This is a genomic window from Streptomyces sp. NPDC001858 (assembly GCF_053594615.1).
This window is the reverse complement of record NZ_JBSFEV010000016.1, coordinates 114518-172188: the sequence shown is the minus strand read 5'-3', so window position 1 is coordinate 172188 and position 57671 is coordinate 114518. Positions and strand designations below refer to the sequence as shown.

Here is a 57671-nt window from a genome sequence, read left to right as displayed (position 1 = left end):
TTGGCGGCGACCACCGGATGCGGGGGAGACAGCGGTACCTCGGCGGACGGGACGGTGACGATCCGTTATGCGTGGTGGGGTTCCGAGGACCGCGCGGAGCGCATCAACAAGACCATCGCGCTCTTCGAGAAGAAGTACCCGAAGATCAAGGTGAAAACGGACTTTCAGCCCTACCTCGACTTCTGGAAGAAGTTCAACACCCAGGCTTCCGGCGGCAATCCGCCGGATGTGTTCCAGAATGCCATTGGATTCCTGCGGAAATACGACGCGAAGAACGTGCTGCTGGATCTCAGCGAGCAGGTCAAGGCGGGCAACCTCTCCACGGAGGGCTTCCGGGCCGGCCTCGAGAAGTTCGGTGAGGTGGACGGCAAACTCCTCGGAGTCCCGGTCGGTTCCAACTCGCTGGCACTGGTGATCGACAAGCCCGTCTACACCAAGGCGGGCGTCAAGCCGGAGCAGGGCTGGACCTGGGACGACTTCCACACGGCGATGGCCAAGATCCGCGACAAGACCGGGCGGGCCGGCGACAGCGGCATGTACGGCGTCATGTACCTCTACGACCTCTACCTGCGCCAGAACGGCAAGGCGTTCTTCAAGGACGACGCACTCGGCTTCACCGAGGCCGATCTGACGGACTGGTGGACGAAGGCCAAGCAGGGCGTCCAGGACGGCATCTACGCCGACGCCAAGAAGGTCGCCCAGGTCAAGCCCAAGTCGGCCGTCTCCGCGGAACTCGCCGCCAGCGAGTTCACCTGGGACAACTTCACCGTCCGTTACACCTCCGAAGGCAAGAGCGAGTACGGACTCGCTCCCATCCCGACCACGGACGGCAAGAAGACCGGCCAGTACCTGGGCTCGCTGATGCTCAGCGCCTCCAAGCGGACGAAGCACCCCAAGGAGGTCGCCCAGTTCATCGACTTCATGGTGCACGAGCCCGAGGTCGCCAAGATCATGGGCTATGACCGCGGGGTGCCCTCGACACAGGCCCAGTTCGACGCGTTCCAGCCGACCGACGAGGTCAACAAGGCGATCGCCGCGTACGAGGAGTCCCTCGTCGCCTCGGGCGTCCTGGAGCCCATCACCCCGCATCCGAACGGTGCGGACATCTGCGAGTCGGCCTTCCTGCGCATCGGCGAGGAGCTCGCCCTGGGCACGCGCTCGGTGGACGAGGCCGTCAAGCAGTTCTTCACCGAGTCGAAGACGGCTCTCGCCGGCTGATGGGAACCGCCGTGACACACGCCCCTGCGATGGAGGGCCTCGCCAAGGACTCCGAGCCGCGGCACGGTCCGGTGAACTCCCCGCGCCCCGCCGAACTGAAGCGGCGGGGCCGTCGGGAGAACCTGGCCGGCTATCTCTTCATGTCTCCCTGGATCGCCGGTTTCCTGCTGCTCACAGCGGGCCCGATGATCGCCTCGCTCTACTTCGCGTTCACCGACTACAACCTGTTCGACGCGCCCAGGTGGATCGGTCTCGACAACTTCTCCGAGATGTTCAACGATCCGCGCTGGCGTCACTCCGTGCAGGTGACGATGTGGTATGTCGTCGTCGGGACGCCACTCAAGCTGCTCGCCGCCCTCGGCGTGGCACTGCTGCTGGCCCAGAAGCGGCGCGGGCAGGCCTTCTACCGGGCCGCCTTCTACGCGCCGTCGCTGATCGGGGCGAGCGTCTCGGTCGCCATCGTCTGGAAGGCGATCTTCTCGGACGACGCGATCGTCGACCGGACGCAGAAGCTCTTCGGGATCGACGTCGGCGGCTGGACCGGCGACCCGGAGATGATCATCTACAGCCTGGTGGCGCTCACCGTCTGGCAGTTCGGCGCCCCCATGGTCATCTTCCTGGCCGGCCTCAAGCAGGTCCCGCGGGAGCTGTACGAGGCGGCCGAGGTCGACGGGGCCGGCAAGCTGCGGCGGTTCTGGAACATCACGCTCCCGATGATTTCCCCCGTCCTGTTCTTCAACGTCCTGCTGGAGACGATCCACTCCTTCCAGATCTTCAGTTCGGCGTACATCGTCGGCGGCGGCGCCGGCGGCAACGCCTGCGGGCCCGCGGACGGCTCGATGGTCTACACCTGCTACCTCTATGTCCAGGGCTTCGAGAACAGCCGGATGGGTCTGGCGTCCGCCATGGCCTGGATGCTGCTCATCGCGGTCGCCCTGGTGACGGCGGTGCTGTTCTGGTCCCAGAAGCGCTGGGTGCACTACGAGGAGGGCGCCTGATGAGCGCACAGGCCACCGAGGTCGCCCCGGCCCCGACCCCGCCCATGAAGTCCGCGAAATCCACGAAGGGCGGCGCGTTCCGGCGCCGGCTGCCCGGATCGCTCGCCTGGCACCTCGGCTCCCTCGCGATCCTCGCCGTGATCCTCTATCCGGTGGTCTGGGTCATCGGCGGCTCCTTCAAGAAGAGCGAGGACATCGTCGGCAGCCTGGATCTCTTCCCGGGCTCGCCGATCACGTCGAACTACACCCGGCTGTCCGAGGGCATCGCGGACATCTCGATCTCCACGTTCTTCCTCAACTCGCTCACGCTCGCGGTCGGTTCCGTGATCGGGATCGTGCTCTCCTGCTCGCTGACGGCGTACGCCTTCGCGCGGATCAGGTTCGCGGGCCGCAATCTGCTCTTCACGCTGATGATCGGCACGCTCCTGCTGCCGTACCACGTGCTGCTGATCCCGCAGTACGTGCTGTTCCGCAACATGGGCATGATCAATTCGTACACCCCGCTGCTGCTCGGGAAGTACCTGGCCACGGAGGCGTTCTTCGTCTTCCTGATGATGCAGTTCATGCGCAACCTGCCCAAGGAGCTCGACGAGGCGGCCCGGCTCGACGGCTGCGGGCATCTGCGCATCTACTGGTCGATCGTCCTCCCCCTGTGTCGTCCGGCCCTGATCACCAGCGCGATCTTCACCTTCATCAACTCCTGGAACGACTTCATGGGCCCGTTGATCTACCTCAACGAACCCGACAAGTACACGGTCTCGCTCGGTCTGAAGATGTTCGTGGACCAGGAGGGCGTGGCCGACTACGGCGGCATGATCGCCATGTCGCTGGTGGCGCTCCTGCCGGTGCTGGCCTTCTTCCTCGCCTTCCAGCGCTATCTGATCGACGGCATGGCGACGTCCGGACTGAAGGGCTGACCGGCATGGCCGAGGCGCGTGCGAAGGCCCGCACCCCGCGCAGGGAGTCCGTCGTCGCCGAGCGGTTCGGCGTCTTCGCCGAGTGTCTGCTCACCGGCGTGTGGATCGCCGTGGCCTCGCTCGGGGTGGTCACCTACCCGGCCGCCTTCGCGGCGGGGGCGCGCCATCTGCGTCGGCACACCGCCCACCAGGGCGGCGGCTGGCGGGAGTTCGTCCGCGACTTCCGGACGGCACTGCGCGGCGGCTGGCTCGCCGGGCTCGCCGGATGGCTGGCGGCGGCCGCGGTCTGGGTCGACGTCCAGGCCGTGCGGGCCGGGCTTCCCGGCGGGCCGTTGGTCGGCGCGGTCGGCGTGTTCGCGCTGATCGGGCTCGGTGTCGCCGGACTGCGGGCGGCGGCCGTATGGACGCCGGACGCCACCTGGCGGGACCTGTTCCAGCAGGCCGGCCGCCGGACGGTGCTCGACCCGGCCGGCTCCTTCCTCGTCGTCGGCGGACTGGCCGTGGTGGCCCTGTCCGCCTGGTTCGTCGCACCGCTGGCGGTCCCCGTCCTGGGGGCCGTCGTGGCCGCGGCCGTGGCCGTGGAGCAGCGGTACCGCGACCGCTGACCGGAACCCCTCAGGGTCGGCGTCCGATCCGGGCGCCGCGCCTCGCTCTGTCATGCCCCTGACCATCCCCGACCGCCGCTGACCGTCCCCGACCACCGCTGACCACCCCTGATCGCCCCTGCTCATCGTGCTCATCGTGTTCATCCCTGCTCTGCATCCCGCACGGAACGGAAAGGAAGGCCGCATCCCATGTCTCCCATCCCCCGCAGGTCCCTCCTCAAGGCGGCGGCCGTCGCCGGCGCCGCCGCACAGTTCAGCTGGGCGCTGGGGGCCCAGGACGCCGAGGCCGCGCCCGCAGCCGCCGCGGCCGACGCCGATCCGGTGACCCTGGACTGGCTGGAGGACGGCGGCCTCGGCGCCGCCCCCGGCTCCACGCTCGGCGTGCCCTGGCCCATGGGCGCGTACCAGGAGGACCAGACCTTCGCGCTGACGGACGCCGCCGGCAAGGACGTCCCCGTACAGTCCTGGCCGCTCGCCTACTGGCCGGACGGCTCCCTCAAGTGGACCGCGCACGCGGTGAGTTCGGGCACCGGCAAGCTCACCCTCGCCGCCGGCGCCCCGGCCGCCCCCGCCCAGAAGGTCACCGTCGACAAGCGCGGCGGCACCATCGACGTGTCGACCGGCGTCATCACCGCGAAGATCGGCAAGTCGGGCACGACCCTCATCAAGTCCGTCACCCGCGGCGCCACCGAGATCGCCAAGAACGGGCGGCTCGTGCTGATCCGCCAGCCCGAGATCGAGGACGAGGACCAGGGCACCGTCAAGACCGAGCGCTTCGAGGGCTCCATCGACGGCGTCACCGTCGAGCAGTCGGGCCCGGTCCGCGCGGTCGTCCGCATCGACGGCAAGCACCGCAAGGGCGGCCGCAGTTGGCTCCCCTTCTCCATCCGCCTCTACTTCTACGCGGGCGCCGACTCCTTCCGCATGGTGCACACCGTCACCTTCGACGGGAAGCAGGAGCCCGGCAAGGCGAGCGGCGACTTCATCCGCGGAATCGGCGTTCGCTTCACCGTCCCGATGCGCGACGCGTCCTACGACCGTCACATCCGCATCGGCGGCGAGGGCACCGGACTGCTGCGCGAGGCCGTCAAGGGCATCACCGGCCTGCGCCGCGACCCGGGCGCCGCCGTACAGGCCGCGCAGTACGCGGGCCAGAAGCTCCCCGACCCCGCCACCTGGGACCAGCGGGTCACCACCCGCCTTCAGTACATCCCCGAGTGGGGCGACTACACCCTCTCCCAGCTGTCGGCGGACGGCTTCACCCTGCGCAAGCGCACCAAGAAGGGCCACGGCTGGGTCGGCGCCGGCGGCGGCAGGCGGGCCTCCGGCTTCGGCTACGTCGGCGGGGCGAGCGGCGGATTCTCCTTCGGCCTCAGGGACTTCTGGGAGAAGCACCCCGCGCAGCTCGACATCCGGGACGCGCACACCGACGCCGCCGAGGTCACCCTGTGGCTCTGGTCGCCCGAGGCGCAGCCCATGGACCTGCGCTTCTACCACGACGGCATGGGCCAGGACACCTTCCCCGAGCAGATCGAAGGCCTCAACATCACCTACGAGGACTACGAGCCCGGCTTCGGCACCCCCTACGGGATCGCCCGTACCTCCGAGCTGCTGTTCTGGGCCAACGGGTCGACGCCCGCACCCGAGAAGCTCGCCGAACAGGTCGAGGCCGTCCGGGTGCTGCCGCAGCTCGCCGCCCCGCCGAAGCAGCTCATCAAGGCGAAGGTCTTCGGACCGGGCCTCTACTCCGAGCCGGACCGCTCGACCCCCGCCAAGGCGAAGATCGAGGACCACCTCGACTTCCTCTTCACCTACTACAAGGACCAGGTGGAGCAGCGCCGCTGGTACGGCTTCTGGGACTACGGCGACATCATGCACACCTACGACGCCGTCCGCCGCCAGTGGCGGTACGACATCGGCGGCTACGCCTGGGACAACTCCGAGCTGTCCCCGGACCTCTGGCTCTGGTTCGCCTACCTGCGCTCCGGCCGCGCCGACATCTTCCGCTTCGCCGAGGCGATGACCCGGCACACCGGCGAGGTCGACGTCTACCACATCGGCCAGTGGGCGGGCCTGGGCACCCGGCACGGCGTCCAGCACTACGCGGACAGCGCCAAGCAGCAGCGCATCGCCAACACCACCTACCGCCGCTACTACTACTTCCTCACGGCGGACGAACGCGTCGGCGACCTCATGCACGCCAACGTCGACTCCGACGAGACGTTCCTCGCCCTGGACCCGCTGCGCAAGGTCCGCACCGAGCCCTACACGCCCGACCGGCACGCCCTGTCGATCGGCTTCGGCACCGACTGGAGCGGCCTGGTGTCGGCCTGGCTGACCGAGTGGGAGCGCAAGGGCCCCAAGTGGGAGAAGGCCAAGGCGCGCGTCCTGTCCACCATGGAGACCATCGCCGCCCAGCCCAACGGCTTCGTGCAGGGCAGCGGGCTGTACGACCTCGACACCGGCAGGTTCGCCATCGCCCCGGCGCCCGTCGTCGGCGTCTCCCACCTCTCCGCCGTGTTCGGCCTCAACGAACTGTGCGCCGAGCTCATCCACCTGGTCGACATGCCGAAGTTCAACCAGGCCTACTTCGACTACTGCCGCTACTTCAACGCCACCAAGGCCGAACAGGCGGCGCGCTACGGCTCCAACTTTGGCTCCCTGCTGCTCTTCCAGGGCCACTCGCGCCTCGACGCCTACGCCGCCGTCCAGACCGGCGACGAGGTGCTCGCCAAGCGGGCGTGGACGAAGTTCTACAGCTCCGACGGCTACATGGAGTCCTCGCCGTGGAAGACGGAGCGGGTGAGCGGCCCCACCGCCCTGGTCGCGGGCAGCGACGCCACCTGGGTGTCCACCAACGACACCGCGCTCTACGGCCTCGCCGCCATCGAGAACCTGGCCCTCCTGGGGGACAAGATGCCGTAGCCGAGGGTTAGCCCAGCTTCCCCAGGGCCTCCCGTACCCGCCGGAGATCGCGCAGCCGCTGCTCGTACGTCGCACCGAGTGCGAGCAGCAGCAGTCCGGCGAGGGCGGGAGGCACCCAGCGGGGGAGCGCGTCGGTCACCTGGACCAGATACGGGGCGAGTTCGTGCAGCGTGACCAGGGCGAGCACCGAGCCGCCCAGCACGAGCGGCGCCTGCAGCCGGTGCCGGGCGCCGAGAAGGGTGAGCAGCAGCGCGCCCGCCCCCAGCAGCAGGGGGCGCGTCCACTCGACGTCCCCCCAGGCCGCGGCGAGGCTCGGCAGCAGCGTGACGGTGAGGCCGGGACCGTACGCCGTCCAGGAGGAGGCCGCCGGGTCGCGACGCCGGCGCAGGGCCCCGACGAGCAGCGCCGGAACCGTGACCGGCAGGGTGTACGCCTCCGGGAGCCCCACCCGCCAGGCCGCCAGGCGCACCCACGCGGCCAGCACGAAGAGCGCGACGGCCGCGTAACCGACCGAGCGGCGGTCCGGGCGTACGGCGGTGCCTGCCGCGATCACCGCGCACAGGGACAACACCACGGCGAGCAGGGGCAGATCGAGGACCGCGAGGGCGATGGCGACGAGACCGGCGAAGGCTCCGGCCGCCTCCACCGCCACCGTCGTCGAGGGGTCGCCGATCCGGGCCGCGGCCAGGGCCGCGACCGCGGGGACCACCAGCACCAGCAGGGCGATGTGCTCCGGCCGCCAGCCGGCGGAGACGCCCACGGCGCAGGCCAGCGCCGTGGCATAGCCGAGGGAGGCGGCCGCGGACAGCGGCGCCAGACGTCCGCGCAGGGCGGCCGCCGCGAAGGCCGCGGTGAGCGACGCGAGCACGATGAGCGTCGTCGGCTCCGTGGCCAGGGCCAGGAAGGCGAGGCCGACGGAAGTGACCAGGGCCAGCCCGGTGGCCGTCCGGGCCGTCGGCACCAGAAGTGCCAGGATCAGGAGTCCCTGCATCGACAGGCCGACCGCATACGGGAGTTGCAGCGCCGACGGAGTGACCAGCACCGCCGCCCACAGCAACGCCGGCGCGGCGGTCACGGCCTGCGGGCGCCACTCCTCGCTGCGGACCGCCGTCGCCAGGACCACGGAGACCGCGGCGAGGGTCAGCGGCACGGTGACGGCGTGCGGCGGCCAGAAGGCGTCGAACGTCACCGCGACCCGGGCGTCCGCCGGGGTCCCGGACCAGAGGTAGCCGAGCCGCGCCACCGGGCCCAGCAGCGTGACGCCGACGGCCGGTACCGCGCACAGCACCGCGCCCGCCTGGACGACGGCGGAGGCCCAGGCGATCCCGCGGCGCACCGCTTCCGCGCCCCGCACCACGGCCAACAGCGCGATCCCGCAGGCCAGATACGCCGGTACCGTCCAGTCGCCGGGCAGTGACACCCGCAGGACGCCGCCCAGGCCGGCGACCACGCACAGGGCCCCGGCCGCCGCCGTGCCCGTCGCGAGGTCGGCCCGAGGGGCGAACCGGGACACGCCCAGGGCGATCGCCGCCGCCAGGCAGAGCAGCGCCGCGGCCCGGGCGGCGGCGCCCGCACCGGCCGCGTCCACCGAGAGCAGACCGGCGACCAGGACGCCCCAGCCGCCCGCGCCGAACGCGCCCGCCACGGCGACCAGCCGCAGCGGCCGTTCGGAGACGCGCAGCGCCACGACCGCGTCCGCCGCGGCCGTCAGCAGCACCGCGGCGGTGACCGTGTGCGCACCGCCGTCGGCCGCGATCGCCCAGAGCGGCAACACGAGTTGAGCGACCGTCAGGGCGGCGGGGCGGGGGAGCCGCACCGCGGTCGAGCCCGGCAGCGCGGCGAGCGCCGTGCCGTACGCCGCCCACAGCGCCGCCAGCACGGTCGAGGCGGCCGCCGCGTACGTCGTGCCGTCCGCCGCCGTGAACGCGACCTCGCGCAACGCGTAGGCGTCCAGCAGCGTCAGCGCGAGGCCGAGGCCCGCGACCGACTCGGCGGTCGAACGCAGCCCCCGCCGCAGCAGCGCCACGGGCGCGCCGAGCACCGCCAGCGTGACCGCCCCCAGCACCAGGGACCGGCCGGCGATGCCCAGGTGACCCCAGCTGACCAGGGTGAACACCATCGCCGCGATGGTCAGCAGGACGGCGCCGAGCAGCAGGAGCGCGTTCTGCACGCCCGGCGCGGTGGCCTCGGGGCGGACGGACGCTCCCGCGGACGTCGGCCGGCTCGGCCGCTCGGGCGCGGTCGGCCGTGCCGCCTGCTGGAGCGTGGCGACCAGCCAGGAGCGGCGGGCCAGCAACTGGGCCCGACGGGCGTCCAGTTGTCCCAGCTCGGTGTCGAGGAGCCGCAGCTCCTCGGCCGGGGGCGGAAAATGCGTCATGCCCCGGAGTGTGGTCCGCGTCACGTGCACCGGCATGAGCGCACGTACTCAGGACGTACTCAAATGCCGTCGCCGGATGCCGTCGGCCGGACCCGCGCGCGGGCACACTCTGCCCATGGACTGGACCCGTTACCGTTTCCGCAGCCTGTGGGCCCTGCCCGCGCCGCCCGCCCGCGTCTACGACGTGCTGGAGCGGGCCGAGGACTACCCGCGCTGGTGGCGCCAGGTCCGCGAGGTGAACCGCCTCGACGACACGACCGGCGTCATCCGCGTCCGCTCCCTCCTCCCGTACGACCTGACCTTCACCGCCCGGGCCGTGCGGCGCGATGCCGTGGCCGGGGTGCTGGAGATCGAGATGACGGGCGACCTCGACGGCTGGGCACGCTGGACGATCACCGCCGACGGCCCCGGCGCCCTCGCGCGCTACGACCAGTTCGTCCAGGTGAACAAGCCGCTGCTGCGGCGGCTCGCCGTGCCCGGGCGGCCGGTGTTCCGGCTGAACCACCGGCTGATGATGCGGGCCGGACGGCGCGGCCTGGCGGCGCACCTGCAAGCGGTTTGAAGGAAGCGCGCGGGGACCTGTATTGTTCAGTGCGTTCCCGGGCGATTAGCTCAGTGGGAGAGCGCTTCGTTCACACCGAAGAGGTCACTGGTTCGAACCCAGTATCGCCCACCGGGAAAAGGCCGGTCCGCCACACGCGGACCGGCCTTCTTCATGCCGCCCCGCCCTTGAGCCGCCGCCCCGCCGTCACGCCGCAGCCGGCAGCTCCGGACGCAGCGGCCACGACGTGTCCACCGTCTCCGGAGTGCCGCTGCGCGCGAACCACGCCTGGAGCCCCCGCGCCTGAGCCGCGTGCCAGGCGGTCTGCAGGGCGTGCAGATCGGCGGGCGACAGCCGTTCCAGCCGGGCCGCGAACCGCCGGCCCAGCGCCCGGACGACCTCCAGCGCGGCCAGTGCGTCCGCCGCCGCGTCGTGCGCGTCGGCGAGCGTCACCTCGTAGTGCGCGCACAGGTCGGTGAGCGTGCGCCGGCCCTTGCGGTAGCGGTCCAGGTGCTTGTCCAGGACCCGGGGGTCCAGCACCCGCAGCGGCGTCGCGTCCACCCAGTTGCCGAGTGACGAGGCGCGGTGCCTGCGCAGCTCACGGTCGAGCAGCGTCAGGTCGAACGGCGCGTTCATCACCACCAACGGGCGTCCCGCGGCCGCCTGTTCGGCGAGCAGCTCGGCTATCTCGAGCATCACGGGCGACGGCCAGCGGCCGTTGCGCTGCAGATGCTCGTCCGTCAGTCCGTGCACTTCCGTCGCCCCGGCGGGCACCGGCACGCCCGGGTTCACCAGCCAGCGGCTCACCCGCGGCCGTACACCCGGCGCGTCCTGGACGACGAGAGCGGCCGACACGATGCGGTCGGTCTCCACGTCGACGCCCGTCGTCTCCGTGTCGAAAGCGGCCAGAGGGCCCTCGTACCAGTACGTCATACCTACACAACCCCTCGTTCACCCACGGCAGCTGACGCACCGTCTTCTGCCTGTTTGGTGATACCCGGGCTGTTTGCGCCGTACGCCGGAAGGACACAACACGAGTACGGGTCTTTGCAGTTCAGCGGCCCGTCACGGGTATCGGCATTGCGTGGAAGGCTGTTGGTCATGGCGATAGCGCAGCCCGAGCGGGGCGGGCTGCTGCCCGAACGCGAGGGCATTCACCGCGGGACGCTCGCCACCACCGCCTGCATGGAGACACTGCAGGTGGGCTATCTGCACGCCGTCGCGGCGGCGGCCGGCTGCTCGTTGTCGCAGCCCTTCCCGGACAACGGCATCGACTGGCACGTCAGCCACGGCTCGCCCGGCCACACGGTCGACGACGAGGTCACCATCAAGGTGCAGCTCAAGGCCACCTACCAGGTACGGCCCAACCCGCCGGGCCGCTTCTTCTCCTTCACGCTCGACAACGACCACCTGCGCAAGCTCGCCCGCACCCCGGTGTCGGTGCACAAGATCCTCGTCGTGATGGTCGTGCCCAGAGCGCAGGACGACTGGCTGCGCGCCGGCCACGACCGCCTCGACCTGCGGCACTGCTGCTACTGGGTCAATCTCGCCGGCCACCCGATCACCGGCCGGACCCGGACCACCGTGCGGATACCGACCACACGCATCTTCGACGACCGGGCGCTGTGCGAGATCATGACGCGGGCCGGGACGGGAGGCAGACCATGACCCACCGCCCCCTCGACGAGCCACTGCGGGCCGTACGGCCCCACCCCGTGGCCCACTGGAACCAGGACCCCGACCCCGGCGACGTCGACCCGGCCGTACTCGGCGCCCTGCTGCGCCGGCACGGCTGGCAGCGGCGCGGCGGCGCCGCCGGCCGCTACGGCCGCTGGACCCCGCCCGGACCGGGCGGCGGCGGAATCAGCCTGCTCGTGCCGGAGAGCCGCGCCTTCCCCGACAGCGACGACCTCGTCGGCGAGGCGCTCCTGGCACTCGCCCGCAGCGGCACCCCCTCCGCGCGCGAGGTGCTCGTCGGGCTCGCCGTGCCGAGCGACGAGATCCGCTGGTGGCGGGACGCGCCGACCGGGCCCGCCGGGGTCGCCTCCTGGGCCGTCGAGGAACAGCTGCGCGGCGCCGCCCGGCAGCTGCTGCTCGCCGGCGCGCTCGCCACCCGCGCGCGGGCCGGCTACTACGGCGCCCGGCACCGGCGCGCTGCCCTGGCGACGCTGGAGAGCGTCCTCGTCGGCTCCGCGGTCGGTGGGCGCCGGCTGACGGCCTTCGCGCCCGTCGCCGTCGCCCGGCCCCTCGCCGTACGCCTGCACCAGGCCCTGTACGCCGTCCGCGAGGCGATCGACTACCAGCGGGCCACCGGCGGCATGGACGCCTTCGACGGGGCCGTGGAGGCCGGCGCCAGCCGTGAGCTCACCGAGGCGCTGATCACGCTGGTACGGGGCGCCGAGGGGGCCCGGATCGCTGTCGAGTGGTCGCCCGCCGCCGGGGTCCCCGAGGACTGCGCCTCGGGCGGCGAACCGGTCGAGTTCTCGCCCGGCGACCTGCCCGTGCTGCGCGCGGCCGGCGCCCGCTACCTTCGCGAGGAACCCTCCGTGCCCGTGCGGGTCACCGGCACGGTCGTCCGGATGCGCAGGTCGGGGCCGCGCGGCGAGGGCAGCGTCCGGCTGCGGGTGCTGGCCGGTGCGGAGATCCCGCACGTCCGGCTCACCCTCGACGAGGAGGACTACCGCATCGCCGGACAGGCCCACCTGGTCGGGCTGCCGGTGCGGGTGCAGGGCCGGCTGGAGAGCAGGGGCGGGTTCCGCAGGCTCAGCGGCGCCTGCGGGGTGGTCCCCGTGCAGGTCGACGACGCCGAGCGGGACCGGCTGCTGAAGTCGCTCCAGGAGAACCTCGACTTCTTCGAGGAGGCCTGCGGCGGGGAGGACCGCGAGGAATGATTTCGCGGTAGGCGGGTGCGGGTCGGTACGATCGCCTCTTGCGCGCGCTCCCGGTATGGCGCCGCACCCACCCTGCAGTCAGGAGAGACCGGTGTCAGACGTCCGTGTGATCATCCAACGCGATTCCGAGCGGGAAGAGCGCACGGTGACGACGGGCACCACGGCCGCCGACCTCTTCGCCGGCGAGCGCTCGATCATCGCCGCGCGGGTGGCCGGCGGGCTCCGGGACCTGTCGTACGTGCTCTCCGACGGCGAAGAGGTCGAGGGCGTCGAGATCTCCTCCGTGGACGGCCTGAACATCCTGCGCCACTCCACCGCGCATGTGATGGCCCAGGCCGTGCAGGAGCTCTTCCCCGAGGCCAAGCTGGGCATCGGCCCGCCGGTCAAGGACGGCTTCTACTACGACTTCGACGTCGAGAAGCCGTTCACGCCCGAGGACCTCAAGGCCGTCGAGAAGAAGATGCAGGAGATCCAGAAGCGCGGGCAGAGGTTCGCCCGCCGCGTGGTCACCGACGAGGCCGCCCGCGAGGAGCTCGCCGACGAGCCCTACAAGCTGGAGCTGATCGGCCTCAAGGGCGCCGCCTCCAGCGACGACGGCGCGGACGTCGAGGTCGGCTCCGGCGAGCTGACGATCTACGACAACCTGGACGCCCGCACCGGCGACCTGTGCTGGAAGGACCTCTGCCGCGGTCCCCACCTGCCCACCACCCGCAACATCCCGGCGTTCAAGCTGATGCGCAACGCCGCCGCGTACTGGCGCGGCAGCGAGAAGAACCCCATGCTCCAGCGCATCTACGGCACCGCCTGGCCCTCCAAGGAGGAGCTGAAGGCCCACCTCGACTTCCTCGCCGAGGCCGAGAAGCGCGACCACCGCAAGCTCGGCTCCGAGCTGGACCTGTTCTCGATCCCCGAGCAGATCGGCTCCGGCCTCGCCGTCTTCCACCCCAAGGGCGGCATCATCCGCCGGGTCATGGAGGACTACTCGCGCCGCCGGCACGAGGAGGAGGGCTACGAGTTCGTCTACACCCCGCACGCGACGAAGGGGAAGCTCTTCGAGACGTCCGGGCACCTGGACTGGTACGCCGACGGCATGTACCCGCCCATGCAGCTCGACGAGGGCGTGGACTACTACCTCAAGCCCATGAACTGCCCGATGCACAACCTGATCTTCGACGCGCGCGGCCGCTCGTACCGTGAACTGCCGCTGCGCCTCTTCGAGTTCGGGACCGTGTACCGCTACGAGAAGTCGGGCGTCGTGCACGGCCTCACGCGCGCGCGTGGCTTCACCCAGGACGACGCGCACATCTACTGCACCCGTGAGCAGATGTCGGAGGAGCTCGACAAGACGCTCACCTTCGTCCTCGGCCTGCTGCGCGACTACGGCCTGAACGACTTCTACCTGGAGCTCTCCACCAAGGACCCGGAGAAGTTCGTCGGCTCCGACGAGGTCTGGGAGGAGGCGACCGAGACGCTGCGCGAGGTCGCCGAGAAGCAGGGCCTCCCGCTCGTGCCCGACCCGGGCGGCGCCGCCTTCTACGGCCCCAAGATCTCCGTCCAGACCAAGGACGCCATCGGCCGCACCTGGCAGATGTCGACCATCCAGCTCGACTTCAACCTGCCGGAGCGCTTCGACCTGGAGTACACCGGCCCCGACGGTGCGAAGCAGCGTCCGGTGATGATCCACCGTGCCCTCTTCGGCTCCATCGAGCGGTTCTTCGCGGTGCTCCTGGAGCACTACGCGGGCGCGTTCCCGGCGTGGCTGGCCCCGGTCCAGGCGATCGGCATCCCGATCGGCGACGGGCACGTGGAGTACCTGGAGAAGTTCGCCGCGGCGGCCAAGAAGCAGGGGCTGCGGGTGGACGTGGACTCCTCCTCCGACCGCATGCAGAAGAAGATCCGCAACGCCCAGAAGCAGAAGGTGCCCTTCATGGTCATCGCGGGCGACGAGGACATGGCGAACGGCTCGGTGTCCTTCCGCTACCGCGACGGCTCGCAGGAGAACGGCATCCCGTTCGACGAGGCCATCGCCAAGATCGCGAAGGTCGTCGAGGAGCGGACGCAGATCTGATCCGGTCGTGCGGCGGGCCCCCGGGGAGATCACTTCTCCGGGGGCCCGCCGCCGTCCGGGGAGTCCTCCTTCAGGGAGAACACCTGGATCAGCCAGGAGGAGAACGACCCCGTCACCGCGCCGAGCAGGGCGAGCCCGCACGCCATGAGCCCGACCGCGATGGTCCGGCCCCCGGAGGTGACCGGGACGACATCGCCGTAGCCGACGGTCGTCAGCGTCTCGCACGCCCACCACAGGGCGTCCCCGAAGGAGTGCATGGTGGTGCCCGGCGCTCCGCGTTCCCGGTCGTAGACGGCGAGGGCGCACGCGAAACCGAGCAGCAGCGTCGTCAGGCCCGCGTAGGTGATCACGCGCGCGTGCAGCGACAGCCGCGGCTGCCCGCGCCGATGCTGCACGGCCTCGTACACCTTGACGATCCGCAGCGGGCGCAGCAGGGGCAGCACCACGACCACGGTGTCCAGCTTGTGCCTGCGCACGAAGCCCAGCCGCAGTCCGCTGAGCCGCCAGCGCACCCCGTAGTCGATCGCGAACAGCGCCCAGGTCGCGGCCAGTACCGCGGCGCACAGGTCCCGCCAGCCGCCGGGCAGACCCTGGGCGAGGACCAGGACGGCGTACATGGCGAGAAACACCACGGAGGCGAACGCGAGCGGGAGCTCGGTGCGCTGCTCCCAGCGGGCCTGACGGCTGACTTCGTCCATCGGCACAGCTTGACCCGCGAAGACTTTCCTCCAACCCCGCCGACACGCCGCGAACGGGCGAAGCAATATGCTGCCTTGCATGACGAGTGAGCCGGAGCAGCAGATCGGAGTGGGTACGCAGGACGCGTTCCAGCGCCTGTGGACGCCCCACCGGATGGCGTACATCCAGGGCGAGAACAAGCCGACCGGCCCGGGGGCCGACGACGGTTGCCCGTTCTGTTCGATTCCGGCGAAATCCGACGAGGACGGTCTGATCGTCCGCCGTGGCGAGCACGTGTACGCGGTGCTGAACCTGTACCCGTACAACGGCGGCCACCTGATGACCGTCCCCTACCGGCATGTGGCCGACTACACCGACCTGACCGTGCCGGAGACCGCCGAGCTCGCCGAGCTGACCAAGCAGGCGATGACGGCCCTGCGCACCGCGTCCGGCGCCCACGGCTTCAACATCGGCATGAACCAGGGCACGGTCGCGGGCGCCGGCATCGCCGCCCACCTCCACCAGCACATCGTCCCCCGCTGGGGCGGCGACACGAACTTCATGCCGGTGGTCGGCCACACGCGCGTACTCCCCCAGCTCCTGGCAGACACCAGAAAAATGCTCTCCGAGGCCTGGCCGACACCAACCAGCCCGTCCGGCGTTTGAGGACGAGGCCGCAGGCCGAAGGGGGGTCTGGGGGCACAGCCCTCAGGGCCGGTACCCAGACCACCCGCACGACATAGCCGCCCAACCGCCGGAGGCCTACGCGTCGTAGGTGTCCGCCTTCCGAGGCGCCACATCCTGCACCGCCCCGCTCAGCACCGACGAGCGCGAGCTGAACTTCTCGATGTTCACGTCGTGCTCCTTGAGCACCTTGAGCGCGGCCGTGTGCACGACGCGCAGCACCGGCGTGGCCGCCCGCAGCGCGTCGTCCGCCATGAAGCGGTGGCGCCAGGGCTGGTCGGCCCAGGCGTGCCGCAGACCGAACGGCTCGGGCAGGCCGATCGAGCCGCCTAGCCACTTCAGCAGCGGCGGGTACCAGCTGATCGTGGCGCGCGCGGCCAGCCGGACCACCTCGTCGGCGGTGACCAGCGGCAGCTTGATCGTGCGCGTCTCCCAGAACCGGACGCTCTTGGCGACGGTCTTGGTGGGGGCCTCGGACTTGGTGGTGAACAGGCCGTTCACCGGGCCCAGGGCGTGTCCGGTGACCTCGATGCGCAGCGTCTCGTGCAGCACCGTCACGGTGATCAGCATGGTGATGATCAACTGGCCGTCCCAGAGCGGCCACTGGACGCCCAGGTAGTGCCGGTCGCCGCCGCCGAACTGCTGGTTGTTGCAGATGTCCTCTATGGCCCTCGGCTTGACCTGGTAGGCCTCGACGTCGGTGCCCTCCGGCCGGGAGACCGCCTTGGCGTTCTCGCCGACCGGGGTGACGATCCAGTGCCGGACCGTGGGCGGCGGGAAGCCGCCGGTCTTCAGGCTCTGCCGGTTCAGCACGGTGAGCTGCTCGTGGATGGCCCGTACGACGGTCCAGCTGCGGAACTGGTGGACGCCCTTGTTGGGGTCGGTCGGCACGAGCTCCTCGGCCAGTTGCCAGGCGCCCCAGCGGGTGCCCATGCCGAGTATGCCCTTGGGCCCGGCGTAGAAGACGGAGTTGGACTGCTGCTCGGCGCTGAGCCGGGCCAGGGACTGACGAAGCTGCTCGGCCGCCGTCTGGTTCGGGCTGGTCGGCACCGCCTCGGGCACCTTGGCGCCGACGCTGCCGCCGGACAGCAGGCCGTCCCAGCGCCCGCGGAGGTCTTTCGCGGTGCCCTCGCAGATCCGCTTGGCCAGGAACCAGCCGGCCACGGGCGCGACGATGCAACCGCGCGCGTACCAGCCCCAGAAGCCAGTGAACGGAATCTTGACGAGGAAGATCACGGCGAGCGCGCCGACGGCGACGAGCAGGCCGGTGGCGAGCCCGGACACCCGCTTGTTCTCCTGCTTGCCCATGGTGGCCCGGAGCTGGAAGACCAGCAGCCACACCAACAGGCCGGGCAGGAAGAGCAGTCCGCACAGCACCATGAGGCCGGTCAGCTTCTGGTCGCGCTCCCGGCGGATGCGGTTGGCCGCGAGGCAGTGCTCGACGACGACCTGCGGATCGCTGCCGAAGGACTGGATGAGGGGGCTGCGCCCGACGCCCAGCATGCGGTCGATGACCGCCTGGGAGAACGCCTCGCCGAGGTTGGGCCGGAAGATTCGGGCCCACTTGCGGCCGCTGTTGACGGCCGTCTGGTGCCACTCGTTGTCGGCCTTCTTGATGTCCTCGACCGGGTTGTCCCGGTAGGCGGCCGAGGCCAGGCCGAACGTCGGCGTCTGCCCGCCGTCGCCCGTCTGCGGCACCTGTGGTCCGAAGATGTCCGCGTAACCGCTGTCAACGGTCATTCCCGCCCCCGATCGCCGCCACTCTCGCTTCTGCGGCCTTCCCGACTTCCGTGCTCCGCACACCTGTTGATCAGGTCATCAGCGTATCCGCAGGCGCCGACATCCGTCGGCGGACGGCCGAAGCCGCCCGCCGGATCGGAGGGAACCGTTCCACTACGGTGCCGCAGCGGCCACTTGAGGCCGTCCGGGCACCAACCGTCAGCCGCTCGCGGTCTGTTGGCGGACCCGCTCGGCGACCTGGGCCGGCATCGGCTCGTGCCGGGCGTACGCGCGCTGGAAACGCGCCGTGCCGTGCGAGAGGGAACGCAGGTCGACCGCGTACCGGCCGATCTCGATCTCGGGCACCTCGGCCCGCACCAGCGTGCGGCCGCCGCTGGTCTGCTCGGTGCCCAGCACCCGCCCGCGCCGCCCCGACAGGTCGCTCATCACGGCGCCCACGTAGTCGTCGCCGACCAGGACGCTCACCTCGGCCACCGGCTCCAGGAGATGGATCGTCGCCTCGGCCGCCGCCTCCCGCAGCGCGAGCGCGCCGGCCGTCTGGAACGCGGCGTCGGAGGAGTCCACCGAGTGCGCCTTGCCGTCGAGCAGCGTGATCCGGATGTCGACCAGCGGATGCCCGGCCGCCACGCCCTTCGCCGCTTGCGCGCGCACGCCCTTCTCGACGGACGGGATGAACTGGCGCGGCACCGCGCCGCCGACCACCTTGTCCACGAACTCGATGCCCGCGCCGCCCGGCAGCGGCTCCACCTCGATCTCGCAGATGGCGTACTGGCCGTGCCCGCCGGACTGCTTGACATGCCGCCCGCGCCCGCCGGACCGCGCCGCGAACGTCTCCCGCAGGGAGACCTTGTGCGGGACGACGTCGACCTGGACGCCGTAGCGGGAGCGCAGCCGCTCCAGGGCGACGTCCGAGTGGGCCTCGCCCAGGCACCACAGCACCACCTGGTGGGTGTGCTGGTTCTGTTCCAGGCGCATCGTCGGGTCCTCGGCGACCAGCCGGCCCAGCCCTTGCGAGAGCTTGTCCTCGTCGGCCTTGCTGTGCGCCTGGATGGCCAGCGGCAGCAGCGGGTCGGGCATCTGCCAGGGCTCCATGAGCAGCGGGTCGTCCTTGGCGGAGAGGGTGTCGCCGGTCTCCGCGCGGCCGAGTTTCGCCACGCACGCGAGGTCGCCCGCGATGCAGTGCGTCAGGGTCCGCTGCTGTTTGCCGAACGGCGCGGACAGCGCGCCGATGCGCTCGTCGACGTCGTGGTCCTCGTGACCGCGGTCGGCGAGGCCGTGCCCGGACACATGGACGGTCTCGTCGGGGTGCAGCGTGCCCGAGAAGACCCGGACGAGGGAGACCCGGCCGACGTAGGGGTCGGAGGAGGTCTTGACGACCTCGGCGACGAGCGGCCCGTCCGGATCGCACGAGGTCAGGTCGCGCGGCCGGCCGTCGACCGTCGTCACCCGGGGCGCCTCGCGCTCCAGGGGCGTCGGGAAGCCCCTCGTGACCAGTTCCAGCAGCTCGACCGTGCCCAGGCCCTGCCGGGCGCCCTCGGCGGCGGGGGCGGCCGCCAGGACGGGGAAGAACGTGCCGCGCGCGACGGCCCGCTCCAGATCCTCGATCAGCGTCTTGACGTCGATCTGCTCGCCGCCGAGATAGCGGTCCATGAGGGTCTCGTCCTCGCTCTCGGCGATGATCCCCTCGATCAGCCGGTTGCGGTCCTCCTCCAGGTCCGGCAGCTGGTCCTCGCCCGGCTCGGACTCCTCGCGTTCGCCGGAGGAGTAGTCGAACAGCTTCCGGGACAGCAGCCCGGTCAGCCCGGTCACGGGCGCGTGCCCGTCGGGCCCCTCGGGCCCGCGCAGCGGCTGGTACAGCGGCAGGACGGCGTCCGGGTCGTCGCCGCCGAACGCCTCCGCGCAGATCCGGGTCATCTCCTCGAAGTCCGCGCGGGCGGCCTCCAGATGCGTGACGACGATCGCGCGGGGCATCCCCACGGCCGCGCACTCCTCCCACACCATGCGGGTCGAGCCGTCCACGCCGTCCGCCGCCGAGACGACGAAAAGGGCCGCGTCCGCGGCGCGCAGACCGGCCCTGAGCTCCCCGACGAAGTCGGCGTATCCGGGGGTGTCGAGGAGGTTGACCTTGATGCCGTCCCATTCGACGGGCACCAGGGACAGCTGCACCGAGCGTTGCTGCCGGTGCTCGATCTCGTCGTAGTCGGAGACGGTGCCGCCGTCCTCCACGCGGCCCGCCCGGTTCACCGCTCCCGCCGTGAGCGCGAGAGCCTCCACCAACGTCGTCTTGCCCGATCCGCAGTGGCCGACCAGCACCACATTCCGTACGGACGCGGGGTGGTCGGCCGCTGTAGCCCTGCCGGCGGCTCCGGGGTGTGCATTCGCCTTGTCGCCCATTTTCCTTGCCTCCCGTGCACGGTGAGGTCACTGGGGGCGCGGGCACGGCGGCCCCGCGTGCGATGGCGGCTCCGACGACGCCCGCGGTCCTTCGAGCTTTCCACTCCCGTCACCGCGCGTCCATACGGCGGACGGGACCCGGGCCCGCCGCCGATTCCGGCAGGCCGTGACACGGGGTCCGGGTGCCCGACCGTCGCACACACACGCGCGTGGCTACGATGGGCCAGCCGGTGGCCAGCAGGGGCCGCGCGGCCACACCGAGCCCTCGGGAAGGCCATGCTGAACAAGTACGCGCGTGCATTCTTCACGCGTGTCCTCACACCGTTCGCCGCGTTTCTCATCCGCCGCGGCGTGAGCCCTGACACCGTCACCCTCATCGGCACCGCCGGCGTGATGGCGGGCGCGCTGGTCTTCTACCCCCGGGGCGAGTTCTTCTGGGGCACGATCGTCATCACGCTCTTCGTGTTCTCCGACCTCGTCGACGGCAACATGGCGCGCCAGCTCGGCCGCTCCAGCCGCTGGGGCGCCTTCCTGGACTCCACGCTCGACCGGGTGGCCGACGGCGCGATCTTCGGCGGCTTCGCGCTCTGGTACGCGGGCAACGGGGACGACAACGTCCTGTGCGCCGTCTCGATCTTCTGCCTGGCCAGCGGCCAGGTAGTGTCGTACACGAAGGCCCGTGGCGAGTCGATCGGCCTGCCGGTCGCCGTCAACGGACTCGTGGAGCGCGCCGAACGCCTGGTGATCTCCCTGGTCGCGGCCGGTCTGGCGGGCCTGCACACGTTCGGCGTGCCCGGCATCCAGGTGCTGCTGCCGATCGCGCTGTGGATCGTCGCCGTCGGCAGCCTGGTCACGCTGATCCAGCGGGTCCACACGGTCCGGCGCGAGTCGGCCGAGGCCGAGGCCGCCGCGGCCCAGGAGGAGGCCCAGGGGAGCGAGGCAGCGAAGTGAGCGCCCAGGATCGCCTGACCGACGCGTTGTACGGGCTCGGCTGGAGCACCGTCAAGAAGCTCCCCGAGCCCGCCGCCGTACGGCTCGGGCGCACCATCGCCGACCTCGCCTGGAAGCGGCGCGGCAAGGGCGTACGGCGGCTGGAGAGCAACTACGCGCGCGTGGTGCCGGACGCGAGCCCCGAGCGGCTGGCCGAGCTCTCGCGCGCGGGGATGCGGTCCTACCTGCGCTACTGGATGGAGTCCTTCCGGCTGCCCGCCTGGAGCGCCGAACGCGTCCGCGACGGCTTCGAGGCCAAGGACCTGCATCACCTCACCGACGGCATCGCCTCCGGCAGGGGCGTCGTCCTCGCCCTGCCGCACATGGCCAACTGGGACCTGGCCGGCGCCTGGGTCACCACCAAGCTCGGGACGCCGTTCACCACCGTCGCCGAACGCCTCAAACCCGAGACGCTGTACGACCGGTTCGTCGCCTACCGGGAGGGCCTCGGGATGGAGGTGCTGCCGCACACCGGCGGCGCCGCGTTCGCCACCCTGGCCCGGCGGCTGCGCGACGGCGGCCTGGTCTGCCTGGTCGCCGAGCGCGACCTGTCCGCCTCCGGCGTCGAGGTGGACTTCTTCGGCGACACGACCCGGATGCCCGCGGGACCGGCGCTGCTCGCCCAGCAGACCGACGCGCTCCTGCTCCCCGTCACCCTCTGGTACGACGACTCGCCCGTCATGAGGGGCCGTGTGCATCCCCCCATCGAGGTACCCGAGACAGGTACGCGGGCCGAGAAGACGTCTGTCATGACACAGGCGCTGGCAGACGCCTTCGCCACCGGCATCGCCGAACACCCGGAGGACTGGCACATGCTGCAGCGCTTGTGGCTCGCCGACCTGGAACCCCGCCCGTCGGACGGGGCGCCCGAGTGAGAATCGGCATCGTCTGCCCCTACTCCTGGGACGTGCCGGGCGGCGTCCAGTTCCACATCCGCGACCTCGCCGAGTACTTCATCCGGCTCGGTCACGAGGTGTCCGTGCTGGCCCCGGCCGACGACGACACCCCGCTGCCGCCGTACGTCGTCTCGGCCGGCCGGGCCGTCCCGGTGCCGTACAACGGCTCGGTGGCGCGCCTCAACTTCGGCTTCCTGTCCGCCGCGCGGGTGCGGCGCTGGCTGCACGACGGCGCGTTCGACGTCGTCCACATCCATGAGCCGACCTCGCCGTCCCTGGGCCTGCTGACCTGCTGGGCGGCCTCGGGGCCGATCGTGGCGACCTTCCACACGTCCAACCCGCGCTCGCGCGCGATGATCGCCGCGTACTCCATCCTCCAGGCCGCCCTGGAGAAGATCAGCGCGCGGATCGCCGTGAGCGAGTACGCCCGCCGCACCCTGGTCGAGCACCTCGGCGGGGACGCGGTCGTCATCCCCAACGGCGTCGACGTCGACTTCTTCGCCCGGGCCGAGCCCAACCCCGAGTGGCAGGGCGACACCATCGGCTTCGTGGGGCGCATCGACGAGCCGCGCAAGGGCCTGCCCGTCCTGATGCGGGCCCTGCCGAGGATCTTCGCCGAGCGGCCGCGGGCCCGGCTGCTGGTCGCCGGCCGCGGCGACGAGAAGGAGGCGGTGGAGAGCCTGCCCAAGGAACTGCACGCGCGTGTGGAGTTCCTCGGCATGATCAGCGACGAGGACAAGGCGCGCTTCCTGCGCAGCGTCGACGTGTACGTCGCGCCCAACACCGGCGGCGAGAGCTTCGGCATCATCCTCGTCGAGGCCATGTCCGCCGGGGCCCCCGTGCTCGCCTCCGACATCGACGCCTTCGCCCAGGTCCTCGACCAGGGAGCGGCGGGCGAGCTGTTCGCCAACGAGGACGCGGACGCGCTGGCCGAGGCGGCGGTGCGCCTGCTGGGCGACCCGGAGCGCAGGGCCGAACTGCGCAGCCGCGGCAGCGCGCACGTACGGCGCTTCGACTGGTCGACCGTCGGCGCGGACATCCTGTCGGTGTACGAGACGGTGACGGACGGCGCGGCGGCGGTGGCGGCCGACGACGACCGCACCTCCGTCGGCCTGCGAGCCCGGCTCGGCCTGGCCCGGGACTGACCTGACGCGGACCTGTCCCGGCCGCCGCAAAGCGCACGGGTAGCCTTCCGCCCGTGACCGCAACCCTGATCTGGATCCTGGTCGTCCTCGTCGCGATCGGCCTCTACCTGAGCTGGACGGCGGGACGGCTGGACCGGCTGCACGCCCGCATCGACGCCGCGCGGGCCGCGCTGGACGCGCAGCTGCTGCGCCGCGCGTCCGTGGCCCAGGAGCTGGCCACCTCCAAGGTGCTCGACCCGGCGGCCTCGATCGTCCTGTACGAGGCCGCGCACGCCGCCCGGCAGGCCGAGGAGGAGCAGCGGGAGGTCGCCGAGAGCGAGCTCAGCCAGGCCCTGCGCGCCGTCTTCGGGGACGCGCAGCAACTGGACGTCGTGCGCGAGGCGCCCGGCGGAGAGGGGGCGGCCCGTGAGCTCACCGAGGCCGTCCGCCGCGTCCCCATGGCCCGCCGCTTCCACAACGACGCGGTCGGCGCGGCCCGCAGACTCCGCGAGCACCGCAAGGTCCGCTGGTTCCGGCTGGCCGGCCACGCCCCCTTCCCCATGGCCTTCGAAATGGACGACGAGCCTCCGCCGGTCCTGGTCGACCGGTCCGCCTGAGCCGGCGCCGACGGCGAAAACGATCCACCGGGTGTCCATTGGCCCTTGCTGTGGACTGGTCCACTCGCGTTTCCTCAGTGCTGCAGAAATCCTCTTTGTCGACGAGTGAGGTCACCCCGTGTCCAGCACGATCTCCGAAAACCAGACCCCCGAGACCGGCACCGCGCGCGTGAAGCGCGGAATGGCCGAGCAGCTCAAGGGCGGCGTGATCATGGACGTCGTCACGCCGGAGCAGGCCAAGATCGCCGAGGACGCGGGTGCCGTCGCCGTCATGGCGCTGGAGCGGGTCCCGGCCGACATCCGCAAGGACGGCGGCGTGGCCCGGATGTCCGACCCGGACATGATCGAGGGCATCATCGAGGCCGTGTCCATCCCGGTCATGGCCAAGTCCCGGATCGGCCACTTCGTCGAGGCCCAGGTGCTGCAGTCCCTCGGCGTCGACTACATCGACGAGTCCGAGGTGCTCACCCCGGCCGACGAGGTGAACCACTCCGACAAGTTCGCCTTCACCACCCCCTTCGTCTGCGGCGCCACCAACCTGGGCGAGGCCCTGCGCCGCATCGCCGAGGGCGCGGCGATGATCCGCTCCAAGGGCGAGGCCGGCACCGGCAATGTCGTCGAGGCCGTCCGCCACCTGCGGCAGATCAAGAACGAGATCGCCCGTCTGCGCGGCTACGACAACAACGAGCTGTACGCCGCCGCGAAGGACCTGCGCGCCCCGTACGAGCTCGTCAAGGAGGTCGCCGAGCTCGGCAAGCTCCCGGTCGTGCTGTTCTCCGCCGGCGGCGTCGCCACCCCCGCCGACGCCGCGCTGATGCGCCAGCTGGGCGCCGAGGGCGTCTTCGTCGGCTCCGGCATCTTCAAGTCCGGCGACCCGGCCAAGCGCGCCGCCGCCATCGTGAAGGCGACCACCTTCTACGACGACCCCAAGATCATCGCGGACGCCTCCCGCAACCTGGGCGAGGCCATGGTCGGCATCAACTGCGACACCCTTCCCGAGTCCGAGCGCTACGCCAACCGCGGCTGGTAGTCACCGATGAGCACACCTGTCATAGGCGTCCTGGCCCTCCAGGGCGACGTACGGGAGCACCTCGTAGCCCTGGCCGCGGCCGACGCCGTGGCCAGGCCGGTGCGGCGCCCCGAGGAGCTCGCCGAGGTCGACGGTCTCGTCATCCCCGGCGGCGAGTCGACGACCATCTCCAAGCTGGCCGTCCTCTTCGGCGTGATGGAGCCGCTTCGCGCGCGCGTGCGTGACGGAATGCCCGTCTACGGCACCTGCGCGGGCATGATCATGCTCGCCGACAAGATCCTCGACCCGCGCTCCGGGCAGGAGACCGTCGGCGGCATCGACATGATCGTGCGCCGCAACGCCTTCGGCCGCCAGAACGAGTCCTTCGAGGCCGCACTCGACGTGAGCGGCGTCACGGGCGATCCTGTGGAGGGCGTCTTCATCCGCGCCCCCTGGGTGGAGTCCGTCGGCGCCGAGACCGAGGTGCTCGCCGAGCACGAGGGTCATATCGTCGCGGTCCGCCAGGGCAACGCGCTCGCCACGTCGTTCCACCCGGAGCTGACCGGCGACCACCGGGTGCACGCCCTGTTCGTCGACATGGTGCGCGCATACCGGGCGGCGGAGTCCTTGTAGGATCTCTGCCGTTCGTATTTGGTTGGGTTACGCGAAGGAGACAGGCAGATGTCCGGCCACTCTAAATGGGCTACGACGAAGCACAAGAAGGCCGTGATCGACGCCAAACGCGGCAAGCTCTTCGCGAAGCTGATCAAGAACATCGAGGTCGCGGCCCGGATGGGCGGCGTCGACATCGAGGGCAACCCGACGCTCTACGACGCCATCCAGAAGGCGAAGAAGCAGTCGGTCCCGAACAAGAACATCGACTCCGCGGTCAAGCGCGGCGGCGGTCTCGAGGCAGGCGGCGCCGACTACGAGACGATCATGTACGAGGGCTACGGCCCGAACGGCGTCGCCGTGCTCATCGAGTGCCTCACCGACAACCGCAACCGCGCCGCCTCCGACGTCCGCGTCGCCATGACCCGCAACGGCGGCAACATGGCCGACCCGGGCTCGGTGTCGTACCTCTTCAACCGCAAGGGCGTCATCATCGTCCCCAAGGGCGAGCTGACCGAGGACGACGTGCTGGGCGCGGTCCTGGACGCGGGCGCCGAGGAGGTCAACGACCTCGGTGAGTCCTTCGAGGTCCTCAGCGAGGCCACCGACCTGGTCGCGGTCCGCACCGCCCTCCAGGACGCCGGCATCGACTACGACTCCGCCGAGGCCAACTTCGTCCCGACCATGCAGGTCGAGCTGGACGAGGAGGGCGCGAAGAAGATCTTCAAGCTGATCGACGCGCTCGAGGACAGCGACGACGTCCAGAACGTCTTCGCCAACTTCGACGTCAGCGACGAGGTCATGGAGAAGGTCGACGCGTAGCGCTGCCGCGAGCCGAGCGGATCCGGCGGGCCGGAGGGACACGTCCCACCGGCCCGCCGTCGTTGTCAGCGGCAGCGACTAGCCTGGCGTCATCCGTAGATCACTGTCCACGGACGGCAACCATCAATTGAGGAACCACGACGGCGCTGAGCCACCTCCGCGAGAGCGGCGGCGGTTTAGCCGCAAAGGGGGGTGGGGTGCGGGTACTCGGGGTGGACCCCGGACTGACGCGGTGCGGCGTCGGGGTCGTCGAGGGGGTCGCGGGCCGGCCGCTCACCATGCTCGGCGTGGGCGTCGTGCGCACCCCCGCGGACGCCGAGTTGGGGCAGCGCCTCGTCGCGGTGGAGCAGGGCATCGAACGCTGGCTGGACGAGTACCGGCCCGAATTCGTCGCCGTGGAGCGGGTGTTCAGCCAGCACAACGTGCGCACGGTCATGGGCACCGCCCAGGCCAGCGCCGTCGCCATGCTGTGCGCCGCCCGCCGCGGCATCCCCGTCGCCCTGCACACCCCCAGCGAGGTCAAGGCCGCCGTCACCGGCAGCGGGCGCGCGGACAAGGCGCAGGTCGGCGCCATGGTCACCCGCCTGCTGCGGCTCGACGCGCCCCCCAAGCCGGCCGACGCGGCCGACGCCCTCGCGCTCGCCATCTGCCACATCTGGCGCGCCCCCGCGCAGAACCGACTCCAGCAGGCCGTCGCCCGGCACACGGCCAAAGCGCCGGCGACAGCCGACGCACCGACGACATGGAAAGGCCGTACGGCATGATCGCCTTCGTCAGCGGCACGGTCGCAGCCCTCGCTCCGGACACCGCGGTGGTCGAGGTGGGCGGCGTGGGCATGGCCCTGCAGTGCACGCCGAACACGCTGTCCACGCTCCGGCTCGGCCAGCCCGCCAAGCTCGCCACCTCCCTCGTCGTACGGGAGGACTCGCTGACCCTCTACGGCTTCGTGGACGACGACGAACGCCAGGTCTTCGGGCTGCTGCAGACCGCGAGCGGGGTCGGCCCCCGGCTGGCCCAGGCCATGCTGGCGGTGCACACCCCGGACGCCCTGCGCCGAGCCGTGGCCACGGGCGACGAGAAGGCGCTCATCGCGGTGCCGGGCATCGGCAAGCGCGGCGCACAGAAGCTGCTGCTGGAGCTCAAGGACCGGCTGGGCGAGCCGATCGGAGCCCCGGCCATCGGCTCGCCGGTCACCAGCGGCTGGCGCGACCAGCTGCACGCCGCCCTCATCGGCCTCGGCTACGCGACCCGCGAGGCCGACGAGGCGGTCGCCGCCGTGACCCCGCAGGCCGAGGCCGCCGCCGGCGCGCCCCAGGTGGGCCAGCTGCTCAAGGCCGCCCTGCAGACCCTGAACCGCGCCCGCTAGGAGAACGTCAGTGAACTGGGACGACACGACCGAAGAGACCGCCCCCGAGCGGCTCGTCGGCGCGTCAGCCGACGGTGAGGACCAGGCCGTCGAGGCCGCCCTGCGCCCCAAGGACCTGGACGAGTTCATCGGCCAGGAGAAGGTCCGCGAACAGCTCGACCTCGTCCTGCGCGCCGCACGCGCGCGCGGTGCGACCGCGGACCACGTGCTGCTCTCCGGCGCCCCCGGCCTCGGCAAGACCACCCTCTCGATGATCATCGCGGCCGAGATGGGCGCCCCGATCCGCATCACCAGCGGCCCCGCCATCCAGCACGCCGGCGACCTCGCGGCGATCCTCTCCTCCCTCCAGGAGGGCGAGGTCCTCTTCCTCGACGAGATCCACCGCATGTCCCGGCCCGCCGAGGAGATGCTGTACATGGCGATGGAGGACTTCCGCGTCGACGTCATCGTCGGCAAAGGACCCGGCGCCACCGCCATCCCCCTCGAACTGCCGCCCTTCACCCTGGTCGGCGCCACCACGCGCGCGGGCCTGCTGCCGCCCCCGCTGCGCGACCGCTTCGGCTTCACCGGGCACATGGAGTTCTACGAGCCCGCCGAGCTGCAGCGCGTGATCCACCGGTCCGCGCACCTCCTCGACGTCGAGATCGACACCGACGGCGCCGCCGAGATCGCCGGCCGCTCCCGCGGCACGCCCCGGATCGCCAACCGTCTGCTGCGCCGGGTACGCGACTACGCGCAGGTCAAGGCCGACGGGATCATCGACCGCGGGATCGCGGCGGCGGCACTGAAGGTGTACGAGGTCGACGGCCGAGGCCTGGACCGGCTCGACCGCGCGGTCCTGGAGGCGCTGCTGAAGCTGTTCGGCGGCGGCCCGGTCGGTCTGTCCACGCTCGCCGTCGCGGTGGGGGAGGAGCGTGAGACCGTGGAGGAGGTGGCCGAACCCTTCCTCGTGCGCGAGGGGCTACTCGCGCGTACACCGCGCGGGCGGGTGGCCACCCCGGCCGCATGGAACCACCTCGGTCTGACCCCGGCCCGCACTTCAACCCAGGGAAGCGGCCAGGGCGACCTGTTCGGGACATGACGAACTCGGCCACGGCCGCGGCATTGGGCGGGTCAGGAACCCTGGTGCCATGCTGAGCGTTGTTCCATGCGCGCGGACTCGCTTAGACTCCGCCGATGCTGCCGTTGTCGGCAGCACACAACCCCCATCCATCAGGCCGCTCAACCTTCGCGGTCGTCTGAAGGAAGTTCCGACCCGTGAGTCCTGGCATCCTCCTCCCGTTCATCGTGCTCATCGGGGCCATGTACCTGATGACCCGGTCGGCAAAGAAGAAGCAGCAAGCAGCGGCCGACATGCGTAACGATTTGCAGCCCGGCAGCGGTGTCCGCACCATCGGGGGCATGTACGCGACGGTCAAGGAGGTCAGTGACGACACCCTCCTCCTCGATGCGGGGCCGGGTGTGGAACTGCTCTTCGCGAAGAACGCGATCGGCGCCGTCCTGAGCGACGACGAGTACAACCGCATCGTGCACGGCATCGAGCACGACCTGAAGTCCGACTCCGACGTCGTCCCGGACGACGCCTCCTCCCTCACCGAGTCCGCCGAGACCGACGACTCCGCCGACGAAGCTGCCGCCGCCTCCGACGACAAGGTCGTCGACCTCGGCAAGAAGGACGGATCGGACGAGGTCCAGGAGAAGGCCGCCGACGCCGAGCAGGCCGATGTCGACGAAGAGCCGAAGAAGACCGACGGCGACTCCGAAACGAAGAAGTAGCCCGGTCCCCGGCGCAGACGGGCACACCCGTCCGGGCCGGGGCGCGCGCATTCTCGCCAGGGGATCCCGACACCATGTCATGGCCGCCGCCGCGCTGACCCGGCGTGAGGCGGCCCGAGAGGGAGTACGAGAAGGTGGCAGCACCTAAGAAGGGCCGGAGCGCGAGTGCCCAGAGCAAGCCAGGGCGCTCGCTGGCCCTGATCCTGATCGCCATCGTGGGGCTCACCGGAGGCATGTTCGCCTCCGGTCACACCACCCCGCGTCTCGGCATCGACCTTGCCGGCGGTACCAGCATCACGCTGGAGGCGAAGGCCGACCAGGGATCCGCGATCAACAAGGCCAACATGGACACCGCGGTCGAGATCATGAACCGCCGTGTCAACGGGCTGGGCGTCTCCGAGGCGGAGGTGCAGACCCAGGGCGACCGCAACATCATCGTGAACATCCCCAAGGGCACCGACTCCGAGAAGGCACGGGCGCAGGTCGGCACCACCGCCAAGCTGTACTTCCGTCCGGTGCTGGCCCAGGAGGCCACCGGCTCCGCTGCGGCCACCCCTTCGCCGAGCGCGTCCGCGAGCGGCTCGTCCACCGCCTCGCCGAGCGCCTCCACGAGCCCGTCGGCGAGCGCCTCCGCGAACACCGACGAGAAGGCGACCTCCTCGACGTCCCCGTCGGCCACCGCCACCTCGCAGGGCCGGCCCGTCACCGACGCGCTGAAGGCCGACTCGACCCCGTCGGCGTCCGCGAGCACCAAGGCGAGCGCCTCCGCCAGCCCGTCGGCCTCCGCGAGCAGCGGCGCCGCCGTCACCGCGGACGACGCCGCGCTGCAGGCCAAGTACGCGGCCCTCGACTGCTCCAAGGAATCGGTCCGCGCCGCGGCCGGCGAGGGCGTCAAGCCCGGCGACGCGACCGTCGCCTGCGGTGAGATCGACAAGGTCTGGTACAAGTACCTGCTCGGCCCGGCCGCCGTCGACGGCACCGAGGTCAAGAAGGCCCAGGCCGTCTTCGACACGCAGACGGCCGCCGGCTGGCAGGTCACCATGGACTTCACGTCCAAGGGGTCCAAGAAGTTCGCCGACATCACGGGCCAGCTCGCGCAGAACCCCCAGCCGCAGAACGAGTTCGGCATCGTCCTCGACGGCAACGTCGTCTCCAGCCCCTACGTGAGCTCGGCCATCACCGGCGGCCAGGCCCAGATCTCGGGCAGCTTCACGCAGGAGGAGGCCCAGGGCCTCTCCAACATGCTGTCGTACGGCGCGCTCCCGCTCTCCTTCCAGGAGCAGAGCGTGACCACGGTGACGGCCGCGCTCGGCGGCGACCAGCTGCACGCCGGTCTCCTCGCCGGCGCCATCGGCCTCGCCCTGGTCGTGATCTACCTGGTGGCCTACTACCGCGGCCTGGCGCTCATCGCTCTCGCCTCGCTGCTGGTCTCCGGAGCCCTCACCTACGTGCTCATGGCGCTCCTCGGTCCGGCCATCGGCTTCGCGCTGAACCTGCCGGCCGTCTGTGGAGCCATCGTCGCCATCGGTATCACCGCGGACTCGTTCATCGTCTACTTCGAACGCGTCCGGGACGAGATCCGCGAGGGCCGCACCCTGCGCCCCGCCGTCGAGCGGGCCTGGCCGCGCGCCCGGCGCACCATCCTGGTCTCCGACTTCGTGTCGTTCCTCGCCGCCGCCGTGCTCTTCATCGTCACGGTCGGCAAGGTCCAGGGCTTCGCGTTCACGCTCGGCCTGACCACCGTCCTCGACGTGGTCGTGGTCTTCTTCTTCACCAAGCCGCTGATGACGCTCATCGCGCGGCGGAAATTCTTCGCAAGCGGCCACAAGTGGTCCGGCCTCGACCCGAAGAGCCTGGGCGCCCAACCGCCGATCCGCCGCACCCGCCGTCCCGCCGGTTCCGCCACCGGCTCCGTCGAGACGAAGGAGGCGTGAGCGATGTCGAAACTCGGTAACCTCGGCGCCCGACTGCACCGTGGCGAGATCAGCTACGATTTCATCGGCCACCGCAAGCTCTGGTACGGCATCTCGATCCTGATCACCATCACGGCCATCGTCGGCCTGGCGGTGCGCGGCCTGAACATGGGCATCGACTTCCAGGGCGGCGCCGTCTTCACCACCGAGAAGACCAGCGTCTCGGTCTCCCAGGCCGAGGAGTACGCCAAGGACGCGTCCGGCCACGACGCGGTCGTGCAGAAGCTCGGCAACGGCTCGCTGCGCATCCAGATCGCCGGCATGGACATCAAGCAGTCCAACGTCATCAAGACCGACCTGGCCAAGGACTTCAAGGCCGACCCGGAGACGATCACCGCCGAACTGGTCGGTCCCAGCTGGGGCGACCAGGTCGCCGACAAGGCCTGGCAGGGCCTGGCGATCTTCATGGTCCTGGTCGTGATCTATCTGGCGATCGCCTTCGAGTGGCGCATGGCCATCGCGGCACTCGTCGCCCTGATCCACGACATCACCATCACGGTCGGCATCTACGCCCTCGTCGGCTTCGAGGTCACGCCCGGCACGGTGATCGGTCTGCTGACCATCCTCGGTTACTCCCTGTACGACACGGTCGTCGTCTTCGACTCCCTCAAGGAACAGACGAAGGACCTCACGAAGCAGACCCGCTTCACCTACAGCGAGGTCGCCAACCGCTCGATCAACGGCACCCTGGTCCGCTCCATCAACACCACGGTCGTCGCGCTGCTGCCGGTGGCGGGACTGCTGTTCATCGGCGGCGGCGTCCTCGGCGCGGGCACGCTCAACGACATCTCGCTGTCGCTGTTCGTCGGCCTCGCGGCGGGCGCCTACTCCTCGATCTTCATCGCGACGCCGCTCGTCGCGGACCTCAAGGAGCTCGAGCCGCAGATGAAGGCGCTCAAGAAGCGCGTCCTGGCCAAGCGCGCCCAGGCCTCGGCCGAGGAGCAGTTCGTCGAGTCCCACGCCACCGACGGCTATGACGACGACGAGCCGGAGGACGCGGCGGCCGCGGTCGTCGGCCCGCGCAACCAGCCCGCCGCCCGCGGCCGGGGCCGCGGCCGTCCGTCGGGGAAGCGCCGATGACCGAGCTCACCGACCTCACCGGACTGCTGCTCAGCCGCATCCGGGACGTGGCCGACTACCCGGAGCCGGGAGTGATGTTCAAGGACATCACCCCGCTCCTGGCGGACCCGGCGGCGTTCCACGCGCTCACCGAGGCGTTCGCGGAGATCGCCGAGCGCACCGGCGCCACCAAGGTCGTCGGCCTGGAGGCCCGGGGCTTCATCCTGGGCGCCCCGGTCGCGGTCCGGGCCGGCCTCGGCTTCATCCCCGTGCGCAAGGCGGGCAAGCTCCCCGGCGCGACCCTCGGCCAGGCCTACGACCTGGAGTACGGCTCGGCCGAGATCGAGGTGCACGCCGAGGACCTCAACCCCGGCGACCGCGTGCTGATCGTCGACGACGTCCTCGCCACCGGCGGCACCGCCGAGGCGTCGATCCGGCTCATCCACCGCGCGGGCGCCGAGGTCGCGGGCGTCGCCGTCCTGATGGAGCTGGGCTTCCTGGCCGGCCGCCCCCGGCTGGAGGCGGCTCTGGACGGGGCGCCCCTGGAGGCGCTGCTCACGATCTGAGCACAGTCCCGAGATTCCGAGCACCGCCTCGCGAGTCCGGGAACGGTCCGAAAACCGCCGTACGCCAAGCGGGCGGGCACCGGAGGAATCCGGTGCCCGCCCCTTGCGTTTCTCCGGTAGACGGCCCTCCCATCGGCCTGAAGGCGATCCTTGAGCCCGGGATCGCTACGATGGGTCCTCCGGAACCTGACCGGGGGACCCGGATCGCGCACGAGGAGCCCTCTTGCCAGACGAGGCCCAGCACCTGACAGCCGCCAAGCCCGAGTCCGCATCGGCGCCCGCGGCCACGCCTGCGCCGCCCGCGAAGGACGACAGCCGCGGGCCGGTCGAGCACGACCGCCCGGCGTCCGTCGACAAGCCGGCCGAGCAGGCCCGCCCCAAGCCGGCCTCGCCCGAGCCCTCCTCGACCGCGCCCGCCGCCCGCCCGGCCGCCGCTCAGCAGCCCCCGCGCTCCGGCTCCTCCAACCGCGTCCGGGCCCGCCTCGCCCGCCTCGGCGTGCAGCGCCAGAACCCGTACAACCCGGTCCTGGAGCCGCTGCTGAGGATAGTGCGCAGCAACGACCCCAAGATCGAGACGGCGACGCTGCGCCAGATCGAGAAGTCCTACCAGGTCGCCGAGCGCTGGCACCGCGGCCAGAAGCGCAAGAGCGGCGACCCGTACATCACCCACCCGCTCGCGGTGACCACGATCCTCGCCGAACTGGGCATGGACCCGGCCACGCTCATGGCGGGCCTGCTGCACGACACCGTCGAGGACACCGAGTACGGCCTGGAGGACCTGCGCCGCGACTTCGGCGACCAGGTCGCCCTGCTCGTCGACGGCGTCACCAAGCTGGACAAGGTCAAGTTCGGCGAGGCCGCGCAGGCCGAGACCGTGCGCAAGATGGTCGTCGCGATGGCCAAGGACCCGCGCGTCCTGGTCATCAAGCTCGCCGACCGGCTGCACAACATGCGCACCATGCGTTACCTCAAGCGCGAGAAGCAGGAGAAGAAGGCGCGCGAGACGCTGGAGATCTACGCGCCGCTCGCCCATCGCCTGGGCATGAACACCATCAAGTGGGAGCTGGAGGACCTCGCCTTCGCGATCCTCTACCCCAAGATGTACGACGAGATCGTCCGGCTGGTGGCCGAGAGGGCACCGAAACGTGACGAGTATCTGGCCATAGTGACCGACGAGGTCCAGGCCGATCTGCGGGCCGCCCGCATCAAGGCGACCGTCACCGGCCGCCCGAAGCACTACTACAGCGTCTACCAGAAGATGATCGTCCGCGGCCGTGACTTCGCGGAGATCTACGACCTGGTGGGCATCCGCGTCCTCGTGGACACCGTCCGCGACTGCTACGCGGCCCTCGGCACGGTGCACGCGCGCTGGAACCCGGTCCCCGGCCGGTTCAAGGACTACATCGCGATGCCCAAGTTCAACATGTACCAGTCGCTGCACACCACGGTCATCGGCCCCAACGGCAAGCCCGTCGAACTCCAGATCCGCACGTTCGACATGCACCGCCGCGCCGAGTACGGCATCGCCGCGCACTGGAAGTACAAGCAGGAGGCCGTCGCCGGCGCCTCCAAGGTGCGCTCGGACCAGCCGCGGACCACCGGCAAGGACGACCACCTCAACGACATGGCGTGGCTGCGCCAGCTCCTCGACTGGCAGAAGGAGACCGAGGACCCGGGCGAGTTCCTGGAGTCCCTGCGCTTCGACCTGTCGCGCAACGAGGTCTTCGTCTTCACGCCGAAGGGCGACGTGATAGCGCTGCCGGCCGGCGCCACGCCCGTGGACTTCTCCTACGCGGTGCACACCGAGGTGGGCCACCGCACCATAGGAGCCCGGGTCAACGGCCGTCTCGTGCCGCTGGAGTCGACCCTGGACAACGGCGACCTCGTGGAGGTCTTCACCTCCAAGGCGGCCGGGGCCGGACCGTCCCGGGACTGGCTGAACTTCGTCAAGTCGCCGCGCGCCCGCAACAAGATCAGAGCCTGGTTCTCCAAGGAGCGCCGGGACGAGGCGATCGAGCAGGGCAAGGACGCCATCGCGCGCGCGATGCGCAAGCAGAACCTGCCGATCCAGCGCATCCTCACCGGCGACTCGCTGGTCACGCTCGCGCACGAGATGCGCTACCCGGACATCTCCTCGCTCTATGCGGCGATCGGCGAGGGCCATGTGGCCGCGCAGAACGTCGTGCAGAAGCTGGTGCAGGCGCTCGGCGGCGAGGAGGCGGCCACCGAGGAGATCGACGAGGCGGTACCGCCGTCCCGCACCCGCGGCCGCAAGCGGCGCAGCAACCAGGACCCCGGCGTCGTCGTCAAGGGCGTCGACGACGTGTGGGTCAAGCTGGCCCGCTGTTGTACGCCCGTCCCCGGCGACCCGATCATCGGCTTCGTGACGCGCGGTAGTGGCGTATCGGTTCACCGCAGCGACTGCGTCAACGTGGAGTCACTGTCCCGTGAGCCGGAGCGCATCCTCGAGGTCGAGTGGGCGCCGACGCAGTCCTCGGTCTTCCTGGTCGCGATCCAGGTCGAGGCCCTGGACCGTTCCCGGCTCCTCTCGGACGTCACCCGGGTCCTGTCCGACCAGCACGTCAACATCCTCTCCGCGGCGGTCCAGACCTCCCGCGACCGCGTGGCGACCTCCCGCTTCACCTTCGAGATGGGCGACCCCAAACACCTGGGCCACGTCCTGAAGGCCGTACGCGGCGTCGAGGGCGTCTACGACGTGTACCGGGTGACGTCGGCGCGCCGACCGTGACGCAGGGGCCGACGGCGGCCGAGACGGACGGACGCGATGACTGAGCCGGACCACATGATCTCGGTGTCGCTGGACGCCGCGGGGTCCGAGCACGACCTCCGTTCCCTGCTGGGCCGGCTGCGCGCCGAGGCGGCGGCGGGCGGCCGCGCCCGGCTCGACGGCGTCCGGCCGCCGCCCCCGCCCGGCAGCACGGGCGCGGCCTTCGACGTGCTCCAGTTCGCCGTCTCCGGAGGGCTCTCCGCCGCGTCCCTCGTGGTGTCCGTGCTGCAGTGGCAGGCCTCCCGCCCCCGCCCCCCGGCCGTGACGCTGCGCCGCGGTGACGTGACGATCGTCCTCACCGCCGACGCGGCCCGCGACGAGGAGACCGTACGCGGCCTGATCGAGCTCCTCGACGGCGGCGCAGCGCCCGCCCCGCGGCCCGAGGAGCCGGGAAGCGGCGACGGCACGCCCTGACCTTCCTGGCCCGGCAGGCGCGCGAGCTCGCCGACGCGAAACGGCCCGGCGGTGGTCTCCCACCGCCGGGCCGCACGATGCGCGGTGACGACGCTCAGCCGCCGAACTCCTCCAGGCCCTTCAGAGCCTGGTCCAGCAGCGCCTGACGGCCTTCGAGCTCCCGCTCCAGCTTGTCGGCCTTCGACGAGTTGCCCTGGGCACGGGCCTGCTCGATCTGCGTCCGCAGCTTGTCCACGGCGGCCTGGAGCTGACCGGTCAGACCCGCGGCACGCGCGCGTGCCTCCGGGTTCGTCCGGCGCCACTCGGCCTCCTCGGACTCCTGGATCGCCCGCTCCACGGCGTGCATCCGGCCCTCGATCTTCGGCCGGGCGTCCCGCGGGACATGGCCGATGGCCTCCCAGCGCTCGTTGATCGAGCGGAACGCGGCACGCGCCGCCTTGAGCTCGCCGACCGGCAGGAGCTTCTCGGCCTCCTCGGCCAGCTCCTCCTTGAGCTTGAGGTTCTCCGTCTGCTCCGCGTCCCGCTCGGCGAACACCGAGCTGCGGGCGGCGAAGAACACGTCCTGCGCACCGCGGAAGCGGTTCCACAGGTCGTCCTCGTGCTCGCGCTGGGCGCGGCCCGCCGCCTTCCACTCCGCCATCAGCTCGCGGTAGCGCGCCGCCGTCGGACCCCAGTCCGTGGAGCCGGACAGCGACTCGGCCTCGGAGACCAGCCGCTCCTTGATCCGGCGGGCGTCCTCGCGCTGCGCGTCCAGCTGCGCGAAGTGCGCCTTGCGGCGCTTGGAGAACGCCGAGCGGGCGTGCGAGAAGCGGTGCCACAGCTCGTCGTCCGACTTGCGGTCCAGCCGCGGCAGACCCTTCCAGGTGTCCACCAGGGAGCGCAGCCGCTCACCGGCGGCCCGCCACTGGTCGGACTGCGCCAGCTGCTCCGCCTCCGTGACCAGGTCCTCCTTGGCCTTACGGGCCTCGTCGGACTGCTTGGCGCGCTGCTGCTTGCGCTCCTCGCGGCGCGACTCGACGGTCGCCACCAGCTTGTCCAGCCGGTCCTTCAGCGCCTGGAGATCGCCCACCGCGTGATGGGCGTCGACCTGCTCGCGGATGTGGTCGATCGCGACCTGCGCGTCCTTGGCCGAAAGATCGGTGGTCTGCACTCGCTTCTCGAGGAGGCCGATCTCGACAACCAGGCCCTCGTACTTGCGCTCGAAGTAGGCCAGTGCTTCCTCGGGGGAGCCTGCCTGCCAGGAACCGACCACCTGCTCGCCGTCGGCCGTACGCACGTACACGGTCCCCGTCTCGTCGACGCGGCCCCACGGGTCGCTGCTCACAGCGCCTCCTCCACATGATGCCTCCGAGGGGCTTCAGCGCCCCTGGGCATCGTCCACAGTTTCGTCACGGCCAACATAGGCGACCGGCGGGCCGCCTGTCCGCATCCAGCGCGACCGAAATTGCGCAGTTGACCGCCCCTTGTCGTCAGGTTGTCCTCAGGTCGTCGTCAGGATTTCGCGACCGTCGCCTTGTTGATCACGACCGTCGCGTTCGGGGCTCCGTCGCCGGCGCCGGTGTTCTCGCCCGCGGCGGCGATCTTCTGCAGAACCTTCATGCCGTCGGCCGACACCGTGCCGAACGGGGTGTAGCTGGGCGGCAGCTGGCTGTCCTGGTAGACGAGGAAGAACTGGCTGCCGCCGGTGTGCGCCTGACCGGTGTTGGCCATCGCGACCGTGCCCGCCGGGTAGACGTTGTTCTTGAGGGTGGTGTCCTTCAGGTTCTCGTCCGGAATGGTGTAGCCGGGGCCGCCGCTGCCCTGGCCCGTCGGGTCGCCGCACTGCAGCACATAGATGCCGTTGGTGGTGAGCCGGTGGCACTTGGTGTGGTCGAAGTAGCCCTTGCCGGCGAGGAAGCTGAACGAGTTCACCGTGTGCGGCGCGGCCTTCGCCTTCAGGGCTATGCCGATGTCACCGCAGGTGGTCGCCAGCGTCATCGTGTACTTCGCCGCCGTGTCGATGGTGACCGCCGGCTCCTTCTTCCAGGTCTCCGTCTTGATCGCGCCGGCGGCGGCCTTCTCGCACGGGTCCTCCGCGGCGCTGGGCGTCGCCGACGGCGTCGTCTCCGAGCTCGCGTTCGCCTTGTCGTCGTCGTCCTTCAGCACGCCCGTCGTGTACAGCGCCAGGCTGCCGATGATGATCACGCCGAGGACCGACGCGATCACCGAGTTGCGTGCACGCGCCTTGCGCCGGGCGCTGGTGCGACGCTGCTGCTGCCGCAAGAACTTCTCCCGGGCGAGCTGACGCTTCCGCTGTTCCTGGGTGACCACCGGGTTTTCTCCTCGTGCGTCTCGTACGTCGACTGGGACGCGTGCGTCTTGTGAGCCGACAGCCTGCGTGTGTCCCGTACCGTATATGGGTTCGCTGAGGAAACGGCAGCGCCGGTAGGCTCGCACCACTGGCCCAGCCGCCAGAAGCCCACGCGTATCGACACAAACGAAGGACGATCGTGCTCATTGCCGGGTTCCCCGCCGGCGCCTGGGGGACGAACTGTTATCTCGTCGCCCCCGCCGCGGGCGAGGAGTGCGTGATCATCGACCCGGGCCACCAGGCGGCCCCCGGGGTCGAGGAAGCGATGGCGAAGCATCGGCTCAAGCCCGTCGCAGTCGTCCTCACCCACGGCCACATCGACCATGTGGCCTCGGTCGTCCCGGTGTGCGGCGCGCACGACGTGCCCGCCTGGATCCACCCCGAGGACCGCTACATGATGAGCGACCCCGAGAAGGCGCTGGGCCGGTCCATCGGGATGCCGCTGATGGGCGAGCTGACCGTGGGGGAGCCGGACGACGTCCGGGAGCTGACCGACGGCGCCCGGCTGGAGCTGGCGGGACTGGAGTTCTCCGTCGCGCACGCGCCGGGCCATACCAGGGGGTCGGTGACCTTCCGGATGCCCGAGGCGGCCGACGTACCGTCGGTCTTCTTCTCCGGGGATCTGCTGTTCGCCGGCTCCATCGGACGCACCGACCTGCCCGGCGGCGACATGGCCGAGATGCTCGACTCGCTGGCCCGTGTGTGCCTGCCGCTCGACGACTCGACCGTGGTGCTGTCCGGCCACGGCCCCCAGACGACCATCGGCCAGGAGCGCGCTGCCAACCCGTATCTGCGGCAGATGGCGGCCGCAGGCCGCCAAGAACGCGGAGCGGGTTCGCCCACCCCTCCCCGACGAGGAATGTGACGAGAGACCTTCCGTGAGCACCTTTCAGGCCCCCAAGGGCACGTACGACCTGATTCCGCCGGACAGCGCCACGTTCCTGGCCGTCCGCGAGGCGATCGCCGCGCCGCTGCGCAACTCCGGCTACGGCTACGTCGAGACGCCAGGCTTCGAGAACGTCGAACTGTTCGCGCGCGGTGTCGGCGAGTCGACCGACATCGTGACCAAGGAGATGTACGCCTTCGAGACCAAGGGCGGCGACAAGCTCGCGCTGCGCCCCGAGGGCACCGCCTCCGTGCTGCGCGCCGCGCTCGAAGCCAACCTGCACAAGACGGGCAACCTGCCGGTCAAGCTCTGGTACTCCGGCTCGTACTACCGCTACGAGCGCCCCCAGAAGGGTCGTTACCGGCACTTCTCCCAGGTCGGCGCCGAGGCGATCGGCGCGGAGGACCCGGCGCTGGACGCCGAGCTGATCATCCTGGCCGACCAGGCGTACCGCACGCTCGGCCTCAGGAACTTCCGCATCCTGCTCAACTCGCTGGGCGACAAGGAGTGCCGTCCGGTGTACCGGGAGGCGCTGCAGACCTTCCTGCGGGGCCTGGACCTCGACGAGGACACGCTGCGCCGCGCGGAGATCAACCCGCTCCGGGTGCTCGACGACAAGCGCGAGTCGGTGCAGAAGCAGCTCGGCGACGCCCCGCTGCTGCGCGACTACCTGTGCGACGCCTGCAAGGCGTACCACGAGGAGGTCCGCGAGCTGATCACCGCGGCGGGCGTCGCCTTCGAGGACGACCTGAAGCTGGTCCGCGGCCTGGACTACTACACCCGTACGACCTTCGAGTTCGTCCACGACGGACTGGGCTCCCAGTCCGCGGTGGGCGGCGGCGGCCGCTACGACGGCCTCTCCGAGATGATCGGCGGCCCCGCGCTGCCCTCGGTGGGCTGGGCGCTGGGCGTCGACCGTACGGTCCTTGCGCTGGAGGCGGAGGGCGTGGAGCTGGAGCTGCCCGCCTCGACCTCCGTGTTCGCGGTGCCGCTGGGCGAGGAGGCCCGCCGGGTGCTCTTCGCGAAGGTCACCGAGCTGCGCAAGCTCGGCGTCGCCGCCGACTTCTCCTACGGCGCCAAGGGGCTCAAGGGCGCCATGAAGAGCGCCAACCGCAGCGGGGCCCGCTACACGATCGTCGCGGGCGAACGCGACCTCGCCGAGGGCGTCGTCCAGCTCAAGGACATGCAGTCCGGGGAGCAGACGGCGATCGGCGTCGACGAGGTCGTGGCGGAACTGGAGTCGAGGCTCGGCTAGCGCCGTGCTCACCCGCCGGGCGTCGGCGGTTTCGGCAGGTGGCCGGAACCGAACGCCCGGCGGGTGCCGCACGTACGTCCTTATGTCCGCCGAACGGTGGACAGAGGGTCCGGTGCGGCACAATGGCCCCTGCCCGAAGATGGTCCAACTCTCAAGTGACGGATCGGCGTGATGAGCAAGACGACAGTCAAAGACGTCTCCACGGAGTCCGAGCCCGAGCGCGTCGCCGCGACCGAGCCCCGGACGGTGGGCGGCAGCCGTGCGTTCGCGATCCTGCTGCTGATCACCGGCGCGGCCGGTCTGCTCGCCGCGTGGGTCATCACGATCGACAAGTTCAAGATCCTCGAAGGCAAGGTGGACGGCAAGACGTTCACCCCCAGCTGCAGCATCAACCCGATCGTGTCCTGCGGCAGCGTCATGGAGAGCGACCAGGCCTCCGCCTTCGGCTTCCCCAACCCGATGCTGGGCCTGGTCTGCTACGGCATCGTCATCTGCGTCGGCATGAGCCTGCTGGCCCGGGCCCGGTTCCCCCGCTGGTACTGGCTGACCTTCAACTTCGGCACGCTCTTCGGCGTGGGCTTCTGCACCTGGCTGCAGTACCAGTCCCTGTACGAGATCAACGCCCTGTGCCTGTGGTGCTCGCTGGCCTGGGTCGCGACGATCACCATGTTCTGGTATGTCACCTCGTTCAACGTGCGCAACGACCTCCTGCCCGCCCCGAGCTGGCTGAAGGGGTTCTTCGGCGAGTTCACCTGGGTCCTGCCGGTCACCCACGTCGGCATCATCGGCATGCTGATCCTGACCCGCTGGGGCGCCGACCTCTGGGCCTGAGCCCGACGACGGACACCGTGCCCGGCGGGACTGTCGGACCCCTGACGTAGGCTCCGACGTGTGGAGCCCGACCTGTTCACCGCCGCAGCCGAAGACCGCCAGGAGAAGGACCCCGCCGGGAGCCCCCTGGCGGTCCGGATGCGCCCGCGCACCCTCGACGAGGTGGTGGGCCAGCAGCACCTGCTGAAGCCGGGCTCACCCCTGCGCCGCCTGGTCGGCGACGGCGCCAAGGGCCCGGCCGGCCCCTCCTCGGTGATCCTCTGGGGCCCGCCCGGCACCGGGAAGACCACGTTGGCGTACGTCGTCTCCAAGGCCACCGACAAGCGGTTCGTGGAGCTGTCGGCGATCACCGCGGGCGTCAAGGAGGTCCGCGCGGTCATCGACGGCGCCCGCCGCGCCATCGGCGGCTTCGGCAAGGAGACCGTCCTCTTCCTCGACGAGATCCACCGCTTCAGCAAGGCCCAACAGGACTCCCTCCTGCCGGCCGTCGAGAACCGCTGGGTGACGCTGATCGCGGCGACCACCGAGAACCCGTACTTCTCGGTGATCTCGCCGCTGCTCTCCCGCTCGCTCCTGCTCACCCTCGAACCCCTCACGGACGACGACCTCCGCGCCCTCGTCACCCGGGCGCTGGCCGACGACCGCGGCCTCAAAGGCGCCGTCACCCTCCCCGAGGAGACCGAGGCCCACCTCCTGCGCATCGCCGGCGGCGACGCCCGCCGCGCCCTGACGGCCCTGGAGGCGGCCGCCGGAGCCGCCCTCGACCAGGACGAGACCGCGATCAGCCTCCAGACGCTGGAGCAGACGGTCGACCGCGCGGCGGTGAAGTACGACCGCGACGGCGACCAGCACTACGACGTCGCCAGCGCCCTCATCAAGTCCATCCGCGGTTCGGACGTCGACGCGGCCCTGCACTACCTGGCCCGCATGATCGAGGCCGGCGAGGACCCCCGCTTCATCGCCCGCCGGCTGATGATCTCCGCCAGCGAGGACATCGGCCTGGCCGATCCGAACGCGCTGCCGATCGCCGTCGCCGCCGCCCAGGCCGTCGCCATGATCGGCTTCCCCGAGGCCGCCCTCACCCTCAGCCATGTCACCATCGCGCTCGCCCTGGCCCCCAAGTCCAACGCCGCGACGACGGCGATCGGCGCCGCCCTGGAGGACGTCCGCAAGGGACTGGCCGGGCCCGTCCCGCCGCATCTGCGCGACGGGCACTACAAGGGCGCCGCCAAGCTGGGGCACGCCCAGGGGTACGTGTATCCGCACGACCTGCCCGAGGGCATCGCCGCCCAGCAGTACGCTCCGGACGCGATCGACGGCCGGGAGTACTACGCGCCGACCCGGCACGGCGCCGAGGCCCGCTACGCGGACGCGGTCGAGTGGACCAGAGCGCACCTCGGTCGCAAGGGGTCCTGAGCACCCTGTAGACTCGCCCGAAGTGCTGCGTCCTGTGCCGTCAGAACAGGACAGTCAGCCGGAGCCCCGGTCCTCGGATCCTCGATCCACGGATCGGCTCCAGGAGCGTCGCGCACCGTTGAAACGGTGTCGCGGGCAGCCCACCACCATCCGGAGTTCCGGGAACGGTCGGTGGGCCACTCGCGTGCTGCACTTGTGTGCCCAGACCAAGGGGAGCGGCTGCCCGACAGGTCCCTCGCGGACCGACGGGTTTCCCCGGCTGCGGATGCGACCTCCCTTAACCCTGGCAAGCCGGAAATTCAGGAAAGAGAAGAACACAGTGGCGAATCAGTCCCGCCCCAAGGTCAAGAAGTCGCGTGCCCTCGGTATCGCGCTGACCCCGAAGGCCGTCAAGTACTTCGAGGCCCGCCCCTACCCGCCGGGCGAGCACGGCCGCGGCCGCAAGCAGAACTCGGACTACAAGGTCCGTCTGCTCGAGAAGCAGCGTCTGCGCGCGCAGTACGACGTGTCCGAGCGCCAGCTCGTGCGCGCCTACGAGCGTGCCTCCAAGGTCCAGGGCAAGACCGGTGAGGCCCTGATCATCGAGCTCGAGCGCCGTCTCGACGCGCTGGTCCTGCGTTCGGGCATCGCCCGCACGATCTACCAGGCCCGCCAGATGGTCGTCCACGGCCACATCGAGGTCAACGGCCAGAAGGTCGACAAGCCGTCCTTCCGCGTCAAGCCCGACGACGTCGTGATGGTCCGTGAGCGCAGCCGCGAGAAGACCCTCTTCTCCATCTCCCGCGAGGGCGGCTTCGCCCCCGACGGCGAGACCCCGCGCTACCTCCAGGTGAACCTCCGCGCCCTGGCCTTCCGCCTGGACCGCGAGCCGAACCGCAAGGAGATCCCGGTGATCTGCGACGAGCAGCTCGTCGTCGAGTACTACGCACGCTGATCTCCGCAAAGGCCCGCCGGCCGCCTGCCCCTCGGGGCGGGCGACGGCGGGCCTTCGCACACCCCTAATCCGGTACGGATCGCCGGGTCCGGCGCGATAGGCTCAGCGCCAGAGATAGGTGACATCACTGCAAGGAGAGTGCCAGGTGTCCGGTGGAGAAGTGGCCGGGATCCTGGTGGCCGTCTTCTGGGCGATCCTGGTCTCCTTCCTGGCCGTCGCGCTGGCGAGGCTGGCCCAGACGCTCAGGGCGACCACCAAGCTGGTCGCGGACGTGACCGAGCAGGCCGTCCCGCTGCTGGCCGACGCCTCCGCCGCGGTGCGCTCCGCACAGACCCAGATCGACCGGGTCGACTCCATCGCCTCCGACGTCCAGGAGGTCACGTCGAACGCGTCCGCGCTCTCGACGACCGTCGCCTCCACCTTCGGCGGCCCCCTGGTGAAGGTCGCCGCGTTCGGGTACGGCGTCCGCCGCGCCCTGGGCCGCAAGGACGACGCGCCTGCCAGGGAGCCCCGGCGCACCGTGATCGTGGGCCGTACGGTCTCCCGGCGGGAGAAGCGCAAGCCCCGTGGAAAGAGGGACTGAGACCAGCGATGTTCCGCCGCACCTTCTGGTTCACCACGGGCGTCGCCGCCGGTGTCTGGGCCACCACCAAGGTCAACCGCAAGCTCAGGCAGCTGACCCCCGAGAGCCTCGCCGCGACCGCGGCCGACAAGGCGCTCGAGACGGGAGCACGCCTCAAGGACCGCGCGGTCGGCTTCGCGCTCGACGTCCGCGACAACATGGCGCAGCGGGAGGCGGAACTCGAGGACGCGCTCGGCATCCACGAGGACCCCGCACTCCCCGGCCCCCGGCGGTACGCCGCCATCGAGAACAGCAAGCACACGACGTACGTCGAGACCACGACGCACCCGTACGACCGGAATGAGGACCACTGATGGAGTCGGCCGAGATTCGCCGCCGCTGGCTGAGCTTCTACGAGGAGCGCGGGCACACCGTCGTCCCTTCGGCGTCGCTCATCGCGGACGACCCGACTCTGCTCCTCGTCCCGGCCGGCATGGTCCCCTTCAAGCCGTACTTCCTCGGTGAGGTCAAGCCGCCGTGGTCGCGCGCCACCAGCGTGCAGAAGTGCGTGCGCACGCCCGACATCGAAGAGGTCGGCAAGACCACCCGCCACGGCACGTTCTTCCAGATGTGCGGCAACTTCTCCTTCGGCGACTACTTCAAGGAAGGCGCCATCACGTACGCCTGGGAGCTGCTCACCAGCCCCCAGGACAAGGGCGGTTACGGCCTGGACCCGGAGCGGCTCTGGATCACCGTCTACCTGGACGACGACGAGGCCGAGCGCATCTGGCACGAGGTCGTCGGCGTGCCCAAGGAGCGCATCCAGCGCCTGGGCATGAAGGACAACTACTGGTCCATGGGCGTCCCCGGACCCTGCGGACCCTGTTCCGAGATCAACTACGACCGCGGCCCCGAGTTCGGCGTCGAGGGCGGCCCCGCCGTCAACGACGAGCGGTACGTGGAGATCTGGAACCTCGTCTTCATGCAGTACGAGCGCGGCGAGGGCATCGGCAAGGACAACTTCGAGATCCTGGGCGACCTGCCGAGCAAGAACATCGACACGGGCCTCGGCATGGAGCGCCTCGCCATGATTCTGCAGGGTGTGCAGAACATGTACGAGATCGACACCTCCATGGCCGTCATCAAGAAGGCCACCGAGCTGACCGGCGTCGAGTACGGCAAGGCCCATGACTCGGACGTCTCGCTGCGCGTGGTCACCGACCACATGCGCACCTCCGTGATGCTCATCGGCGACGGCGTCACCCCCGGCAACGAGGGCCGCGGCTACGTCCTGCGCCGGATCATGCGCCGCGCCATCCGCAACATGCGGCTGCTCGGCGCCACCGGCCCGGTCGTGCTGGACCTCGTCGACACCGTGATCGGCATGATGGGCCAGCAGTACCCGGAGCTGATCACCGAGCGCGAGCGCATCGAGAAGGTCGCCGTCGCCGAGGAGAACGCCTTCCTCAAGACGCTGAAGGCCGGCACCAACATCCTCGACACCGCCGTCACCGAGACCAAGCAGGCCGGCGGCGCCGTCCTGGCCGGCGACAAGGCGTTCCTGCTCCACGACACCTGGGGCTTCCCCATCGACCTCACCCTGGAGATGGCCGCCGAGCAGGGGCTGTCCGTGGACGAGGACGGCTTCCGCCGGCTGATGAAGGAGCAGCGCGAGCGCGCCAAGGCCGACGCCCAGGCCAAGAAGACCGGCCACGCCGGGACCGGCGCCTACCGCGAGATCGCCGACAAGGCCGGCGAGACCGAGTTCTTCGGCTACGCGGACACCGAGGGCGAGTCCACGGTCGTCGGCATCCTCGTCGACGGCGTCTCCTCCCCGGCCGCCACCGAGGGCGACGAGGTCGAGATCGTCCTCGACCGCACCCCGTTCTACGCCGAGGGCGGCGGCCAGATCGGCGACACCGGCCGCATCAAGGTGGGCTCCGGCGCCGTCGTCGAGATCCGCGACACCCAGAAGCCGGTGCCGGGCGTCTACGTCCACAAGGGCGTCGTCCAGGTCGGCGAGGTGACCGTCGGCGACCTGGTGCACGCCTCGATCGACTCGCGTCGCCGCACCGCCATCGCCCGCGCCCACTCGGCCACCCACCTCACCCACCAGGCCCTGCGCGACGCCCTCGGTCCGACGGCCGCCCAGGCCGGTTCCGAGAACCAGCCCGGCCGCTTCCGCTTCGACTTCGGCTCCCCGTCCGCCGTTCCGACGGCCGTGATGACCGACGTCGAGCAGAAGATCAACGAGGTGCTCGCCCGCGACCTGGACGTCCGCGCCGACGTCATGGGCATCGACGAGGCCAAGAAGCAGGGCGCCATCGCCGAGTTCGGCGAGAAGTACGGCGAGCGGGTCCGTGTCGTGACCATCGGCGACTTCTCCAAGGAGCTGTGCGGCGGCACGCATGTCCACAACACCTCTCAGCTGGGTCTGGTGAAGCTGCTCGGCGAGTCGTCGATCGGCTCGGGCGTGCGCCGCATCGAGGCTCTCGTCGGCGTCGACGCCTACAACTTCCTCGCCCGTGAGCACACGGTCGTGGCCCAGCTCCAGGAGCTGATCAAGGGGCGTCCGGAGGAGCTCCCGGAGCGGGTTTCGGCCATGCTCGGCAAGCTGAAGGACGCCGAGAAGGAGATCGAGAAGTTCCGCGCCGAGAAGGTGCTCCAGGCCGCCGCCGGTCTCGTGGAGTCGGCCAAGGACGTCCGCGGGATCGCCGTCGTCACCGGTCAGGTCCCGGACGGCACCGCCCCCGACGACCTGCGCAAGCTGGTCCTCGACGTGCGCGGCCGCATCCAGGGCGGCCGGGCCGCCGTGGTCGCCCTGTTCACGGTCAGCAACGGCAAGCCGCTGACGGTCATCGCCACCAACGAGGCCGCTCGCGAGCGCGGTCTCAAGGCCGGCGAGCTGGTCCGCACGGCCGCCAAGACCCTCGGCGGCGGCGGTGGCGGCAAGCCGGACGTCGCCCAGGGCGGTGGCCAGAACCCGGCCGCCGTCGGCGAGGCCGTCGACGCCGTCGAGCGGCTCGTGGCGGAAACGGCCAAGTGAGTCACCCGATGCGCAAGGGCCGTCGACTCGCGATCGACGTCGGGGACGCCCGGATCGGGGTCGCCTCGTGCGACCCCGACGGGATCCTCGCCACTCCGGTGGAGACGGTCCCCGGCCGGGACCTTCCGGCGGCTCATCGCCGCCTTCGGCAGCTGGTCGAGGAGTACGAGCCGATCGAGGTCGTCGTGGGTCTTCCGCGTTCGCTCAAGGGGGGCGAGGGCCCGGCCGCGGTCAAGGTCAGGGGCTTCGCCCAGGAGCTCGCGCAGGGCATCGCGCCGGTCCCGGTCCGGCTCGTCGACGAGCGGATGACGACCGTGACGGCCAGTCAGGGACTGCGTGCCTCGGGCGTGAAGTCGAAGAAGGGCCGCGCGGTCATCGACCAGGCAGCCGCTGTGATCATCCTTCAGCAGGCGCTGGAATCCGAACGGGTGTCAGGCAAAGCACCGGGCGAGGGCGTCGAAGTGGTCATCTGATCGCGGTACGGTAACGTTCCGCGCGATGCGGTGCTGTTCGAACAGTCGCCGCACAGAGAGAGGCGGAACGGTGACGGGCCCGTGAAGGCCGCGTGATCGCCGCCTCGCGGCTCTAGGGGATCGATGACTGAGTATGGCCGGGGCCCAGGCTCCGAACCGTGGAATCCGGAGGACCCGTTGTTCGGGGACGGCGGATGGGAAGGGCAGCAGGCCCCCACGGGTCATCAGCCTGCCTACGGCGGCCAGCAGCAGCACCACTACCCGCAGCAGCAGCCTCAGCAGTCGGAGTACGGCGACTGGGGCCAAGGACAGGCGCAGCAGTACGACCAGCAGCAGTACAACGGGCAACAGTACGAGCAGCAGTTCGACCCGCAGTACCAGGGCTACGACCAGCAGCAGTACGTCGACCAGGGCGGCCAGCAGTACGCCCACCCGAACCAGCAGGCCTACCAGGAGGGTTACCAGGAAGGCGGCTGGGACGGCACGGGCACCCACGCCCATGTCCCGTACGCGGCCGATCCCGGCGACCCCTACGGCCAGCAGGCCGCGGCCTACGGCGCGCAGCAGCCCGACTTCTACGGCACCCCGGACGCCTATCCGCCTCCGGAGCCGCCCGCCCGGCGGCGTACCGAGCCGGAGCCGGAGCCGGAACCCGCGGCCGAGGAGAAACCCGACTGGGATCCCGGTCCGGACCAGGGCGAGCACGCCTTCTTCGCGGGCGGCGGGGCCGAGGACGACGAGGACGACGACGAGGAGCCCGGGAACCGGCGGGGCCGGGGCGGCAAAGGCGCCAAGACCGCCAAGAGCAAGAAGAGCCGCAGCGGCTGTGCCTGTCTGGTCGTCGTCCTGGTGTTCGGCGGGGGCATCGCCGGCGTCGGCTACTTCGGCTACGACTACTACCAGAATCGTTACGGCGCGTCTCCGGACTACGCGGGCGACGGCACGGCCGAGTCCGTGAGCGTGGAGGTGCCCAAGGGCTCCGGCGGCGCCGCCATCGGCCGGCTGCTGAAGGACGCCGGAGTCGTGAAGAGCGTGGACGCGTTCGTGTCCGCGTTCACGAGCAATTCCGATGCGGACGGCATTCAGGCGGGCGCGTACATCCTGAAGAAGGAGATGTCCGCGGAGAGCGCCGTCGCGATGATGCTGGACCCGAAGAGCCAGGCCAATGTGATGGTCACGCCCGGCCAGCGCAATATCGCCGTCTACAAGGCCATCGACACCAAACTCGGCCTTTCGGCCGGTACCACCAAAAAAGTCGCGGACAGTAAATTCCAGACGCTCGGGCTTCCCAAGTGGGCGAATGACAACGATGACATCAAGGACCCGCTGGAGGGCTTCCTCCTGCCCGGCACCTACGGTGCGGCGAAGGGCATGAAGCCGGAGACGGTCCTCAAGTCGATGATCGCCCGCGCCAACGAGGCGTACGCCGGCTACGACCTCGAGGCCAAGGCCAAGGCGCTCGATCTGGACAGCCCGTTGCAGGTGCTCACGGTCGCCAGCCTGGTCCAGGCCGAGGGAAAGACCAGCGAGGACTACCGCAAGATGGCCGAGGTCGTCTACAACCGCCTCGACTTCGGGAACCCGGAGACCTACGGCTTCGTCCAGTTCGACTCGACCTACAACTATGCGAAGAACGAGAGCAACATCGACATCAGCGAGTCGGAGATCAACAAGGACAAGGACCCGTTCAACACCTACACCAACAAGGGTTTGCCGCCCGGTCCGATCGGCAACCCCGGCGACGTGGCGATCAAGGCCTCGCTGAATCCGACCGACGACGGCTGGTACTACTTCGTGGCGACCGACGGCGTGAGCAAGACCGAATTCGCCAGGACGCACGATGAATTCCTGAAACTCAAGGACAAGTTCGATGAAAGCTCGGGCAACTGACGTCCGTCGGGCCGCGGTACTGGGCAGCCCCATCGCCCACTCCCTCTCACCGGCGCTGCACCGCGCCGCGTACGACGCGCTGGAGCTCGGCGGCTGGACGTACGACCGCTTCGACGTCGACGAGGCGGCCCTGCCCGCCTTCGTCGACGGGCTCGGCGCCGAGTGGGCCGGTCTCTCGCTGACCATGCCGCTGAAGCGCGCCGTCATCCCGCTGCTCGACGAGATCAGCGAGACGGCGGCCTCCGTCGAGGCCGTCAACACCCTCGTCCTCACCGACGACGGGCGACGGCTCGGCGACAACACCGACATCCCCGGCATGGTCGCCGCCCTGCGCGAGCGCGGGATCGAACAGGTCGACTCGGCCGCGATCCTCGGCGCCGGCGCCACCGCGTCCTCCGCGCTGGCCGCCCTGTCCCGGGTCTGCGCCGGCGAGATCGTCGCCTATGTGCGCAGCGCGGCCCGCGCCGCCGAGATGCGGCAGTGGGGCGAGCGGCTCGACGTCGAGGTCCGCATCGCGGACTGGACGGACGCCGCCGACGCCCTGCGCTTCCCGCTGGTCGTCGCGACCACCCCGGCGCAGGCCACCGACGAGCTAGCCGCCGCGGTGCCGGAACGCCCCGCCACCCTCTTCGACGTGCTCTACGACCCCTGGCCGACCGAGCTGGCCGCCCGCTGGTCCATGTTCGGCGGCGCCGTCGTCGGCGGGCTCGACCTGCTCGTGCACCAGGCGGTGCTCCAGGTGGAGCAGATGACCGGACGCGCCCCGGCCCCCGTGGAGGCCATGCGCAAGGCCGGCGAACACGCCCTCGCCGCCCGCCGGACGCACCGGTAACCATGACCGCAGCGGGACCGCAAGAGCGTCCCGCCAGTCCGTGCTTTCAGGTTCCTGCCGTCCGGCTGCTGGACCGGCGACCGGTTCCGGAGCCGGGACGTGGGAGGATCGGAGGCGGCGGGCCAGGGCCGCGCACCAGGTCACGCCGACGACGTACGCGAGGACGCGCGTGCGGCAGGGCATACGGGGCGCGAGTACTGAGGAGCATCGTTGAGCAGGCTGCGTTGGCTGACCGCCGGGGAATCCCACGGTCCCGCACTTGTCGCGACGCTGGAGGGCCTTCCCGCCGGCGTCCCGATCACCACGGAGATGGTGGCCGACCACCTGGCGCGACGGCGGCTCGGCTACGGGCGCGGCGCGCGCATGAAGTTCGAACGCGACGAGGTCACCTTCCTCGGCGGCGTCCGGCACGGCCTCACCATGGGTTCGCCGGTGGCGGTCATGGTGGGCAACACGGAGTGGCCCAAGTGGGAACAGGTCATGTCGGCCGACCCGGTCGACCCCGAGATCCTCGCGGGCCTCGCCCGCAACGCCCCGCTGACCCGCCCGCGCCCCGGCCACGCCGACCTCGCCGGGATGCAGAAGTACGGCTTCGACGAGGCACGGCCCGTCCTGGAGCGCGCCTCCGCGCGTGAGACGGCCGCCCGGGTAGCGCTGGGCGCGGTCGCCCGGTCGTACCTGAAGGAGACGGCCGGCATCGAGATCGTCTCCCACGTGGTGGAGCTGGCCGCCGCCAAGGCGCCCTACGGCGTCTACCCCACCCCCGCCGACGTCGAGAAGCTGGACGAGGACCCGGTGCGCTGCCTGGACGCGGACGCGTCGAAGGCGATGGTCGCGGAGATCGACCAGGCACACAAGGACGGCGACACCCTCGGCGGCGTCGTCGAGGTGCTCGCGTACAGCGTCCCGGTCGGCCTCGGCTCGCACGTGCACTGGGACCGCCGGCTGGACGCCCGCCTGGCCGCCGCCCTCATGGGCATCCAGGCGATCAAGGGCGTCGAGGTCGGAGACGGCTTCGACCTCGCGCGCGTGCCCGGTTCGAAGGCGCACGACGAGATCGTCACCACGCCCGAGGGCATCCGGCGCACGAGCGGCCGCTCCGGCGGCACCGAGGGCGGTCTGACCACGGGCGAGCTGCTGCGCGTGCGGGCCGCGATGAAGCCGATCGCGACCGTGCCGCGCGCCCTGCAGACGGTGGACGTCGTCACGGGCGAGGCCACCCAGGCCCACCACCAGCGCTCCGACGTGTGCGCGGTCCCGGCCGCCGGGATCGTCGCCGAGGCGATGGTCGCGCTGGTGCTGGCGGACGCCGTGGCGGAGAAGTTCGGCGGCGACAGCGTCGCCGAGACCCACCGCAACGTGCGCTCGTACCTCGACCACCTGCGCATCCGATGAGCGGGCCGCTGGTCGTCCTGGTCGGCCCGATGGGCGTCGGCAAGTCCACCGTCGGCGGACTGCTGGCCGAGCGGCTCGGCGTCGGCTACCGGGACACCGACGACGACATCGTCGCCGCGCAGGGCCGCAGCATCGCGGAGATCTTCGTCGACGACGGCGAGGAAGCCTTCCGGGCGCTGGAGAAGCAGGCCGTGCACCGCGCGCTCGCCGAGCACGACGGCGTCCTGGCGCTCGGCGGCGGCTCGATCCTGGACGCGGACACGCGCGGCCTGCTGGCCGGACAACGCGTGGTCTACCTGTCCATGGACGTCGAGGAGGCCGTCCGGCGCACCGGCCTCAACGCGGCCCGCCCGCTGCTCGCCGTCAACCCGCGCAAGCAGTGGCGCGAGCTGATGGAGGCCCGCCGCCATCTGTACGAAGGAGTCGCCACGGCCGTGGTGCCGACGGACGGCCGTACGGCCGAAGAGGTCACCCAAGTCGCCCTGGACGCTTTGGAGTTGAAGGAAGCATGAGCAGCGAGTCGGTAACGCGGATCCGGGTCGGCGGCAGCGCGGGATCCGAGCCGTACGAGGTCCTGGTCGGACGACGGCTGCTGAGCGAACTCGGCGGGTTGATCGGCGACCGCGTCAAGCGGGTCGCCGTGATCCACCCCGAGGCGCTCGCCGAGACCGGGGACGCGCTGCGCGCCGACCTGGTCGAGCAGGGCTACGAGGCGGTCGCCATCCAGGTGCCCAACGCGGAGGAGGCCAAGACCGCCGAGGTCGCCGCCTACTGCTGGAAGGTGCTCGGGCAGTCCGGGTTCACCCGCACCGACGTCGTCGTGGGCGTCGGCGGCGGCGCGACCACCGACCTCGCCGGGTTCGTCGCGGCGACCTGGCTGCGCGGGGTGCGCTGGATCGCCGTCCCGACCACCGTGCTCGCCATGGTCGACGCGGCCGTCGGCGGCAAGACCGGCATCAACACGGCCGAGGGCAAGAACCTCGTCGGCTCCTTCCACCCGCCGGCCGGCGTGCTCTGTGACCTGGCCGCGCTGGACTCCCTCCCGGTCAACGACTACGTCTCCGGGCTCGCCGAGATCATCAAGGCGGGCTTCATCGCCGACCCGGCGATCCTCGACCTCATCGAGTCCGACCCCGAGGCCGCCCGCACCCCGGCGGGCCCGCACACCGCCGAGCTCATCGAACGCTCCATCCGGGTCAAGGCGGACGTCGTGTCCTCCGACCTCAAGGAGTCGGGCCTGCGGGAGATCCTCAACTACGGCCACACCCTCGCGCACGCCATCGAGAAGAACGAGCGCTACAAGTGGCGGCACGGCGCGGCCGTCTCCGTGGGCATGCACTTCGCCGCCGAACTGGGCCGTCTGGCGGGCCGGTTGGACGACGCCACGGCCGACCGCCACCGCACGGTCCTCGAGTCCGTGGGGCTGCCGCTGCACTACCGCTACGACCAGTGGCCCAAGCTGCTGGAGAACATGAAGGTCGACAAGAAGTCCCGCGGCGACCTGCTGCGCTTCATCGTCCTGGACGGCCTGGCCAAGCCGACCGTCCTCGAGGGCCCCGACCCGGCCGTGCTGCTCGCCGCGTACGGCGAGGTGGGCGAGTAGGACCGGGGCGGGCTCGGGCCGGGCGGGCCGCGGGACGGCCGGGTACGTCCGACCGCTCCCCTTCCGCCCGATTCGCTCTCCACACCGGGCACTTCGGACCGCCCCCGGCCGTTCACCAAACGATGGCCGGGGGCGGTACCGTTCAGTAGCGAAGACGGGGTCCGCACCCCTACAGCCAGCGCCAATTGCCTGTACGAGACGGAGTGGCACCGGATGCAGCACGCAGTGGGTTCTCCGCTGCCGCCGCCCCATCAGCCGGGGCACGGTCCGGCCGTCGGCTGGTCGCCGGCCGCCCATCACCCGGGCCCGCACCAGCCGGGATACCTGGGTGCTCCCTCGGGCCCGCTCCCGCCCGCGCCCCAGCCGCCGGTGCCGCCCGTGCCGCCGCCGCCCGCCCCCGGGCACGCGCCCCTCCCGCCGGGCGCCGACGCCACCGGGCACGTCCCGCTGCCGCCGGGCGGTCCGGTCCCGATGCCCAGCGCACCGCCCGCCCCGACCGTCCCCGACCCGACGGCCACGACGCTCGCGGTCCTGCTGATCGGCCCCGCCGGCGCCGGCAAGACCAGCGTCGCCAAGTTCTGGGCCGACCACCGCCGCGTGCCCACCGCCCATGTCAGCCTCGACGACGTACGCGAATGGGTCCGCTCCGGCTTCGCCGACCCGCAGTCGGGGTGGAACGACCACTCCGAGGCCCAGTACCGGCTGGCCCGCCGCACCTGCGGCTTCGCCGCGCGCAACTTCCTGGCCAACGGCATCTCGTGCATCCTGGACGACGCGATCTTCCCCGACCGCCCGGCCGTGGGCCTCGGCGGCTGGAAACGCCATGTGGGCCCCGGGCTGCTGCCCGTCGTCCTGCTGCCCGGGCTGGAGGTCGTCCTGGAGCGCAACGCGGCGCGCTCCGGCAACCGCCGCCTCACCGACGAGGAGGTGGCCCGCATCCACGGCCGCATGGCGGGCTGGTACGGCTCCGGCCTCCCCATCATCGACAACTCCCAGATGGACGTACCGACCACGGCACGGGTCCTGGACGACGTGCTGGCCCGGGCGATCGCAAGCCCCCCGAAGTGGTGACGGGCGGGACCGGGCCTCGGCCCACCACCGTTCGCCCCGTCGGGTCCCCCGAACGGCACCCTTCCAGCCAGCACAATCCGGCCACCGCTCCTACGCTCGTGTCATGTCAGAGGTCTACGCGTCCCGCCGAACCCGTCTACGGGAGCGCTGTAACGCGGCCGGCAGCACCGCGGCGCTCATCTCCCGCCCCGCCAATGTGAGGTACCTCGCGGGCGCGGCTCCGCGCGGCGCCGTCCTGCTGCTGGGCCGACGCGAGGACCTCCTCGTCTGCGCGGTCCCGCCCGAGGACCGCCCCTCCGAGGGGCGACCGGACGACGCGCTGCTCATCCATGTCCTGCCCGGCCCCGGAGGCGATCCCGCGGTCGCCGCCGCCGGACTCCTGATGGGCCAGGGCGGCGACTGTCTCGCCGTCGAGGAACACCACCTCACGGTGGCCCGCCACCGGGAGCTCCGCTCGGTCGCGGCCCGGCTGCGCCTCACCGACCTGGGCAGCGCGGTCGAACAGCTGAGGGTGGTCAAGGACGAGGAGGAGATCTCCTGTCTGCGGATCGGCGCCGAGATCGCCGACCAGGCGCTGGGCGAGCTGCTGGAGTCCATCCTGGTCGGCCGCACGGAACGGCACCTGGCCCTGGAACTGGAGCGGCGCCTCGTCGACCACGGCGCCGACGGCCCCGCCTTCGCCACGTCCGTCGCCGCCGGCCCGAACTCCGGCCGGCGCGGGCACCGGCCCACCGACCGGCGCGTGGAGGAGGGCGACTTCCTGTCGGTCTGCCTGGGGGCGACCTACCGCGGCTACCGCTGCGAGATCGGCCGCACCTTCGTCATCGGGACGTCCCCCGCGGACTGGCAGATCGAGTTGTACGACCTCGTCTTCGCCGCTCAGCGGGCCGGACGCGAGGCTCTGGCGCCCGGCGCCGCCTACCGTGACGTGGACCGCGCGGCCCGTCAGATCCTGGACTCCGCGGGGCGCACCGAGGGCCTTCCGGCACTCACCGGTCACGGTGTCGGACTCGAAATCGAAGAGGACCCGCAGTTGAGTCCCGCAGCCATGGGTAAACTGGACGCTTGCGTGCCGGTCACCGTCGAACCCGGGGTACACCTCCCGGGCCGGGGCGGCGTCCGGATCGATGACACGCTCGTCGTGCGCCCCGAGGCGGACGGCGGACCCGAGCTACTCACCATCACGACCAAGGAGCTGCTCGCCCTCTAGGCAGGTGCGTGCCCCGGGGTCGTCCACGTCAGTCCAGGAGATTCCGCAACCGTGGCTTCCACGAACGACCTCAAGAACGGCCTGGTGCTCAAGCTCGAAGGCGGCCAGCTCTGGTCCGTCGTCGAGTTCCAGCACGTCAAGCCCGGCAAGGGCCCCGCATTCGTGCGCACCAAGCTCAAGAACGTGCTTTCCGGCAAGGTCGTCGACAAGACGTTCAACGCCGGCGTCAAGGTCGAGACGGCCACTGTCGACAAGCGCGACATGCAGTTCTCCTACATGGACGGCGAGTACTTCGTCTTCATGGACATGGAGACCTACGACCAGCTCATGGTCGACCGCAAGGCCGTCGGCGACTCCGCCAACTTCCTGATCGAGGGCTTCACCGCCACGGTCGCGCAGCACGAGGGCGAGGTGCTCTTCGTCGAGCTGCCCGCCGCCGTCGAGCTCGTGGTCCAGGAGACCGAGCCGGGCCTGCAGGGCGACCGCTCCACCGGTGGCACCAAGCCCGCCACCCTGGAGACCGGTCACCAGATCCAGGTCCCGCTCTTCATCACCACCGGTGAGAAGATCAAGGTCGACACCCGCACCAGCGACTACCTCGGCCGGGTGAACAGCTAACCGTGGCTGCCCGCAACACGGCCCGCAAGCGCGCCTTCCAGATCCTCTTCGAGGGCGACCAGCGCGGAGCCGATGTCCTGACGGTCCTCGCGGACTGGATCCGGCTCTCCCGGGCCGACACCCGGCAGCCGCCGGTGAGCGAGTACACGATGCAGCTGGTCGAGGGTTACGCGCAGCACGCGCGGCGGATCGACGAGCTGATCTCGCAGTACTCGGTCGGCTGGACGCTGGACCGGATGCCCGTGGTCGACCGCAACATCCTGCGGCTCGGCGCCTACGAGCTGATCTGGGCCGACGAGACCCCGGACGCGGTCGTCCTCGACGAGATGGTGCAGTTGGCGAAGGAGTTCTCCACGGACGAGTCGCCCTCGTTCGTCAACGGACTCCTCGGCCGGCTGAAGGAGCTCAAGCCGTCGCTGCGCCGGGACGAGGCGTAAGCGGCGGCGGGGCGCTCCGCTGGAGGTGCCGCGATGTGCCGTCGATTGGCTGCGGCGCCGTCGTGGCTGGTCGTGCCCGCGCGGCGGAGCCGCATATGTCAGCGCCCCGCGCCCCTTCAGGGCGCTGCCGAACCGCAGCTGACTTCGCCCGACCCGCTCAGGCGTGACCGGCAGCTCGTCGTGACGGCACGCGGGTCGTACGAGCCGGAGACCGGAGCCGGTACGACCATCGCAGAAGGGGCCCACAGCAGCACGCTGAGGGCCCCTTCGGCATGCCCGCGCCCCTGGGGCGTCGCCGGGTGCCCCTGAGGCGCCACAGGCCCGCAGAAAGCCGCCGGGGCGGCCGGAACCGTCAAGTTCCGGCCACCCCGGCGGCACGTTTCTGCTGAGGCCTGCCGAGCCGTCGAGAGGCTCAGCCCTCCTCGTGGGACACGGCACGACGCGCGTCCGCGTCCAGGACGCCCCAGCTGATCAGCTGCTCGGTCAGGACCGAGGGCGACTGGTCGTAGATGACGGCGAGCGTGCGCAGGTCGTCCTGGCGGATCGACAGCACCTTGCCGTTGTAGTCGCCGCGCTGCGACTGGATGGTGGCCGCGTAGCGCTGCAGCGGGCCCGCCTTCTCGACCGGCACATGAGCCAGTCGCTCCAGGTCGAGGACCAGCTTCGGCGGGGGCTCGGCCGCCCCGCCCGGGGTGGTGCCCGGCAGCAGCTCCTGCACGGGAACGCCGTAGAAATCCGCCAGCTCGGCCAGGCGCTGCACGGTCACGGCGCGGTCGCCGCGCTCGTACGAACCGACCACGACGGCCTTCCAGCG

The 57671-nt window shown here is 70.9% G+C and carries 52 protein-coding genes and 1 tRNA gene (2 of these 53 running past the window's edge); 45 read left to right on the top strand and 8 right to left on the bottom strand.

Translation table 11 applies throughout. The features are described from left to right. The 5 genes from ACWCPF_RS23350 to ACWCPF_RS23330 all read left to right on the top strand — a co-directional run. Positions 1 to 1218, top strand: the 3' portion of a protein-coding gene (locus ACWCPF_RS23350) for an ABC transporter substrate-binding protein (RefSeq protein WP_451046983.1). 72 nt of this gene lie to the left of the window's left edge; only the last 1218 of its 1290 coding nucleotides appear in the window; its start codon lies beyond the left edge, outside the window; the stop codon is at positions 1216 to 1218. Next, positions 1218 to 2216 carry a carbohydrate ABC transporter permease gene (locus ACWCPF_RS23345; protein ID WP_358807428.1) on the top strand — a complete coding sequence of 333 codons (999 nt, stop codon included), beginning with the start codon at positions 1218 to 1220 and terminating at the stop codon, positions 2214 to 2216. Before ACWCPF_RS23350 ends, ACWCPF_RS23345 begins: the two co-directional genes overlap by 1 nt. Next, a complete protein-coding gene (locus tag ACWCPF_RS23340; RefSeq protein ID WP_451046982.1) occupies positions 2216 to 3133 on the top strand; it encodes a carbohydrate ABC transporter permease in 918 nt (305 codons plus the stop codon). The genes ACWCPF_RS23345 and ACWCPF_RS23340 overlap by 1 nt, the downstream gene beginning before the upstream one ends. A gap of 5 nt (positions 3134 to 3138) precedes the next feature. Then, positions 3139 to 3738 carry a hypothetical protein gene (locus tag ACWCPF_RS23335; RefSeq protein ID WP_451046981.1) on the top strand — a complete coding sequence of 200 codons (600 nt, stop codon included), beginning with the start codon at positions 3139 to 3141 and terminating at the stop codon, positions 3736 to 3738. A gap of 189 nt (positions 3739 to 3927) precedes the next feature. Next, on the top strand, positions 3928 to 6663 hold the full coding sequence (locus ACWCPF_RS23330) for an exo-rhamnogalacturonan lyase family protein (RefSeq protein ID WP_451046980.1): 2736 nt from the start codon (positions 3928 to 3930) through the stop codon (positions 6661 to 6663). 7 nt (positions 6664 to 6670) lie between these two features. Here the strand turns inward: ACWCPF_RS23330 and ACWCPF_RS23325 are convergent, their stop codons facing one another. After that, positions 6671 to 9076 carry an SCO7613 C-terminal domain-containing membrane protein gene (locus ACWCPF_RS23325; protein ID WP_451046979.1) on the bottom strand — a complete coding sequence of 802 codons (2406 nt, stop codon included), beginning with the start codon at positions 9074 to 9076 and terminating at the stop codon, positions 6671 to 6673. A gap of 79 nt (positions 9077 to 9155) precedes the next feature. Here ACWCPF_RS23325 and ACWCPF_RS23320 point away from each other — a divergent pair, with 79 nt between their 5' ends. Together ACWCPF_RS23320 and ACWCPF_RS23315 are read left to right on the top strand one after the other, a co-directional pair. After that, positions 9156 to 9602 carry an SRPBCC family protein gene (locus ACWCPF_RS23320; RefSeq protein WP_451046978.1) on the top strand — a complete coding sequence of 149 codons (447 nt, stop codon included), beginning with the start codon at positions 9156 to 9158 and terminating at the stop codon, positions 9600 to 9602. A 39-nt stretch (positions 9603 to 9641) separates the two neighbouring features. After that, a tRNA-Val gene (locus ACWCPF_RS23315) sits at positions 9642 to 9713 on the top strand. A 75-nt stretch (positions 9714 to 9788) separates the two neighbouring features. Here the strand turns inward: ACWCPF_RS23315 and ACWCPF_RS23310 are convergent. Next, the gene (locus ACWCPF_RS23310; RefSeq protein WP_451046977.1) at positions 9789 to 10514 is read right to left on the bottom strand and encodes an exonuclease domain-containing protein; all 726 of its coding nucleotides are present in this window, start codon (positions 10512 to 10514) and stop codon (positions 9789 to 9791) included. Positions 10515 to 10682: 168 nt separating this feature from the next. Between ACWCPF_RS23310 and ACWCPF_RS23305 the strand changes: the two genes are divergently transcribed. From ACWCPF_RS23305 to thrS, 3 genes are all read left to right on the top strand, one after another. Beyond that, positions 10683 to 11249, top strand: a complete 567-nt coding sequence (locus ACWCPF_RS23305; protein WP_451046976.1) for a DUF4365 domain-containing protein — start codon at positions 10683 to 10685, stop codon at positions 11247 to 11249. Next, positions 11246 to 12472, top strand: a complete 1227-nt coding sequence (locus tag ACWCPF_RS23300) for a hypothetical protein (protein ID WP_451046975.1) — start codon at positions 11246 to 11248, stop codon at positions 12470 to 12472. Before ACWCPF_RS23305 ends, ACWCPF_RS23300 begins: the two co-directional genes overlap by 4 nt. Before the next feature lie 91 nt (positions 12473 to 12563). Continuing rightward, entirely contained in the window at positions 12564 to 14540 is a 1977-nt protein-coding gene (gene thrS, locus ACWCPF_RS23295; protein ID WP_451046974.1) for a threonine--tRNA ligase, read from the top strand. Positions 14541 to 14569: 29 nt separating this feature from the next. Here the strand turns inward: thrS and ACWCPF_RS23290 are convergent, their stop codons facing one another. Beyond that, the gene (locus ACWCPF_RS23290; RefSeq protein WP_451046973.1) at positions 14570 to 15238 is read right to left on the bottom strand and encodes a potassium channel family protein; all 669 of its coding nucleotides are present in this window, start codon (positions 15236 to 15238) and stop codon (positions 14570 to 14572) included. A gap of 67 nt (positions 15239 to 15305) precedes the next feature. Here ACWCPF_RS23290 and ACWCPF_RS23285 point away from each other — a divergent pair, with 67 nt between their 5' ends. Continuing rightward, positions 15306 to 15884: an HIT family protein gene (locus ACWCPF_RS23285; protein WP_451046972.1), complete on the top strand. Its 579-nt coding sequence runs from the start codon at positions 15306 to 15308 to the stop codon at positions 15882 to 15884. Positions 15885 to 15980: 96 nt separating this feature from the next. Here the strand turns inward: ACWCPF_RS23285 and ACWCPF_RS23280 are convergent, their stop codons facing one another. Both ACWCPF_RS23280 and ACWCPF_RS23275 read right to left on the bottom strand, forming a co-directional pair. Continuing rightward, positions 15981 to 17642, bottom strand: coding sequence for a hypothetical protein (locus ACWCPF_RS23280; protein WP_451046971.1), 1662 nt, complete (start codon positions 17640 to 17642; stop codon positions 15981 to 15983). 198 nt (positions 17643 to 17840) lie between these two features. After that, on the bottom strand, positions 17841 to 20036 hold the full coding sequence (locus ACWCPF_RS23275) for an elongation factor G-like protein EF-G2 (RefSeq protein WP_451046970.1): 2196 nt from the start codon (positions 20034 to 20036) through the stop codon (positions 17841 to 17843). 276 nt (positions 20037 to 20312) lie between these two features. Between ACWCPF_RS23275 and pgsA the strand changes: the two genes are divergently transcribed. From pgsA to ACWCPF_RS23195, 16 genes are all read left to right on the top strand, one after another. Further along, positions 20313 to 20987, top strand: coding sequence for a phosphatidylinositol phosphate synthase (gene pgsA, locus ACWCPF_RS23270; protein ID WP_451046969.1), 675 nt, complete (start codon positions 20313 to 20315; stop codon positions 20985 to 20987). Continuing rightward, positions 20984 to 21901, top strand: a complete 918-nt coding sequence (locus tag ACWCPF_RS23265; RefSeq protein ID WP_451046968.1) for a phosphatidylinositol mannoside acyltransferase — start codon at positions 20984 to 20986, stop codon at positions 21899 to 21901. The genes pgsA and ACWCPF_RS23265 overlap by 4 nt, the downstream gene beginning before the upstream one ends. After that, entirely contained in the window at positions 21898 to 23067 is a 1170-nt protein-coding gene (locus ACWCPF_RS23260) for a glycosyltransferase family 4 protein (RefSeq protein WP_451046967.1), read from the top strand. Before ACWCPF_RS23265 ends, ACWCPF_RS23260 begins: the two co-directional genes overlap by 4 nt. A gap of 53 nt (positions 23068 to 23120) precedes the next feature. Then, complete coding sequence (locus ACWCPF_RS23255) at positions 23121 to 23663, top strand: hypothetical protein (RefSeq protein WP_451046966.1); 543 nt, start codon at positions 23121 to 23123, stop codon at positions 23661 to 23663. A gap of 118 nt (positions 23664 to 23781) precedes the next feature. Then, positions 23782 to 24693: a pyridoxal 5'-phosphate synthase lyase subunit PdxS gene (gene pdxS / locus ACWCPF_RS23250; protein WP_451046965.1), complete on the top strand. Its 912-nt coding sequence runs from the start codon at positions 23782 to 23784 to the stop codon at positions 24691 to 24693. 6 nt (positions 24694 to 24699) lie between these two features. Beyond that, entirely contained in the window at positions 24700 to 25305 is a 606-nt protein-coding gene (gene pdxT, locus ACWCPF_RS23245) for a pyridoxal 5'-phosphate synthase glutaminase subunit PdxT (RefSeq protein ID WP_451046964.1), read from the top strand. A 48-nt stretch (positions 25306 to 25353) separates the two neighbouring features. Beyond that, the gene (locus ACWCPF_RS23240) at positions 25354 to 26106 is read left to right on the top strand and encodes a YebC/PmpR family DNA-binding transcriptional regulator (protein WP_451046963.1); all 753 of its coding nucleotides are present in this window, start codon (positions 25354 to 25356) and stop codon (positions 26104 to 26106) included. 197 nt (positions 26107 to 26303) lie between these two features. Further along, on the top strand, positions 26304 to 26870 hold the full coding sequence (ruvC, locus tag ACWCPF_RS23235; RefSeq protein ID WP_451046962.1) for a crossover junction endodeoxyribonuclease RuvC: 567 nt from the start codon (positions 26304 to 26306) through the stop codon (positions 26868 to 26870). Continuing rightward, positions 26867 to 27472, top strand: a complete 606-nt coding sequence (ruvA, locus tag ACWCPF_RS23230) for a Holliday junction branch migration protein RuvA (protein ID WP_451046994.1) — start codon at positions 26867 to 26869, stop codon at positions 27470 to 27472. Before ruvC ends, ruvA begins: the two co-directional genes overlap by 4 nt. A 10-nt stretch (positions 27473 to 27482) precedes the next feature. Next, positions 27483 to 28553 carry a Holliday junction branch migration DNA helicase RuvB gene (gene ruvB, locus ACWCPF_RS23225; protein WP_451046961.1) on the top strand — a complete coding sequence of 357 codons (1071 nt, stop codon included), beginning with the start codon at positions 27483 to 27485 and terminating at the stop codon, positions 28551 to 28553. A 176-nt stretch (positions 28554 to 28729) separates the two neighbouring features. Beyond that, positions 28730 to 29248 carry a preprotein translocase subunit YajC gene (yajC, locus tag ACWCPF_RS23220; protein ID WP_451046960.1) on the top strand — a complete coding sequence of 173 codons (519 nt, stop codon included), beginning with the start codon at positions 28730 to 28732 and terminating at the stop codon, positions 29246 to 29248. 134 nt (positions 29249 to 29382) lie between these two features. Next, a complete protein-coding gene (gene secD, locus ACWCPF_RS23215; protein ID WP_451046959.1) occupies positions 29383 to 31182 on the top strand; it encodes a protein translocase subunit SecD in 1800 nt (599 codons plus the stop codon). 3 nt (positions 31183 to 31185) lie between these two features. Then, entirely contained in the window at positions 31186 to 32301 is a 1116-nt protein-coding gene (gene secF / locus ACWCPF_RS23210) for a protein translocase subunit SecF (protein ID WP_451046958.1), read from the top strand. Continuing rightward, a complete protein-coding gene (locus ACWCPF_RS23205) occupies positions 32298 to 32846 on the top strand; it encodes an adenine phosphoribosyltransferase (RefSeq protein ID WP_451046957.1) in 549 nt (182 codons plus the stop codon). The genes secF and ACWCPF_RS23205 overlap by 4 nt, the downstream gene beginning before the upstream one ends. A gap of 223 nt (positions 32847 to 33069) precedes the next feature. Further along, complete coding sequence (locus ACWCPF_RS23200) at positions 33070 to 35595, top strand: RelA/SpoT family protein (RefSeq protein WP_451046956.1); 2526 nt, start codon at positions 33070 to 33072, stop codon at positions 35593 to 35595. A 36-nt stretch (positions 35596 to 35631) separates the two neighbouring features. Next, positions 35632 to 36048: an effector-associated constant component EACC1 gene (locus ACWCPF_RS23195; protein WP_451046955.1), complete on the top strand. Its 417-nt coding sequence runs from the start codon at positions 35632 to 35634 to the stop codon at positions 36046 to 36048. A gap of 94 nt (positions 36049 to 36142) precedes the next feature. Here the strand turns inward: ACWCPF_RS23195 and ACWCPF_RS23190 are convergent, their stop codons facing one another. Together ACWCPF_RS23190 and ACWCPF_RS23185 are read right to left on the bottom strand one after the other, a co-directional pair. Continuing rightward, positions 36143 to 37372 (bottom strand): DUF349 domain-containing protein, encoded by a 1230-nt coding sequence (locus ACWCPF_RS23190; RefSeq protein ID WP_451046954.1) that lies wholly within the window; start codon positions 37370 to 37372, stop codon positions 36143 to 36145. Between the two features lie 167 nt (positions 37373 to 37539). Beyond that, positions 37540 to 38358 (bottom strand): peptidylprolyl isomerase, encoded by an 819-nt coding sequence (locus ACWCPF_RS23185; protein ID WP_451046953.1) that lies wholly within the window; start codon positions 38356 to 38358, stop codon positions 37540 to 37542. A 179-nt stretch (positions 38359 to 38537) separates the two neighbouring features. On the opposite strand from ACWCPF_RS23185, the gene ACWCPF_RS23180 reads away from it, so the two are divergent. From ACWCPF_RS23180 to nusB, 18 genes are all read left to right on the top strand, one after another. Beyond that, positions 38538 to 39263, top strand: a complete 726-nt coding sequence (locus ACWCPF_RS23180) for an MBL fold metallo-hydrolase (protein ID WP_451046952.1) — start codon at positions 38538 to 38540, stop codon at positions 39261 to 39263. Between the two features lie 13 nt (positions 39264 to 39276). Further along, positions 39277 to 40539, top strand: a complete 1263-nt coding sequence (gene hisS / locus ACWCPF_RS23175) for a histidine--tRNA ligase (RefSeq protein WP_451046951.1) — start codon at positions 39277 to 39279, stop codon at positions 40537 to 40539. Between the two features lie 171 nt (positions 40540 to 40710). Continuing rightward, positions 40711 to 41370, top strand: coding sequence for a vitamin K epoxide reductase family protein (locus tag ACWCPF_RS23170; RefSeq protein WP_451046950.1), 660 nt, complete (start codon positions 40711 to 40713; stop codon positions 41368 to 41370). Between the two features lie 60 nt (positions 41371 to 41430). Continuing rightward, on the top strand, positions 41431 to 42786 hold the full coding sequence (locus ACWCPF_RS23165) for a replication-associated recombination protein A (protein WP_451046949.1): 1356 nt from the start codon (positions 41431 to 41433) through the stop codon (positions 42784 to 42786). Between the two features lie 319 nt (positions 42787 to 43105). Then, positions 43106 to 43720: a 30S ribosomal protein S4 gene (gene rpsD, locus ACWCPF_RS23160; protein WP_351919125.1), complete on the top strand. Its 615-nt coding sequence runs from the start codon at positions 43106 to 43108 to the stop codon at positions 43718 to 43720. Positions 43721 to 43865: 145 nt separating this feature from the next. Continuing rightward, a complete protein-coding gene (locus tag ACWCPF_RS23155; RefSeq protein ID WP_351919123.1) occupies positions 43866 to 44303 on the top strand; it encodes a DUF948 domain-containing protein in 438 nt (145 codons plus the stop codon). Between the two features lie 8 nt (positions 44304 to 44311). Further along, a complete protein-coding gene (locus ACWCPF_RS23150; protein WP_451046948.1) occupies positions 44312 to 44656 on the top strand; it encodes a hypothetical protein in 345 nt (114 codons plus the stop codon). Next, positions 44656 to 47328, top strand: a complete 2673-nt coding sequence (gene alaS, locus ACWCPF_RS23145) for an alanine--tRNA ligase (RefSeq protein WP_451046947.1) — start codon at positions 44656 to 44658, stop codon at positions 47326 to 47328. Before ACWCPF_RS23150 ends, alaS begins: the two co-directional genes overlap by 1 nt. Positions 47329 to 47336: 8 nt before the next feature. Then, a complete protein-coding gene (ruvX, locus tag ACWCPF_RS23140) occupies positions 47337 to 47801 on the top strand; it encodes a Holliday junction resolvase RuvX (protein WP_451046946.1) in 465 nt (154 codons plus the stop codon). Between the two features lie 123 nt (positions 47802 to 47924). Continuing rightward, entirely contained in the window at positions 47925 to 49691 is a 1767-nt protein-coding gene (gene mltG, locus ACWCPF_RS23135) for an endolytic transglycosylase MltG (RefSeq protein WP_451046945.1), read from the top strand. Then, positions 49672 to 50523 (top strand): shikimate dehydrogenase, encoded by an 852-nt coding sequence (locus tag ACWCPF_RS23130; protein ID WP_451046944.1) that lies wholly within the window; start codon positions 49672 to 49674, stop codon positions 50521 to 50523. The genes mltG and ACWCPF_RS23130 overlap by 20 nt, the downstream gene beginning before the upstream one ends. Positions 50524 to 50733: 210 nt before the next feature. Continuing rightward, positions 50734 to 51918 (top strand): chorismate synthase, encoded by a 1185-nt coding sequence (aroC, locus tag ACWCPF_RS23125; protein ID WP_451046943.1) that lies wholly within the window; start codon positions 50734 to 50736, stop codon positions 51916 to 51918. Further along, complete coding sequence (locus ACWCPF_RS23120) at positions 51915 to 52430, top strand: shikimate kinase (protein WP_451046942.1); 516 nt, start codon at positions 51915 to 51917, stop codon at positions 52428 to 52430. The genes aroC and ACWCPF_RS23120 overlap by 4 nt, the downstream gene beginning before the upstream one ends. Next, positions 52427 to 53521 (top strand): 3-dehydroquinate synthase, encoded by a 1095-nt coding sequence (aroB, locus tag ACWCPF_RS23115; RefSeq protein WP_451046941.1) that lies wholly within the window; start codon positions 52427 to 52429, stop codon positions 53519 to 53521. Before ACWCPF_RS23120 ends, aroB begins: the two co-directional genes overlap by 4 nt. Before the next feature lie 213 nt (positions 53522 to 53734). Next, positions 53735 to 54592, top strand: coding sequence for a Pro-rich N-terminal domain-containing protein (locus ACWCPF_RS23110; RefSeq protein WP_451046940.1), 858 nt, complete (start codon positions 53735 to 53737; stop codon positions 54590 to 54592). Positions 54593 to 54695: 103 nt separating this feature from the next. Beyond that, on the top strand, positions 54696 to 55802 hold the full coding sequence (locus ACWCPF_RS23105) for an aminopeptidase P family protein (protein WP_451046939.1): 1107 nt from the start codon (positions 54696 to 54698) through the stop codon (positions 55800 to 55802). A gap of 51 nt (positions 55803 to 55853) precedes the next feature. After that, positions 55854 to 56420 (top strand): elongation factor P, encoded by a 567-nt coding sequence (efp, locus tag ACWCPF_RS23100; protein ID WP_351919104.1) that lies wholly within the window; start codon positions 55854 to 55856, stop codon positions 56418 to 56420. A gap of 2 nt (positions 56421 to 56422) precedes the next feature. Further along, positions 56423 to 56857 carry a transcription antitermination factor NusB gene (gene nusB, locus ACWCPF_RS23095; RefSeq protein ID WP_451046938.1) on the top strand — a complete coding sequence of 145 codons (435 nt, stop codon included), beginning with the start codon at positions 56423 to 56425 and terminating at the stop codon, positions 56855 to 56857. 412 nt (positions 56858 to 57269) lie between these two features. Here nusB and bldD read toward each other — a convergent pair whose 3' ends face one another. Next, positions 57270 to 57671 carry the 3' portion of a transcriptional regulator BldD gene (gene bldD / locus ACWCPF_RS23090; protein ID WP_020128858.1) on the bottom strand. Its footprint extends 99 nt past the window's final position, so only the last 402 of its 501 coding nucleotides appear in the window; its start codon lies beyond the right edge, outside the window; it ends in the stop codon at positions 57270 to 57272.

Coding starts and splice junctions, on each gene's coding strand:
- ACWCPF_RS23345 (WP_358807428.1), top strand. CDS start 1,218: ATGGGAACCGCCGTGACACACGCCCCTGCGATGGAGGGCCTCGCCAAG.
- ACWCPF_RS23340 (WP_451046982.1), top strand. CDS start 2,216: ATGAGCGCACAGGCCACCGAGGTCGCCCCGGCCCCGACCCCGCCCATG.
- ACWCPF_RS23335 (WP_451046981.1), top strand. CDS start 3,139: ATGGCCGAGGCGCGTGCGAAGGCCCGCACCCCGCGCAGGGAGTCCGTC.
- ACWCPF_RS23330 (WP_451046980.1), top strand. CDS start 3,928: ATGTCTCCCATCCCCCGCAGGTCCCTCCTCAAGGCGGCGGCCGTCGCC.
- ACWCPF_RS23325 (WP_451046979.1), bottom strand. CDS start 9,076: ATGCCGGTGCACGTGACGCGGACCACACTCCGGGGCATGACGCATTTT.
- ACWCPF_RS23320 (WP_451046978.1), top strand. CDS start 9,156: ATGGACTGGACCCGTTACCGTTTCCGCAGCCTGTGGGCCCTGCCCGCG.
- ACWCPF_RS23310 (WP_451046977.1), bottom strand. CDS start 10,514: ATGACGTACTGGTACGAGGGCCCTCTGGCCGCTTTCGACACGGAGACG.
- ACWCPF_RS23305 (WP_451046976.1), top strand. CDS start 10,683: ATGGCGATAGCGCAGCCCGAGCGGGGCGGGCTGCTGCCCGAACGCGAG.
- ACWCPF_RS23300 (WP_451046975.1), top strand. CDS start 11,246: ATGACCCACCGCCCCCTCGACGAGCCACTGCGGGCCGTACGGCCCCAC.
- ACWCPF_RS23290 (WP_451046973.1), bottom strand. CDS start 15,238: ATGGACGAAGTCAGCCGTCAGGCCCGCTGGGAGCAGCGCACCGAGCTC.
- ACWCPF_RS23285 (WP_451046972.1), top strand. CDS start 15,306: ATGCTGCCTTGCATGACGAGTGAGCCGGAGCAGCAGATCGGAGTGGGT.
- ACWCPF_RS23280 (WP_451046971.1), bottom strand. CDS start 17,642: ATGACCGTTGACAGCGGTTACGCGGACATCTTCGGACCACAGGTGCCG.
- ACWCPF_RS23275 (WP_451046970.1), bottom strand. CDS start 20,036: ATGGGCGACAAGGCGAATGCACACCCCGGAGCCGCCGGCAGGGCTACA.
- pgsA (WP_451046969.1), top strand. CDS start 20,313: ATGCTGAACAAGTACGCGCGTGCATTCTTCACGCGTGTCCTCACACCG.
- pdxT (WP_451046964.1), top strand. CDS start 24,700: ATGAGCACACCTGTCATAGGCGTCCTGGCCCTCCAGGGCGACGTACGG.
- ACWCPF_RS23240 (WP_451046963.1), top strand. CDS start 25,354: ATGTCCGGCCACTCTAAATGGGCTACGACGAAGCACAAGAAGGCCGTG.
- ruvA (WP_451046994.1), top strand. CDS start 26,867: ATGATCGCCTTCGTCAGCGGCACGGTCGCAGCCCTCGCTCCGGACACC.
- secF (WP_451046958.1), top strand. CDS start 31,186: ATGTCGAAACTCGGTAACCTCGGCGCCCGACTGCACCGTGGCGAGATC.
- ACWCPF_RS23205 (WP_451046957.1), top strand. CDS start 32,298: ATGACCGAGCTCACCGACCTCACCGGACTGCTGCTCAGCCGCATCCGG.
- ACWCPF_RS23195 (WP_451046955.1), top strand. CDS start 35,632: ATGACTGAGCCGGACCACATGATCTCGGTGTCGCTGGACGCCGCGGGG.
- ACWCPF_RS23170 (WP_451046950.1), top strand. CDS start 40,711: ATGAGCAAGACGACAGTCAAAGACGTCTCCACGGAGTCCGAGCCCGAG.
- ACWCPF_RS23150 (WP_451046948.1), top strand. CDS start 44,312: ATGTTCCGCCGCACCTTCTGGTTCACCACGGGCGTCGCCGCCGGTGTC.
- alaS (WP_451046947.1), top strand. CDS start 44,656: ATGGAGTCGGCCGAGATTCGCCGCCGCTGGCTGAGCTTCTACGAGGAG.
- ruvX (WP_451046946.1), top strand. CDS start 47,337: ATGCGCAAGGGCCGTCGACTCGCGATCGACGTCGGGGACGCCCGGATC.
- mltG (WP_451046945.1), top strand. CDS start 47,925: ATGACTGAGTATGGCCGGGGCCCAGGCTCCGAACCGTGGAATCCGGAG.
- ACWCPF_RS23130 (WP_451046944.1), top strand. CDS start 49,672: ATGAAAGCTCGGGCAACTGACGTCCGTCGGGCCGCGGTACTGGGCAGC.
- ACWCPF_RS23120 (WP_451046942.1), top strand. CDS start 51,915: ATGAGCGGGCCGCTGGTCGTCCTGGTCGGCCCGATGGGCGTCGGCAAG.
- aroB (WP_451046941.1), top strand. CDS start 52,427: ATGAGCAGCGAGTCGGTAACGCGGATCCGGGTCGGCGGCAGCGCGGGA.
- ACWCPF_RS23110 (WP_451046940.1), top strand. CDS start 53,735: ATGCAGCACGCAGTGGGTTCTCCGCTGCCGCCGCCCCATCAGCCGGGG.
- ACWCPF_RS23105 (WP_451046939.1), top strand. CDS start 54,696: ATGTCAGAGGTCTACGCGTCCCGCCGAACCCGTCTACGGGAGCGCTGT.